At 37.3% G+C, this 57,671-nt stretch carries 51 protein-coding genes; 22 read left to right on the forward strand and 29 right to left on the reverse strand.

Annotated features, from left to right (window positions below; translation table 11 throughout):
• Window positions 1-535: 535 nt before the first annotated feature.
• The 5 genes from ACTJJF_RS21185 to ACTJJF_RS21205 all read left to right on the forward strand — a co-directional run bounded on the left by ACTJJF_RS21185 (window position 536) and on the right by ACTJJF_RS21205 (window position 6,894).
• Window positions 536-1,702, forward strand: coding sequence for a T9SS type A sorting domain-containing protein (locus ACTJJF_RS21185; RefSeq protein ID WP_440700941.1), 1,167 nt, complete (start codon window positions 536-538; stop codon window positions 1,700-1,702).
• A gap of 151 nt (window positions 1,703-1,853) precedes the next feature.
• Window positions 1,854-4,505, forward strand: a complete 2,652-nt coding sequence (locus ACTJJF_RS21190) for a 4-alpha-glucanotransferase (protein ID WP_440700942.1) — start codon at window positions 1,854-1,856, stop codon at window positions 4,503-4,505.
• Window positions 4,506-4,644: 139 nt separating this feature from the next.
• The gene (locus ACTJJF_RS21195; protein WP_440700943.1) at window positions 4,645-5,622 is read left to right on the forward strand and encodes a hypothetical protein; all 978 of its coding nucleotides are present in this window, start codon (window positions 4,645-4,647) and stop codon (window positions 5,620-5,622) included.
• A 188-nt stretch (window positions 5,623-5,810) separates the two neighbouring features.
• On the forward strand, window positions 5,811-6,257 hold the full coding sequence (locus tag ACTJJF_RS21200; protein WP_440700944.1) for a hypothetical protein: 447 nt from the start codon (window positions 5,811-5,813) through the stop codon (window positions 6,255-6,257).
• A gap of 127 nt (window positions 6,258-6,384) precedes the next feature.
• Window positions 6,385-6,894 (forward strand): ferritin, encoded by a 510-nt coding sequence (locus ACTJJF_RS21205; protein WP_065401136.1) that lies wholly within the window; start codon window positions 6,385-6,387, stop codon window positions 6,892-6,894.
• Window positions 6,895-6,993: 99 nt separating this feature from the next.
• On the opposite strand, the gene ACTJJF_RS21210 is transcribed toward ACTJJF_RS21205, so the two are convergent.
• Together ACTJJF_RS21210 and ACTJJF_RS21215 are read right to left on the reverse strand one after the other, a co-directional pair.
• Window positions 6,994-7,218 carry a hypothetical protein gene (locus tag ACTJJF_RS21210; protein ID WP_312304838.1) on the reverse strand — a complete coding sequence of 75 codons (225 nt, stop codon included), beginning with the start codon at window positions 7,216-7,218 and terminating at the stop codon, window positions 6,994-6,996.
• Window positions 7,219-7,340: 122 nt separating this feature from the next.
• Complete coding sequence (locus ACTJJF_RS21215) at window positions 7,341-10,481, reverse strand: UvrD-helicase domain-containing protein (RefSeq protein WP_440700945.1); 3,141 nt, start codon at window positions 10,479-10,481, stop codon at window positions 7,341-7,343.
• A gap of 182 nt (window positions 10,482-10,663) precedes the next feature.
• On the opposite strand from ACTJJF_RS21215, the gene ACTJJF_RS21220 reads away from it, so the two are divergent.
• The 4 genes from ACTJJF_RS21220 to ACTJJF_RS21235 all read left to right on the forward strand — a co-directional run bounded on the left by ACTJJF_RS21220 (window position 10,664) and on the right by ACTJJF_RS21235 (window position 13,917).
• Complete coding sequence (locus ACTJJF_RS21220; protein ID WP_440700946.1) at window positions 10,664-11,410, forward strand: hypothetical protein; 747 nt, start codon at window positions 10,664-10,666, stop codon at window positions 11,408-11,410.
• A gap of 6 nt (window positions 11,411-11,416) precedes the next feature.
• A complete protein-coding gene (locus ACTJJF_RS21225) occupies window positions 11,417-12,226 on the forward strand; it encodes a hypothetical protein (protein WP_440700947.1) in 810 nt (269 codons plus the stop codon).
• 133 nt (window positions 12,227-12,359) lie between these two features.
• On the forward strand, window positions 12,360-13,091 hold the full coding sequence (locus ACTJJF_RS21230; RefSeq protein WP_440700948.1) for a carboxypeptidase regulatory-like domain-containing protein: 732 nt from the start codon (window positions 12,360-12,362) through the stop codon (window positions 13,089-13,091).
• A 91-nt stretch (window positions 13,092-13,182) separates the two neighbouring features.
• The gene (locus tag ACTJJF_RS21235) at window positions 13,183-13,917 is read left to right on the forward strand and encodes an SIMPL domain-containing protein (protein ID WP_312304824.1); all 735 of its coding nucleotides are present in this window, start codon (window positions 13,183-13,185) and stop codon (window positions 13,915-13,917) included.
• A gap of 203 nt (window positions 13,918-14,120) precedes the next feature.
• Here ACTJJF_RS21235 and ACTJJF_RS21240 read toward each other — a convergent pair whose 3' ends face one another.
• Genes ACTJJF_RS21240 through ACTJJF_RS21260 form a run of 5 tightly spaced genes read right to left on the reverse strand, consistent with a single transcriptional unit; the run spans window position 14,121 to window position 19,022 of the window.
• Complete coding sequence (locus ACTJJF_RS21240) at window positions 14,121-14,633, reverse strand: GNAT family N-acetyltransferase (protein ID WP_440700949.1); 513 nt, start codon at window positions 14,631-14,633, stop codon at window positions 14,121-14,123.
• Between the two features lie 3 nt (window positions 14,634-14,636).
• Window positions 14,637-14,858, reverse strand: coding sequence for a PspC family transcriptional regulator (locus tag ACTJJF_RS21245; RefSeq protein WP_034695702.1), 222 nt, complete (start codon window positions 14,856-14,858; stop codon window positions 14,637-14,639).
• A 1-nt stretch (window position 14,859) separates the two neighbouring features.
• Window positions 14,860-16,122, reverse strand: coding sequence for a DUF2851 family protein (locus ACTJJF_RS21250; RefSeq protein WP_440700950.1), 1,263 nt, complete (start codon window positions 16,120-16,122; stop codon window positions 14,860-14,862).
• 28 nt (window positions 16,123-16,150) lie between these two features.
• A complete protein-coding gene (gene bshA, locus ACTJJF_RS21255) occupies window positions 16,151-17,299 on the reverse strand; it encodes an N-acetyl-alpha-D-glucosaminyl L-malate synthase BshA (protein ID WP_312304816.1) in 1,149 nt (382 codons plus the stop codon).
• Window positions 17,300-17,303: 4 nt separating this feature from the next.
• A complete protein-coding gene (locus ACTJJF_RS21260; protein WP_440700951.1) occupies window positions 17,304-19,022 on the reverse strand; it encodes a glycoside hydrolase family 3 protein in 1,719 nt (572 codons plus the stop codon).
• A gap of 114 nt (window positions 19,023-19,136) precedes the next feature.
• Between ACTJJF_RS21260 and ACTJJF_RS21265 the strand changes: the two genes are divergently transcribed.
• Window positions 19,137-19,670 carry a hypothetical protein gene (locus ACTJJF_RS21265; protein ID WP_312304811.1) on the forward strand — a complete coding sequence of 178 codons (534 nt, stop codon included), beginning with the start codon at window positions 19,137-19,139 and terminating at the stop codon, window positions 19,668-19,670.
• 332 nt (window positions 19,671-20,002) lie between these two features.
• Here ACTJJF_RS21265 and ribA read toward each other — a convergent pair whose 3' ends face one another.
• The 8 genes from ribA to ACTJJF_RS21305 all read right to left on the reverse strand — a co-directional run bounded on the left by ribA (window position 20,003) and on the right by ACTJJF_RS21305 (window position 27,083).
• On the reverse strand, window positions 20,003-20,599 hold the full coding sequence (gene ribA / locus ACTJJF_RS21270; RefSeq protein WP_123841101.1) for a GTP cyclohydrolase II: 597 nt from the start codon (window positions 20,597-20,599) through the stop codon (window positions 20,003-20,005).
• Between the two features lie 20 nt (window positions 20,600-20,619).
• Window positions 20,620-21,078 carry a hypothetical protein gene (locus tag ACTJJF_RS21275; protein ID WP_312304806.1) on the reverse strand — a complete coding sequence of 153 codons (459 nt, stop codon included), beginning with the start codon at window positions 21,076-21,078 and terminating at the stop codon, window positions 20,620-20,622.
• Window positions 21,075-21,689: a DUF4254 domain-containing protein gene (locus tag ACTJJF_RS21280; protein WP_065401121.1), complete on the reverse strand. Its 615-nt coding sequence runs from the start codon at window positions 21,687-21,689 to the stop codon at window positions 21,075-21,077. The genes ACTJJF_RS21275 and ACTJJF_RS21280 overlap by 4 nt, the downstream gene beginning before the upstream one ends.
• A 15-nt stretch (window positions 21,690-21,704) precedes the next feature.
• Window positions 21,705-21,914, reverse strand: coding sequence for a twin-arginine translocase TatA/TatE family subunit (locus ACTJJF_RS21285; protein WP_065401120.1), 210 nt, complete (start codon window positions 21,912-21,914; stop codon window positions 21,705-21,707).
• 31 nt (window positions 21,915-21,945) lie between these two features.
• A complete protein-coding gene (locus ACTJJF_RS21290; protein WP_440700952.1) occupies window positions 21,946-23,508 on the reverse strand; it encodes a murein hydrolase activator EnvC family protein in 1,563 nt (520 codons plus the stop codon).
• Complete coding sequence (locus ACTJJF_RS21295; protein WP_312304795.1) at window positions 23,505-24,350, reverse strand: DUF4292 domain-containing protein; 846 nt, start codon at window positions 24,348-24,350, stop codon at window positions 23,505-23,507. The genes ACTJJF_RS21290 and ACTJJF_RS21295 overlap by 4 nt, the downstream gene beginning before the upstream one ends.
• Before the next feature lie 111 nt (window positions 24,351-24,461).
• Window positions 24,462-25,478, reverse strand: coding sequence for a sugar phosphate nucleotidyltransferase (locus tag ACTJJF_RS21300; RefSeq protein ID WP_312304793.1), 1,017 nt, complete (start codon window positions 25,476-25,478; stop codon window positions 24,462-24,464).
• A 150-nt stretch (window positions 25,479-25,628) separates the two neighbouring features.
• Window positions 25,629-27,083, reverse strand: a complete 1,455-nt coding sequence (locus ACTJJF_RS21305) for a lipopolysaccharide biosynthesis protein (protein ID WP_440700953.1) — start codon at window positions 27,081-27,083, stop codon at window positions 25,629-25,631.
• Window positions 27,084-27,279: 196 nt separating this feature from the next.
• Here ACTJJF_RS21305 and ACTJJF_RS21310 point away from each other — a divergent pair, with 196 nt between their 5' ends.
• Complete coding sequence (locus ACTJJF_RS21310; protein ID WP_440700954.1) at window positions 27,280-28,614, forward strand: dihydroorotase; 1,335 nt, start codon at window positions 27,280-27,282, stop codon at window positions 28,612-28,614.
• Window positions 28,615-28,845: 231 nt separating this feature from the next.
• Here ACTJJF_RS21310 and ACTJJF_RS21315 read toward each other — a convergent pair whose 3' ends face one another.
• The 3 genes from ACTJJF_RS21315 to ACTJJF_RS21325 form a co-directional block, all read right to left on the reverse strand.
• Window positions 28,846-31,143: a GH92 family glycosyl hydrolase gene (locus ACTJJF_RS21315; protein WP_440700955.1), complete on the reverse strand. Its 2,298-nt coding sequence runs from the start codon at window positions 31,141-31,143 to the stop codon at window positions 28,846-28,848.
• Between the two features lie 85 nt (window positions 31,144-31,228).
• On the reverse strand, window positions 31,229-31,909 hold the full coding sequence (locus ACTJJF_RS21320) for a response regulator transcription factor (protein WP_440700956.1): 681 nt from the start codon (window positions 31,907-31,909) through the stop codon (window positions 31,229-31,231).
• Between the two features lie 12 nt (window positions 31,910-31,921).
• The gene (locus ACTJJF_RS21325; protein ID WP_440700957.1) at window positions 31,922-33,172 is read right to left on the reverse strand and encodes a sensor histidine kinase; all 1,251 of its coding nucleotides are present in this window, start codon (window positions 33,170-33,172) and stop codon (window positions 31,922-31,924) included.
• Between the two features lie 169 nt (window positions 33,173-33,341).
• On the opposite strand from ACTJJF_RS21325, the gene ACTJJF_RS21330 reads away from it, so the two are divergent.
• The 9 genes from ACTJJF_RS21330 to ACTJJF_RS21370 all read left to right on the forward strand — a co-directional run bounded on the left by ACTJJF_RS21330 (window position 33,342) and on the right by ACTJJF_RS21370 (window position 41,536).
• The gene (locus ACTJJF_RS21330; protein WP_440700958.1) at window positions 33,342-33,752 is read left to right on the forward strand and encodes a DUF1573 domain-containing protein; all 411 of its coding nucleotides are present in this window, start codon (window positions 33,342-33,344) and stop codon (window positions 33,750-33,752) included.
• A 168-nt stretch (window positions 33,753-33,920) separates the two neighbouring features.
• Window positions 33,921-34,802: an SDR family oxidoreductase gene (locus ACTJJF_RS21335; protein WP_312304774.1), complete on the forward strand. Its 882-nt coding sequence runs from the start codon at window positions 33,921-33,923 to the stop codon at window positions 34,800-34,802.
• 83 nt (window positions 34,803-34,885) lie between these two features.
• Window positions 34,886-36,823, forward strand: a complete 1,938-nt coding sequence (locus ACTJJF_RS21340; RefSeq protein ID WP_440700959.1) for a M1 family metallopeptidase — start codon at window positions 34,886-34,888, stop codon at window positions 36,821-36,823.
• Between the two features lie 164 nt (window positions 36,824-36,987).
• The gene (locus ACTJJF_RS21345) at window positions 36,988-37,875 is read left to right on the forward strand and encodes a DUF2589 domain-containing protein (RefSeq protein WP_430808927.1); all 888 of its coding nucleotides are present in this window, start codon (window positions 36,988-36,990) and stop codon (window positions 37,873-37,875) included.
• A gap of 14 nt (window positions 37,876-37,889) precedes the next feature.
• On the forward strand, window positions 37,890-38,588 hold the full coding sequence (locus ACTJJF_RS21350) for a hypothetical protein (protein WP_312304767.1): 699 nt from the start codon (window positions 37,890-37,892) through the stop codon (window positions 38,586-38,588).
• Window positions 38,588-39,166, forward strand: a complete 579-nt coding sequence (locus ACTJJF_RS21355; protein ID WP_440700960.1) for a hypothetical protein — start codon at window positions 38,588-38,590, stop codon at window positions 39,164-39,166. The genes ACTJJF_RS21350 and ACTJJF_RS21355 overlap by 1 nt, the downstream gene beginning before the upstream one ends.
• A gap of 12 nt (window positions 39,167-39,178) precedes the next feature.
• Window positions 39,179-40,435, forward strand: coding sequence for a S8 family peptidase (locus ACTJJF_RS21360; RefSeq protein WP_440700961.1), 1,257 nt, complete (start codon window positions 39,179-39,181; stop codon window positions 40,433-40,435).
• A 2-nt stretch (window positions 40,436-40,437) separates the two neighbouring features.
• A complete protein-coding gene (locus ACTJJF_RS21365) occupies window positions 40,438-40,641 on the forward strand; it encodes a hypothetical protein (protein ID WP_440700962.1) in 204 nt (67 codons plus the stop codon).
• Window positions 40,642-40,708: 67 nt separating this feature from the next.
• Window positions 40,709-41,536 (forward strand): endonuclease/exonuclease/phosphatase family protein, encoded by an 828-nt coding sequence (locus ACTJJF_RS21370; protein ID WP_440700963.1) that lies wholly within the window; start codon window positions 40,709-40,711, stop codon window positions 41,534-41,536.
• A 3-nt stretch (window positions 41,537-41,539) separates the two neighbouring features.
• Here ACTJJF_RS21370 and ACTJJF_RS21375 read toward each other — a convergent pair whose 3' ends face one another.
• Together ACTJJF_RS21375 and ACTJJF_RS21380 are read right to left on the reverse strand one after the other, a co-directional pair.
• Window positions 41,540-42,226 (reverse strand): response regulator transcription factor, encoded by a 687-nt coding sequence (locus tag ACTJJF_RS21375; RefSeq protein ID WP_440700964.1) that lies wholly within the window; start codon window positions 42,224-42,226, stop codon window positions 41,540-41,542.
• Window positions 42,216-43,535 carry a sensor histidine kinase gene (locus ACTJJF_RS21380; protein WP_312304752.1) on the reverse strand — a complete coding sequence of 440 codons (1,320 nt, stop codon included), beginning with the start codon at window positions 43,533-43,535 and terminating at the stop codon, window positions 42,216-42,218. The genes ACTJJF_RS21375 and ACTJJF_RS21380 overlap by 11 nt, the downstream gene beginning before the upstream one ends.
• Before the next feature lie 282 nt (window positions 43,536-43,817).
• Between ACTJJF_RS21380 and ACTJJF_RS21385 the strand changes: the two genes are divergently transcribed.
• Window positions 43,818-46,187: an outer membrane beta-barrel protein gene (locus ACTJJF_RS21385; protein WP_440700965.1), complete on the forward strand. Its 2,370-nt coding sequence runs from the start codon at window positions 43,818-43,820 to the stop codon at window positions 46,185-46,187.
• A 107-nt stretch (window positions 46,188-46,294) separates the two neighbouring features.
• Window positions 46,295-48,160: a M1 family metallopeptidase gene (locus ACTJJF_RS21390; protein ID WP_440700966.1), complete on the forward strand. Its 1,866-nt coding sequence runs from the start codon at window positions 46,295-46,297 to the stop codon at window positions 48,158-48,160.
• 39 nt (window positions 48,161-48,199) lie between these two features.
• Here the strand turns inward: ACTJJF_RS21390 and ACTJJF_RS21395 are convergent, their stop codons facing one another.
• From ACTJJF_RS21395 to ACTJJF_RS21435, 9 genes are all read right to left on the reverse strand, one after another.
• A complete protein-coding gene (locus tag ACTJJF_RS21395; protein ID WP_440700967.1) occupies window positions 48,200-49,585 on the reverse strand; it encodes a phosphatase PAP2 family protein in 1,386 nt (461 codons plus the stop codon).
• A 90-nt stretch (window positions 49,586-49,675) separates the two neighbouring features.
• Window positions 49,676-50,680 carry a zinc metalloprotease gene (locus ACTJJF_RS21400; RefSeq protein ID WP_312304742.1) on the reverse strand — a complete coding sequence of 335 codons (1,005 nt, stop codon included), beginning with the start codon at window positions 50,678-50,680 and terminating at the stop codon, window positions 49,676-49,678.
• Between the two features lie 385 nt (window positions 50,681-51,065).
• Complete coding sequence (locus ACTJJF_RS21405) at window positions 51,066-52,082, reverse strand: zinc metalloprotease (RefSeq protein ID WP_312304741.1); 1,017 nt, start codon at window positions 52,080-52,082, stop codon at window positions 51,066-51,068.
• 445 nt (window positions 52,083-52,527) lie between these two features.
• Entirely contained in the window at window positions 52,528-53,538 is a 1,011-nt protein-coding gene (locus ACTJJF_RS21410; RefSeq protein WP_440700968.1) for a zinc metalloprotease, read from the reverse strand.
• 252 nt (window positions 53,539-53,790) lie between these two features.
• Window positions 53,791-54,429: a response regulator gene (locus ACTJJF_RS21415; protein ID WP_440700969.1), complete on the reverse strand. Its 639-nt coding sequence runs from the start codon at window positions 54,427-54,429 to the stop codon at window positions 53,791-53,793.
• A complete protein-coding gene (locus ACTJJF_RS21420) occupies window positions 54,426-55,211 on the reverse strand; it encodes a sensor histidine kinase (RefSeq protein ID WP_440700970.1) in 786 nt (261 codons plus the stop codon). The genes ACTJJF_RS21415 and ACTJJF_RS21420 overlap by 4 nt, the downstream gene beginning before the upstream one ends.
• Window positions 55,190-55,834, reverse strand: coding sequence for a hypothetical protein (locus tag ACTJJF_RS21425; RefSeq protein ID WP_312304733.1), 645 nt, complete (start codon window positions 55,832-55,834; stop codon window positions 55,190-55,192). The genes ACTJJF_RS21420 and ACTJJF_RS21425 overlap by 22 nt, the downstream gene beginning before the upstream one ends.
• A gap of 26 nt (window positions 55,835-55,860) precedes the next feature.
• A complete protein-coding gene (locus ACTJJF_RS21430; protein ID WP_440700971.1) occupies window positions 55,861-56,400 on the reverse strand; it encodes a hypothetical protein in 540 nt (179 codons plus the stop codon).
• A gap of 247 nt (window positions 56,401-56,647) precedes the next feature.
• Window positions 56,648-57,652, reverse strand: a complete 1,005-nt coding sequence (locus ACTJJF_RS21435) for a zinc metalloprotease (protein WP_312304727.1) — start codon at window positions 57,650-57,652, stop codon at window positions 56,648-56,650.
• Between the last annotated feature and the right edge of the window lie 19 nt (window positions 57,653-57,671).

A 57,671-nucleotide genomic window follows, 5' to 3' on the forward strand; every position in this document is an offset into this window, starting at 1 on the left:
GAATTTATTCTTTTGGATGAGAACGGGCTAAAGCCCGTCCCTATTGAATGAGGTGTGGTTTACTCATTTTCCAGAGTGGTATGCTGGTTTTATAATCTACCACAGATACCACAGGATTTTAACAGATGATAATGCCTTCAATATTTATGCCCTATCATTGGGGATATAATTCCGGACTGCTCATTACTCATTACTCATTGCTCATTTCTAATCACCCATCCCTAGCCCCGATAGTAACGGTTACCCCGCAGCATGGGTTGGAGAAGCAGCTGGTTTTAAGGATGGGAGCACAAAGGCGTGAGGAGTATGAGTGGATAGCGGGATCAAGCTCCTGAAAATAATAGAGTGATGAGGAAGATGAGAAGGTTGTCATGATAAGTAAATCATAGAGGTTATCTTATAATTGCGATTATCGCATCATTCATATTAATTTATTATAAATAGTATTCAAATACTGGTGTTTTTTTATGTTTATATTTTTATTTTACTTAACTTAGTCATACTAAAATGATTACGAATCTAAAATATACATATTATGAAAAAACATTTATTCCCTCTATTTTTTCTGATGTTAGGTGTGAGCGTACAGGCTCAACAGGATATTTTTGCCATTACAGGAAAGGACACCCAAAGCATTAGTTTTAATGACTTCCGTGCTATTGATGCAACGAGCGGAAATTCAGGTGAAAAATTTTTCAGTGCTGATTCTTCTGCAAAGGTATTTTCTCAAGGGAAAAGAGGTGTTATAGCTGAAGACAGAAATTCCTATAACAACTCTCAGGCAGTTACTATGGCAGCATTGGCTTATGATCCGTCCAATAATAACCTGGTATATATGCCTATGTTTTCGTCTAATATCTATGTATTACATCCTCAGACGAAAGAGATCACACTGATTGAAAATAATGTGGCAAGAGTGTCTTCATGTGATATCAATTCTCATATGACGAGAATGGCAACAGGATATAACGGAAATATTTTTGCTGTAAATAATGCGGGAACCCAATTTCTCGAGATCAGTAAAAAAGATGGTAACTATACTGTAAATGCCCTCGGTATCATAAAAGATGATACTTCCAATGGCAAGAATTCGTTTACTGCTATGGAAACAGGTTTCGGAGGGGATATGATTGCTGATGCTGACAATAATTTTTATGTTTTTTCAGCTTCAGGAAATGTTTTCAAAGTGATAACAAAAGAATTAAAAGCTAAATATATAGGCAAAATTGCAGGAATTCCGGATAATTATTCTGTAAATGGTTCTGCTGTAAATGCCAAAGGGAAAGTAATAATCGCCAGTGCTAAAGGAGCCGCATTATACGAAGTAGACCTTGAAACTTTACAGGCCAGGGAACTTCCGGGGGAGAAAGGTCTGCATATCTATGATCTTGCAAGCAAATATTTTGTAAATAATAAAGCAACTGCGGTAAATACACTGACCAACCTCGATATTTATCCTACAAGGGTGGATGAACATCATATTAATGTTCACATCAATAATAAAAATGTAAAAGGAAACATCAAACTGAATGTATTTGATATGTCAGGTAAAAATGTGATGAATAAGAGTTTATCTGTAAGAGACGGCTCCCTGGATGAAAAAGTTGATCTTAAGGACTTGGTAAACGGAGCATATATTGTAAGCATTACGGATGAATCAGGAAAAATAATCCTGAACAAAAAGGTTTTAGTTACTAAATAATTAAATGTAAAATACAACGAATATAAAGTTTCAAAAAATTTGACTTATTTTAAAACCTTTCCAGTATTTGTGAAAGGTTTTTTAATGATTATTTGATATTCAATAAGTTTTATTTTTCGATATTAAAATGTACTTTTATAAAAAAATATAGATGAAGTTATACTTTAATGTAGGATATATTGTAAAGGCCGGAGAGAATCTGGAACTGGTGATTGACGGGGAAGGTACTGCAGCTCATATCCATACTATGTTTTATGCTGAGAATGGATTATGGAAGTGTGAAGTGGATTATTTTTCAAGATCCATATCCTATCAGTATCGTGTGGTGGATGAAAGAAGAAATGTATTAAGGGAAGAGTTTGTTCCTCACCATCTTCATTTTCCTCACAACTATAAGGAGTTTGTTATTTTCGATGAATGGAACAATAAAAACTTTCCTGAAAATTATCTGAATAATAAGATCCTTTATAATAAACTGCATACGTTCGTTCCGGAGAAAGCAGCCATTTTAAAAAAACATACTCATCTATTCAGAATAGAAGCTCCTGTATATAATCCTGACTGGAGAGTGGTTTTATTTGGAAGCACACCCTCATTAGGAAGTTGGGATTATGAAAAAGCTATTCCTCTATCCCAAACGGATTTCGGACTCTGGGAGGTCTCTGTGGAAATTCCTGAAAACGAAATGATTCAGTTCAAATACTGTCTTTATGATACAAAAGAGAAAAGGGTAATTGACGTTGAGACCGGAGAAAACCGGTTTACAGCTACCAACCCGATGCCCGACGTTCTGCAGATTGTCTCCAATCATTATTTCAGATTTAAAGGATATCAGATGTATCACGATGCAGGAGTGGCAGTCCCTGTATTCTCTTTGAGAAGTGAAGAAGGATTTGGTGTGGGAGAATTTGCAGATATAAAAAAGCTGGCAGACTGGACGAAAGAAACTCATCTTGGAATTATCCAGATTCTTCCGATCAATGATACAACAGCTAATTATTCGTGGACAGATTCTTATCCTTACGCAGCAGTATCAGTGTATGCCCTGCATCCGCAATATATTTCAATAGAAAAGCTTGATTATTCTTTACCGAAAGATGTCGTTGAAGAATACCATGCTGAAAAAGAAGCCTTAAATGCTCTTGATCTGATTGATTATGAAAAAATGATTGCCGGCAAATGGAAATATTTACAGGCCGTTTTTACAGCAGAAAAAGACAAAATTTATAAGGACAGAAATTTCAAAAAATTTATAAAAGACAATGAAAACTGGCTGGTTCCTTATGCTGCATTCTGTGTTTTAAGAGATAAGTATAAGACGCCTAATTTCAACAACTGGAAAACCCATAAGAAATATATTGCAGGGAAAATCTCACAGTTTTTTACTGCAAAAAGTAAAGATTATGATCTTTCGATGCTGCATGCATGGGTACAGTATCAGCTTCATCTTCAGCTGAAAGATGCTGTAGATTATACCCACAATCTTGGCATTTCTTTAAAAGGAGATCTTCCGATCGGTATTTACAGATATTCGGTAGAAGCATGGACTGAGCCGGAACTCTTCGGAATGGATTTCCAGGCGGGAGCACCACCGGATCAGTTTACTGAACTTGGCCAAAACTGGGAATTCCCTACCTACAATTGGGAGGCCATGAAAGATGATGACTACAGATGGTGGAAAAACAGATTCAAGGCGTTGGAACAATATTTTGATGCCATGAGAATTGACCATATTTTAGGTTTCTTCAGGATCTGGAGAATGCCTGTTTCTGCCGTTCAGGGGATTTTAGGTTATTTTTATCCTGCCGTTCCTGTTGTAGCAGATGAATTTAAAGCATGGCAGATTCCATTTAATTTTGACAGGTATTGTAAGCCTTTTATTAATAATGAGATCTTATGGAAATATTTTGGAAAAGAGAGCGAAAAAGCCCTTGAGTTCATAGATCGTAATCAGGATGGTACTTACTCATTTAAAGAGGAATTTGAAACGCAGAGAAAACTGGTAGATTTCTTTAAAAAGAATCCAAGAGGGCCGCTCGAGGAAAAATTGGTTTCGCTTTGTGCAAACGTTCTGTTTTTAACTGAAGAAAGAAAAGGGGAGACGGTTTACCATCCGAGATTTAATGTATACAATACAGAATCCTATAAATACCTGCCGGAATGGGAACAAAAGAGTATCTACGACCTGTATCATGATTATTTCTTCAGAAGACAGGATCATTTGTGGTATGAAAAGGCGATGGAAAAACTTCCTGTGATTCTTAATGCGACAAAGATGCTGATCTGTGGTGAAGACCTTGGAATGGTTCCTGCTTGTGTCCCTGTGGTAATGGACGAACTGGCAATTATTGCCCTGAAAGTGCAACGTATGCCTGCTGAAAATATTCCATTCTATGATCCCAGAAATGCAAGTTATATGAATGTGGTGACTGCCTCTTCGCATGACAGCTCAACTTTGAGACAATGGTGGAAAGAAGATCCTGCCCTGACGCAAAAATACTTTAATCAACAGCTGATTCAATATGGAAAAGCCCCTGAGGATTTAACGCCCCATCTGGCAGAAATCATTATGAAACAGCACTTGTATAACGAGTCTATGTTAGCTATTTTCCCGATCCAGGAGTTTCTGGCAACGGATGCAGACCTTTCTAACCGCAACATAGATAATGAAAGAATTAACAACCCTGCTGTTTTTCCTCATTACTGGCGCTACAGAATGCATATTCACCTTGAAGACCTGAAAGAAAAACATTTGTTCAATGAAAAAATTGCTTCCTGGATAAAAGATAGTGGAAGGATGTAAATTTAACAATTGATTATCAGTAAGTTAATAAAATTTTAAAAGAAGTTTGATCTGCGGATTTAACTTCTTTTTTTTATTTGTATCAAAAAGATAGAATTAAGATATTCTGCTATATATTAACCAATTAACGACTATAGAGATGAAAAAAATATTTTTAGGATTAGCTTTGGGACTAGGCGTTTTGACGTCCGCTCAGGGATATCCGAATAATGGTTGGGATGATGACGGTTATTATCAGAATGGAAACGGCTATTACAGCGATGAAGATGACAGAAATTATTTCCCTGATGATTATTATTACAATTATCCTCAGGACTACTATCCAGGCGACTATTATCAAAGTTATTATAACGATTACAGAAACAGTATCATTAATATCGATTGGAACGGTTTCTTCATTCAGAACAGATTAAACCGCTGGCAAGTAGATCAGATTATGAGATTGAATAATCTGTATGCAAGTTTTTCTGCATGGGATAATTTCTACCGATATAATCCGGACAGATGGTATTATGACAGATTCTATGCATTGGAAAGGATCTTAGGGCCAAGAGTGTTTGTTGTTTTCCAGAATAATTACTACAGAGGAATGAGCCCTGTTGTATATTTTCAGAATTACAGAAGAACCTATTATGTACCGAGATATACTGTGATGCCTAGATACAGAAATGTGAATATCAATATTTATAGGGTAGACCGCTCAAGGTTCCGCAGATCAGGTAATCCTACTTTTGAAATTGTCAGAACCAATAAAAGGCCGAATAACGGATTTAGAAATTCAGACAATAACAATGGAAATTCAGGTGGATTCCGTGGGAATGGCAGAAATGACAATTCCGGTTTCAGAAATGAAAACAATGAGGTAAGAAATAACAACGGGGGCTTCAGAGGAAATTCAGATAACGGAGGTTTCCGTGGAAATTCAAATAATAACGGCTTCAGAAATAATGGAGAGGGTTTCAGAGGAAACAGTGAAGTAAGAAGAGAAAGTGCTCCGTCAAGAGATAACAGTGGATTCAGAGGGAATGGTGGTGGATTCAGAAAATCTGAAGGTTCCGCTCCGGCCCGGAATAATCGCAGCAATGGCGGATTCAGAGGCAGTCTGGTAAAGAATTAATTTTCATATATTATATTTAAGTGGTGTGAAGGACAGGTTTTTATAATCTGTCCTTTTTTTTATTTATGGTTGATTTATTTTTGTTAAAATTTAACATTATTTATGAACTTGTTAATTTAACTTGTGTTTTAATTCATAATCAAAAAGGTATAATAACAAAAATAACAATTAATTAAAATTTTAAAAAGATGAAAAAATTAGTTTTAGCAATAGCATTTATCGGGATTGGAAGTTTTGCAATGGCACAACAGACAACTCCACAGGACAAACAGGCAAGAACTGCTGAAATGAAGCAAAAAATGGAGCAGAGACAACAGGAACATCTGGAAAAAATGCAGAAAGACCTTAATCTGAACCAATCCCAGGTAGCGCAGGTAAAAGCACTTCAGGATAAAAGAAAAGCAGAAATGAAAGCGCAGTTTGAAAAAAGTAAGGTAGACAGACAAGCTAAGATGGAAGAAATGAAAGCGAAAAGAGTACAAATGGATGCTGATATGAAGAAAATTCTTACCCCTGAGCAATATGATAAATGGCAGGCTGACAGAAAAGAAAAGATGGAGCACAGAAGAATGGCAATGAAGGATAGAAAAATGATGAAAAAACCGATGAATACAGCAGCTCCTGAAGCGAAATAACAATTCGTAATTTTGATTTTTTAATGTGAAAAGGATGGATATTTTTCCATCCTTTCTGTATTAATTTTCTGTAAAACTTTTGATTTCGGGCATTTATTCCCTATTTTTGACTATAAATTTAATACTTATGGTTAGCGAAAAAATTGCAAAATTAATTAACGAACAGATTGCTCACGAACAATATGCCGCTCAATATTATCTTTCAATGTCTGCCTGGTTTTCAGGAAAAGATCTTGACGGAATTGCCAACTACTTCAGAGTACAAAGCAAAGAAGAATTGATGCATGCTGATAAAATGTTTGATTATTTAAATGATGTAGGCGGAGAAATCATTATCGGAGAAATTGCAAAACCTCCGCATGAGTTCGAAAATGCAACAGATATTTTCGAAAAAGCATTGGCACATGAGAAGATTGTAACTAAAAGTATTTTCAATATCGTAAAGAATGCAAACGAAGAAGGAGACTTTGCTACTACATCTTTCCTGCAGTGGTTTATCAACGAACAGGTAGAAGAAGAGGCCAGCGCTTCTCAATATGTTACCAAAATTAAAATGGTTTGTGATAACCCTTCTGCATTATATCTTTTTGATCAGGAATTGTCACAGAGAGTATTTACTCCTGATGCAACTGCTTAAACCGGAAGGTTTCTACAATATAAGACCGCTGTTCTATGAAATGGCGGTTTTTTTATGGGAGAAAGTATGAGTAATAAGCTTTAGCAACAATCTGTTAAATTACTTTCTCTGCCTTTGGCGTTGTATTCTCAAAGCCAGTATAAAGACAACAGCTCCTATGAGAATACCGGAGAAAAAAGATTTTACAAGATTTTCCGTTGGCATATATCTGAACCCTTCCTCAGTAACGGGCGGATCTATATAATCAATAATATTGAATATAATGGTCCCGGAAAGTACTGTTATAGTCAGACTTATTAAGAATGAGATTAAATATATTTTCATGGTTAATAATTTCAATCAGATAAATAATTGACTCTGTTTTATTTATACTGATTAAAAATAATAAAACCTTTTAAATTCCGGGAAAAAAATAGCAACTTTTTACAGCTGCTTTATTTTTAAGATCAGAGATAGATAACCTGGGTTTTAAGAACCTTTTTACCAAGCCTTTCAAGACTGTTTTTATAACCTTGCACCTGGGCTTCATCTTTGCTTTTTTGTTCCCCGGTTTTAAAATCTACAATGATATACCCTTCATCGCTCCTCAGAATACGGTCAGGACGTGAAATATGACTTTCTCCGTTTTCAGAGATCATAATATCTTTTTCATTGATCACTTCCCATTTTTCATCAAAAAATTCAGCATAGGTTCTGACGATCTCCCGTAAGGTAGTTTCTATTTCATTTTTTTCTTCAATGGTGATCTGACCTTCCAGGGCATAGCCTTCCAACACTTTAGAAATATCCTTTTCAGTATTGATTTTTGATAAAAGTTCATGCACGAAAAGACCGATCCTCACTTTCTCATTCCTTACCTGATAATTTTTAGAAGGCGTAGCAATCTTGATCGAGGTGCTTTTTTCATTGATATTCTTCAGATCCTCAATATTCTGTGTTTTAAAAGATGAACTTTTCGTTTTCGAATATTTCTTCAGCATTTCAGGATGTACTTCGTACAGATCAAACTCATCTGCATTCTCTGTATTTTTGGTCTGAAGAAATTCCAGAAGCTCAAGATTATTAGAAGTTTTGTTGGCTTTTTGAAGATAAAAAAACAATTGTTCTACAGGTCTCGTTGTCGCTACATATTGCAGACACAGCCTGTCAATCAAATTTTTATAAGAATTCTTCTTGTTAAACTCCTGTATTTGCTCATCATAAACCTCAAGATTCTTGTTGAACTGATTGATGTTGACTGATTTTAGGGCATCACTTTCATTGGTCTCAAACCAGTTGGTAAATTCATTATCCCTGTTTTTATTGATCATGGGAATGAAAACGATCGGGAATTCCAGCCCTTTGGATTTATGGATGGTCATGATCTGAATGGCATCAATATTTTCAGACGCCTGAATGGTGTACGATGAAGCTTCTTCATCCCAGTATTTAAGAAACTCTTTCGTGCTGGCGCCAGCATTCTGGGTAAAATTGAAAAGCATTTCCAGGAAATTAAGCAGGAAATCTGTCTCTTTATTTTCCACAGAAAACTCATTGATGTAATATTCAATAAAGTTGTAGAGGTTAAACCTTGGAAAATTATCCTGTTTAAGCTGTAGCGAATATTTTTGCTGAAGGAACAGAAGAATTTCTTCGTGACTTTCAATATCCAGAATTTCTTTCATCTCCAATGTGAAATCCGCCATATGAATTTTCCCCAATGTATTCAGATGATACATCATCATGATCAGACAAGGCTTATTCTTCGGATTAATATCCCATCTCAGGAACTCAATAACGGCTTTCAATGTATTGGAAAGCTCAAGAGTAAGCCCTTTATCCGAAATAGTCTTGATATTGGTTTCCTCACCGTGATATTTTACCTTCAGATTTCCCAGCTTCTGTGAATAACTGAAAATATCGAAGTTCCCACGGCAGAGGATGGTAATATCTGAAAATTTAAACCCATTATCCAGACATTCCTGAATATCTTTCCGCATCCTTTCTGAGGTGTCTTCATAGAATTCTTCATTGGTAAGATTTTCAATCAGGTTGACCTTTACCCGCCCGTCGAATTTTGATTTCGGACTTTGCTCGGCATCTGTTCCGAAAATATTTTTATGCTCCTCTTCCAGGCCTTCAGAATGATACCGGTAAAGCTCATTGTTGAACTGTACGATATTTCGGGCACTTCTCCAGTTATCTTTTAAGACAAGAAGATCGGCTTCTTTCGGAGAAAATTCCTTTTTGTTGATAATATCCAGCATCAGCTTACTTTCTCCGCCCCGGAACCTGTAGATACTCTGTTTAGGATCACCAACCAGTGTAAATGAAGTGTACTCCGTTGCAACACTGTGGTCTCTCAACGGTACAAAATTCTGCCATTGAAGTTCCGATGTATCCTGGAATTCATCGAAGAAATAATGCTGAAACTGGGAACCTACTTTTTCATAAATAAAAGCGGAAGGTTCATTCCGAAGGTTCTCATTGATCAGGATATTGAACTTTGAAAGAAGAACAAGATCGTTTTCTTCCTCAATTTTCCTCAGTTCATCCTGAATATCTTTATTTACTTTTAACGGAAGCAGGGCAGAAAGAACTTTCTCCTTTTTCTGGGTCTCAATAAATAAACGGATAAGCTGCATCCTGTTCTCAATCAGCTGGTCAAGAATTTCCAGAATATCGGCCTCTTTATGTTTTGACTTTGAAGAGGCCCCCTTCCTGTAATTATTAATTACAGATTCTTCCAAAGTGGTAGGGAAAGGAAACCCGGTTCTCTTCTGTTGGTAAAAATCAATGACTTTGGTAAAGAAACCTCCGATTCCGTTTTTTCCCTGGGCAAAATCTTCGATCTCAATATTCCTGGCTTTAAAAAGTTCAATGGATTGAGCCGCCAATTCAGCAGACTTCTTTTTATTGAGAACGATTTCTTTTCTGAGGGTATTTTTTATGTTTTCATAATGGGCATCATCAAAACTCTTATTGCTTTTCAGATGCTCGTAATGAATGTCCTTTACAAATTCTTTTGCTGAATCATAAAGGTTTTTATTAAGATTGATCCTTTCGTTGTTTTCAAGGCTGTAGTCTACATAATCCATGAAAGAATTGGAGATCGTCTCATTGTCACCAATCTGATCCAGCATTTTATCTACAGCTTCAATTAGAAACGGTTCAGCTTCAATTTCAAGATTGAAATTCTTCGCAAGTCCCAGCTCATAAGAAAAACTCCTTACGAGTCTCGAGTTAAAGCGGTCAATAGTCCCGATATTCAGAGTAGAATAGTTGTGAAGGATATAATCAAGGAGTTTCTTAGAACGGTGATGAAGCTCATCGATGGTAATCTTTAATCCCTGTTCTTCAAATGCTTTCTGAATGTTTTTCAGGTCTGTATTTTCTGCATAGTCACTGGCAGAGAAATTTCCCAGCCAGGACAGGATTCTTTCCTTCATCTCGTTGGCCGCCTTATTGGTAAAAGTCAGAGCGAGAATATTCCTGATCGATTGCTGCTGATTAGGATAGCGGAGACAGATCATCAGAAGCCTCTGAACCAGGGCATATGTTTTTCCTGATCCTGCTGAAGCATTGATGACTGTATAAGAATTTTGCATTGTTAAAAGAGAATTGAGACTGCAAGTTAGCTAAAATTTAAAAGAAACTTTAACAATTAGGGATGGCTATTTAACAGTTTAAAGGACAAAAATCAAAAAGAAATATTAAAAGGCGTTAACTGTGGTTAAACTTATGGTTACATTTAAAAATAATTTTAGCTTTGTTCTATAAAAAATAGCCCGTGAAACTTAAACTATTCTTTCTTTTATCCTTTATATTTTTCGTTCATAGTCATGCCCAGACTTATATCTTTGGAAAGATTACTTCAGAAGACGGTGCTGAAATACAGGATGTAAATGTGATCAATATCCGGACTGATGAAATGATCATTTCAAATAGAGACGGACACTTTATGATTGCCGGAAAAACAGGAGACGAACTGCGTTTTGTAAAACCAGGTTATGAACGAATTACAAGGAGGGTTTCCCAGGAAAATATACAGTCTCCTATGAATATCACTCTTACAAGAATCACAATTCAGATTCCTGAGGTTGAGGTAAAACAGGGACTTACCGGAAATCTGAAAATAGATTCAAAAACTTATAATAAGCCTAGAAAGGTTCAACAGCTAGAAGCCGAGTTAGGCCGTTATATCAAACAAAAATCTGATCCGAGAATCCTGGCTGCAAGACCCGGAGAATTTGTACAGCCAAAAGGAGAAGGTTTTGCTATCGGAAAAGTTAAAGATCAATGGGATGATATCGACCTGATGAGCTATATCAAAAAAAGTCTCGGTGAGACCTACTTTACAGATCTTAAAATAGATAAGGCACAGATTGATCATTTTATTTATTATGTTTTTGCCGGAGGTTTTGAAAGGAAAAAAATCCTGAAATATGGTTTTTGCAGTGATGCAGATCTCAACAGGTTTCAACGTCTTGTTCTGACCAGAATTGCAACATACCGCACTCCACAATCCCAACGGTAAACAGCGATGGTAAAATATCTACAATCAGGAATCTGTTTTGTACTTGTGTCTGCGGGCCCGCTCATATTTGCACAACAGAAAGTATCCGGAAAAATTACCGGTAGCGGCAGTTTTAATATCAATCCTGTTTTAATTATCAATATTTCTAATAGTCAGCATACGCAAAGTGATGATCAGGGAAATTTTGAAATTGATGTTGCAGAAAATGACGAAATCAGATTCGTTAAAGATGGCTATTACCGGTTTGATAAGAAGATCACCAAAGAAGATCTGAGCAATTCACTTCAGGTTTCACTTCAAAGAATGGAGATACAGATTCCCGAAGTGAAGATTACATACAAACTCACAGGGAACCTTGCCAAAGACAACCAGCACCTTAATGAATCGGGAAAGATAAGGGCTTTAAAATCTGAAATGTCAGAGTATATGTACAGTCCGCTCAATGAGCCTTTACCGGATAATACAATTTCGAAAACATTTAAAGGGCATGATTTCAAAACAGGGAATGTAGATATAATGGGTGTTTTCAAAGCTGTAACCGGTCTGATCAAAAAAGCTTCGAAACCAAAGATTACCAAGGCCAATTATAATGAAACACAGGATTTCCTGAACAGGGTGAAAAATGAAATTAATCTGAATTTTCTGAAAAAATACGGGATGAGTGAAGAACAGATAGATACATTTCTTCTTTATGCTAATAAAACCCGCTTACTGGCTAAGAAACACAGAAAAGATTTCAAAAATGATATTGTTAAGATGGAACTGATGATCGCTTTTGCTGAATATCGTAAAATGAATAAATTGTCTGATAAATAAATGGATAATAATCCTTTTTTACAGCACTGATTTTTTAAGAATAAAGAATACATTGAATTACAGCGTTAGAAATATCACAAAGAAATACCGGGAAAAAAGTTTTCTACTTTTTGCTTTTTTGTATAGTGCCTTTTTGTTTTCTCAACAAACGGTAACGGGGAAAATTGTAGATGATGAAGGAGGAAACCTGAGCGGAGTTATTGTCATTAACATCGCTACGGATAAAAAAGTATACTCTGATGCTGAAGGAATGTTTTCTATTGATGCTAATCCCAACGATGAGCTGAGATTTGTAAAAGAAGATTTCAAAAGAACATCCAGAAGAGTTCTTACCAATGGAATCAATTCTCAGCTGTTTATTACGCTGTATCAGATTCCCAGGGATGTGGGAGAAGTAAAGATCGTAAAAAAGCTCACCGGAGATCTGGAAGTGGATTCCAGGATTGTGGCCAAAGTAGATAAAGGAGAACAGGTGAGAGATGCCGTAGGACTTCCGCAGCCTGTAGGGAAGATGAGAGAAAAACCGGCAGAGGTAAAAAGTGTTCTTTTACCTATCCTTTTAGGAAACCTGAATGTACAGGGTGTTTATGATCTTATAAGCGGTAAAGCAAGAAGGCAGAAAAGACTGTACAAGTATGATGACCTCCAGGAACATATTCTCTGGATCCGGAAAAGAATAGAGGATGAGTATTTTACCAAAGCAGGGATTCCTGCAGACCGGATTTCAGAATTCATTGAATTTTCATTTGCAGTAAAACCTCATGTACGTACCTATGTAAAGGCCAGAAATCTTTCAGGAGTGATGCTGAGGCTGGAAGAAACAATACCTCTCTTCATTGAAAAAATGAAACAGAATCAAAAGTAAGATACCTGACAGAAATGTTAAAAATATCTTAAAATAGTGGAATGAAAATTGATGCAATAATGATAACAACCAATTAAAAGCCGCAAATTTTATGAATAAAAACATTATTGCCATTGCAGTAGGAGCCCTAGGTTTTGTAATCGGATTAGGCCTCCTCGGAAATGCCATCAAAAACAGAAACAAATCTGAAAATACAATTTCCGTTACAGGATTGGGAACAAAACAGTTTACCTCAGACCTTATCACCTGGTCCGGAAGCTTCTCCAAAAATAATTCAGATCTTAAATCAGCTTATGATGAACTTGCACTGGACAGAAAAGTGATCAATGATTATCTGCTTTCAAAAGGAATAAAACAAAATGAGATTGTATTTTCATCCGTAGATATCCAGAAGCAGTTCAGAAGTTATAATGACTCCAACGGAAATTATGTACAGGGTGAATTCTCAGGATATAATCTGACACAGAAAGTTTCTATTGAAAGTAAAGAAGTAGCCAAAATTGAAAATCTCTCCAGAAATATTACGGAAATTATCAACCGGGGAATTGAATTCACCTCTTCTTCACCCGCTTATTTCTATACCAAATTAGCCACTGTGAAACAGGAAATGATTGCATCTGCTACAAAAGATGCTAAAGAACGTGCCGAGAAAATTGCAGAAAATTCAGGAAGCGGTCTCGGTAATCTTAAAAAGGCAACAATGGGAGTGATCCAGATTACTGCACCCAATTCAAATGAAGACTATTCCTATGGCGGAACCTTTAATACCTCTTCCAAGGAAAAAGAAGCGAGTATTACCATAAAGCTGGAATACGAAGTGAACTAATTCCGTATGAGTATTAAAAGTTGTTGGCTATAAAATACATTCATTATATTCAATAGAATCGGGCTTTAGCCCGATTAAATAAAAATAAAACTATCCATTGGCTTTAGCCAAAACTTAGATATTGTAGGTCATTGCAGATGTCTGTGACATTTAGCAGAATATCAACAAAAAATAAACGCCGGAATTTCTGGCGTTGTCTGTTTTTAAGGGTAAACAGTTTTACAAATAATGCTTTTAAGCTCCTCAACATTCTCAGGTGAATAATTGGCTAATAACCATAAATTCAAAGATTGCTTACCTTCTCCGTAACTTGGTTGTACATACGTGGTATCAATCAGTTCAAAACTGTTTCTCTGATAGAAAGAATAACGTCTTTGAGCATCTTCACTTAATTCTGCAGGCTCAATTTCCAGGATGATTTTCGGATAGTTTTCTAATAAGTGGGTCATAATATAAGATCCCAGTTTTTTACTTCTGAAAGCTTCAAATACTTCAAAATGTTCTACAAAAACAAATGATCCGAGTTCCCATAAGATGAGGTAACCCACCGCTTCGGATTCATGTACTACAGACATAAATCCTACTTTCGGATTTGAAAATAAATCTAAAAACTGTTGCTGATCCCTTTGTTCGTCTACAGGAAAAGTACTGGTATAAGAAGCATAGATTTCCTGAATTCTATGATCTTCGGCTGAAGTAATCGGTAAAAATTCCATAATTTATAGGTCAAAGACACTTGGTCTTCTTGTGATAAAAATATCTTTAATCCACAAAGTAAATGCCAGACCCAGATAGATCAGAAAGAAAAAACCGGCCGTGGCAAAAGTAGAGTAGATGAAGAAAATCCTTAATTTGGATACAGGAATTCCTAGCTTAGCACCCGTTCTCGTCAGAACACCAAACCATTCTCTTTCCATTTTGTGACGAATATTACTCAGCATTTTAAGATTCTTTTAAAAGTTTAAATCCAATACTGCAAGTTAAGCAATTTTTTTCTTCACATAAATTTTTATGATGATAAATCAGGCTTTGAGTCTCCAGAGCATTCGTTATATTCACCCCAAGGTTTTTCCAATTCTGTATCACCGAATTTTTTTCTGCAGTAATATTTTTATACAGCTCTATAATTTCTTCTGCAGCCTCTTCACTGTGATATTTGTGGTAAGTATATTTTAAAGGAAGCACGGTATTCAGGATAATGAGATCCATAAAATCCTTGCTTAGTGTTTTAGGCTGGACCTTTGAAACTGTTCCGAAATTGAAGTGAGTATCCCAATATTCAGAAGCCTTAATGGGTGTGAATACCTCATAAATTTGTGCTGCATTTCGGACTCCGATGATTTTGGAAAATAAATTCTGATGCCGGAAGTAAAGATCAGCCAGCTGAGACAACCGTATAGTGGGGAAATTAGGAGGTCTTAATCTTAAAAATTTGGGATGAAGTTTTAGATCAGGAATTTTAAATTTTACCCTGATAAATTCAAACTCCCGTTTCCAGATTTTCATCTGTTCATCCTTCGGGTGATCAAGCCATCCTGAAATTCCGAACAATAAAGCCTCAAGCTGAAAAGGGTTCTGCCGGATTTTATTGATGATGGAGTAGTCAATACTCTCCGCAATCTGTCTGAAGATAAAGGCATTTACTTTTAAACCGAAAGAATAGGCAAAGCTATGAAACAAAACCGCTTCAAAATTATTTTTATGCAGGGTGAGACTCTGCTCCAGTTCCAATGATTTTTCTTCCAGCTTTTTCAGGATATTTTCTTCGTGAAAAAAAATAGGGATTTTATCTTTGTTGAAAATACTCTCACAGGCGATAAACTTATTTTCATCAACAAGCTTTTCATATTTCCCAAGGATATTTTCATCAATATAATCTTTAAGCTCCAACGTTGGAACATTTTTTCCGGTAAGCTCACTGATTTCTATATCATGTTGAAATACGACATGAAAAATAATATTACTGTAATTAGGATCTTGAGAATGATTATGAAAAATCCAGTCGGAGGAGCGTACATGCAGTTCTATATTTCCTGCGATTACCAGACCGTTGATTTTGATTTTTGCATCCAGAAAATCCGGACCTGCATTTTTATTCCATTTTCCGAATTGGATGATCTCGACGGGATTACCTTCAATATCCTTGAAGTCAAAATGTTTGAAAACCTTATAGTTCCAAAGATATTGAAGTAATTTTTCCGTCATAAGTGTGACGGTAAATATAATAGAAAAATTATACTTTCGTCAGCTCCTTATTAAAATTTTCTATCGTTGTTCTATACATTTTCTCATATATAGGAAGAATGTTTTTCAAATCGAATTTAATGGCCTGATCTTTCGCATTTTTCTTCATTTGAGTTAAAAGTTCCTCATTGCTCAAGAGCTTAATAGTATAGTTACTCATGGCTTCCACATTTCCGATCTCCGCCAGATAACCTGTTTCTCCCTGAATATTTACCTCAGGAATTCCCCCGGCATTTGAGCTGATCACCGGTGTATAAGCGGCCATGGCTTCCAATGCTGCAAGACCGAAGCTTTCCTGCTCAGAAGGAAGAAGAAATACATCAGAAAGCTGTAAGATTTTATAAAGATCATTTACCTTTCCTAAAAGACGAATCTTTGAGATAAGCTCAGGATTTTCTTCCAGAAACTGGTTCACTTTTTCCATATCAGGACCTTCACCAATGATGATCAGTTTGGATTTTACCTTTTTCTCCACATTCTTGAAAATCTGCAGAACTTCATCTACACGCTTTACAGGGCGAAGATTGGAGACATGAATCAGAATTTTCTCATCAGGATTGGCAAACTGCGTTCTCTGGCATTCAGAGCAGTCGTCAAACTCAGAATTATCAATAAAATTGGTAATTACCTGGATTTCTTTTTTGATATTGAAAAACTGAAGCGTATCTTTTTTCAGACTTTCAGAAACAGAAGTAATCGCATCAGACTGGTTGATGGAAAACTCTACTGCATGTTTATAACTAGGGTGCTGACCTACAAGAGTAATATCAGTACCATGGAGAGTCGTCACCAAAGGAATATCATTATTGTCTTCCTTAAGCATTTGCTTTGCCGTAAATGCCGCATAAGCATAAGGAATGGCATAATGAGCGTGCAGCAGGTCAAGTTTATAAAGATTGACCACCCTGTAGATCATCGAACTCAACGCAATATCATAAGGCTGATACTGGAAAAGGGGATAGGTCTGAACATTGACCCTGTGGAAGAAAATATTAGGATTGGTAATGTCCAGTCTTGCCGGAAGTGCAGAACTGATGAAGTGTACCTCATATCCTTTGTTGGCAAGAGACATTCCAAGTTCTGTTGCTACAATTCCGCTTCCTCCATAGGTTGGATAGCAAAGTATGCCTATTTTCATTGGATTATTGTTGTTTTGATGTTGTGTTATTGGGTAATGCAGAGGTATTAAGATCTATTCCCATACCTGCTTTCAGCTGGTCGTTTACCAGTACGGGAAGCCTGCCCCATATTTTTGTTTTTCCGTTCAGGGCATCAGCCGTTGCATTCATTGAATCATCGTTATTTTCATAAGAAACAAGAACGGTTGACACTTTTGAAATATCAATATCCTTTAATGCATAAGCACTTCCGAATACATTGAGAATTACATTTTGATTTTTAGTCAGATCAGCAAGAACTTTTTTGGATTCTGCAGAAATTTTATAAGGCTTATACGCCGTTGAATTATCCTTATGGAAACCTACAACTACGGTAGATCCCGTTGGAATAGTATTGATCTCACCTGCTTTTTTAATGATTACATTGTTCCCAAGTCTATTGGCAAAAGTCTGATAAGGAGCCTCTTCCAGCGGAATATAATAAATTTGCTTTCCGGTAAGCGGAAGCAGTTTCTTTTCATTCTTTAATAAAGTCAGTGCATTGGCATAAAGATTCTGAACCAATGTTTTATGAGAATCATTATTTAAATCAGCATTGATGTTTTCGGGATTTTTCGGAGTGTACTGTGTAAGTCCCAGGAAATATTTTGTTAACAGGATTTTCTTTACACTTTCTTCCACTCTGTTCTGAGGAATCTCCCCTTTATCAATGGCTTTCTGTATCAGTTTTTTTCCTTCAGAAACTCCCTGAGAGAAAAGCATGATATCATTTCCTGCTTTAAAAGCCAGAGCATCCAGTTCACCAGGTTTGTATTTATTGGCTACAGCACCCATATTTAAAGCATCTGTGATAATTAAGCCTTTGTAACCCAGCTTATCTTTCAGTAATCCTGTGATAATGTTTTTAGAAACTGATGCAGGAATTCCTTTCCCTGATTCTAAACTCGGAACATATAAATGAGCCACCATCACCCCTCCGATTCCTTTATCCATCAAAGCTTTGAACGGTGCCAGCTCTACAGTATTAAGTCTGTCTGTATTGTGAGAAACTACCGGAAGATCCAGGTGAGAATCTGTGCTGGTATCACCATGACCTGGAAAGTGCTTGATGGCTGCCAGTATATTATTATCCTGCAAACCATTGGAGTAGGATAGGGCAGAACTGATCACATTATTCACTTCAGATCCAAAACTTCTGTTTCCGATAATAGGATTATTCGGATTGGTATTGACATCCACTACAGGAGCAAAATCCCAGTTGATCCCCATTCTGTGACAGTCTTCTGCAATTTTGGCAGACATCTGGTACACAAGATTTTTATCCTGGATTGCCCCTAATGTCATTGCCCACGGAAATTTATGAGCTGTTGCAATTCTCTGGAACAGTCCCCATTCCGCATCCATTCCAATCATCAAAGGCACCTTGGACTTTTGCTGAAACTCATTCACCAGATTGATTTCCCTTGCAGCATCATCCTGCATTAAAATTAATCCTCCGATCTTATCATTGGTAACAATATTTCTTATCTGGCTGATATAGTCTTCTCCCTTATTGGTATACAGTGCAACAATGAAAAGCTGACCTAATTTTTCATCCTGTGAAAGATTTCTGTACGTTTTATCAACCCACTGCTTTGCTTTTTTCAGATCATCTGCGGAAGCATTTTTAGGTTGATACTGGGCATTCACCTTAGGGCTTATCAATGCGGCAATAAAGAGTGAACTATATAATAATTTCTTCATGACTTTTTGAATAAGAACAAAAATACAATTAAAAAAATCAGGAAAACAATGTTTTTGAAATTTTTGGTATATGATTTGAATACGCAATATAAATAATAACTAAACTTTTATAAAATGAAAAAAATTCTTCCATTTATATTACTTGCCGGTATTGGTTTTTTAGCCTATAGCTGTGATAACAATGATGATGTTGTTGTACAAAATCCTGTAGACAGTGATACTCTTCCTGTAATGAAGGACGTAAATGTTTCTTTAAACAGTTCAAATAATTATGCACATGTAGAGTTGCTTAATCTTCAGAGTACTGATGTTGTATTAGTATACAGAAAGGATCCTACAGCGAGTAATGCTTGGCAACTTATTCCTAAAACCTATTATTTAGCAAACAGTAGAGAGCTGGAATATAATTTCCTGTTTAACAGTCAGAAGGTGGAGATTTTCACAGAAGGTGTTGCTCCGGCTACATTGACCTCTGCGGAAGCTGGTACATATTTAAATAATCAGACTTTTAGAATTGTATTGGTTTATGCTAATGCTGGTAAAGCAGCTGCTGGTAAAAAAGCCAATGTAGATTACAGTGATTACAATGCTGTTGTTAAGTACTACAATCTTGATGAAAGTAAAGTACAGACAGTCAATGTAAATTAATTAAGAAATATCTTTTCAGTTTTTTATAATTAAAGAAAGCCCTGGGAGAAATCTCGGGGCTTTTGATTTTTATAAATGGTAAAGCGGAATCACCATATAGAATTAAATAAATATCTGACCAGAAGAGTCCATTATTATTGAATCAAAATTAGTATTGAATTGAGTCAGATTGCTGTCATCAATAGAAACGGGCTTTAGCCCGTTCATTCAAATATATAACATTCATTTGGCTTTAGCCAAAACCTAAGTATTTTGCAGATCAAACTCTGCCGCATTGGTCTTCAAATGATTCCAAATAAAAAGCTTCAGAAAAACTGAAGCTTTTGTTTTATCTAGTTATCATTGTCATCCAGCAGATGTCCAAAGAAATCTTTTTTGGTTTGCAGATAGCCTTTGCTTATTTCGTTAGCAGGAATCTGTAAGGGTACTCTTGAATTAAGATGAATGTTGCTGTCTACCACATATTTTACCTTTTCAGGATTGTTGGTAAGAAGGTTGATGTCTTTTACATCCAGTAGGTTAAGGATCTCAATAGCTACACCGAAGTTTCTGTCATCAGCAGGAAGTCCCAGTTGGAGATTGGCCTGTACGGTATCAAGTCCTTTTTCCTGTAGAGAGTAAGCTTTCAGTTTATTGATGATACCTATATTTCGGCCTTCTTGACGTAGGTAGATAATAATTCCTCCATTTTCGTGGATGTATTTCATTGCAGCATCAAGCTGCTGTCCGCATTCACATTTTTTTGAATGGAAAACTTCTCCGGTAATACATTCAGAATGAAAACGGACATTTACAGGTTTTGTAAAATCCGTATTCTCAGCGACGATAGCCATATGCGGCATCCAGTCGTTTTCATTTTCGGAGAAAGCAATCATTCGGAAAGTACCGTGCTCTGTAGGAACATTGGCTTCCGCCTGAATTTTAATCATTGATTGTTCAATTAGTTTTTTTAACTTCCTGGTAAAGCATCTTCTATAACAGAAATATTGGTTTTTAAACGAACCAGATATCTGTTGAGAACTTCGTCATCATCTTTGCCCAGACTTTGTCTTTGCTTTTGTATTTTTTTGTATGATTTTTCGAAGCTTTTCAGTGCTCTTTTCTTTCCTGTCGAATTATTGGCATCAATAGCATATAAATAGTTCTGAAGACTGTATTTCAAACTTGTAACCTCTTCATTCAGCCCATTGTTTTTAAACTTGGGAAAAGTGGAGATGATGTTTGAGATTTCAGAAGCATTTACATTTTCTTTGATATTGATGTTAAAATTCTTCTTTGAGTTTCGGTCAGAGTCAGAACCTTTAGCATCGCTATAAAAGCTGTTTGACAGCGGAGAAAGGTTAAGCTTTTCCGTTGCGCAGGAAGTTGTTAGTATAATAAGTACTCCAAAAAAAACTAGTCTTTTCATTTCTGTTGCCCTTTTTGATAAAGGATTGGGTTAAGACTTTCATCATTATACATTTTCATTTGTTTGTATACTTTCATCTTAACGTTACCGTTTTCAATATCAGCAAGCAACTGATCTATAGAAGTTGATAGGTCTTCTTTCTGAATAAGCAGAACATCCAGTTTGGCCTGGCAGTTTTTTCTGTGTTCTTCAGAAGCGGATTCTCTATTGGCTTCTAATGACATGTGATAAACCTTTAGCGCCAGAATTGATAATCTGTCTACTGCCCATGCGGGAGTTTCCGTATTTATCTTTGCTTCAGGTTTCGGAGTTATATTTTCAAACTTAGTAAGGAACCAGCTGTCAATGTATTCCACCAGATCAGTTCTTTTCTGATTGGAGGCATCTATTGTTCTCTTCAGTTGAAGGGCTTCAGCCGGATCAATATTTTCATCTCTAATAATATCTTCCAGATGCCATTGAACGGTATCAATCCAGTTCTTTGCATACAAAATCCGTTCCAAACTATCTTTTTCGAACGGGTTATTAATTAGAGTGTTAACGTCATCAGACACGTGATAGTCTTCAATAGATTGATTGAAGATTTTCCATGCAGTCTCGGTAAATTTCATTAATTCTAAGGAATTTTAGTTGCTTGAAGAATTATTGTTGGAAGACGACTTGTTTTCAGAACCTGGTTTGTCTTCTTCTTTTACCGCATCTTTAAATTCTTTGATTCCTGAGCCTACTCCTCTCATTAATTCCGGAATTTTCTTTCCTCCAAAAAGTAATACCAAAAGTATTGCTACGATAAGGATGTGTTGCCAAGATAAGGCAAGTATTGTTAGTGTATTCATCTCTTAAAATTTTTGCAAAGTTACACTTTTTTTAATATGAAATCCAACCTAATGGATCAACTGGTGTACTTCCGTTCCATACTTGGAAATCAAGGGTATATGCACCGTCAAAATCCTGGGCTACCGTCCCTACTGCAGTTCCTGAAGAAACCTGTTGCCCTTTGGATACACTTACATTTCCTAAGTTGGAATAGATGGTAAAATAGCTTCCATGTTTAATAATAACAGTTTTCGTGCCGTCATTATTGGCCAGTACCGAAGATACTGATCCCGGGAATACTGATTTTGCTCGGGTACCTGAAGGAACAGAAATTTTGATTCCGTTATTTTCTTCAGTGATATTTTTGAATACCGGGTGCGGCTGTCTTCCGAAACGGTGAGTGATCTGTCCGGCTCTGTCTGCAGGATAACCAAGTCTTCCCCTGTTGTCTGCAAAACTGTTTCCGGATGCTGTAGAAACACCATAGCTGGTCATTGCTTTGGTTTCTGCAGCCTTTTTCTCTGCTTCTTTTTTCTTGACAAGGGCAGCTTCTGCGGCTCTAGCAGCTGCTAATTTATCTGCTGCTTCCTTAGCTTTGGCATTAGCTTCATCAGATGCTTTTTTAGCAGCAAGCTTTCTTGCTTCATCTCTGGCATTAGATTCTGCTCTTGCAGCTTCTTCATTACGCTTTCTTTCTTCTTCAGCTCTTCTTGCAGCCAGTTCTGCCGCTTTTTTAGCTTCAGCTTCAGCTATTCTTCTTTCTCTTTCAAGGGCTTCAGCTCTTGCTTTAGCTTCAGCTTCAATTCTTGCTTTTTCTCTTTCTGCAGCAAGCTTAGCTAATCGGATTTTTTCAGCCTCAGCTTTTCTTCTTGCTTCTTCTTCCGCTTTGGCTATTCTGATCTCTTCAGCAATGATTGCCCTGATCTGACCTTCAATAACTTTATTTTGTGCCTGCTTTTGCTTCAGCTCAACGGTAAGTTTAGATTCGTTCTTCTTAAATTCTGCAACCAACTGCTCTTTCTGTGCTCTTTCTGCATTGATCGTTGCGAGGTCTTTCTGCTGATTCACCAAGAGACTTTCTTTCTCTTTTACAGAGTTTTGTCTCTGAGCAATTGTTTTCTTAATCTGATTGGCTGCATTGGAAATTTCAGCGGCTTTTTTATCCTGATAGTCAGAATACTGCTTCAGATACTGTACTCTTCGTATTGCTTCACCAAGATTCTTTGATGAAAGAATGAAGGTTACTTTATTCTGTACCCCTTTATTTTTATAAGCATTAACAAGAACTTCTGCATAATTCTTTCTGAGAACAGCCAATTCTTTGTTCTGACGGTTGATCTCAAGCTGGCGCAGATAAATATCGTCCTCAATAAACCTCTTTTCTTTCTGAGTATTATTGTAGACCTTTTCTCTTAGAACGAGCTTTTGATTAACATTGGTAAGATAAGCTATGGAAAGTTTAGATTCGCTTCTTGTTTTAGCTAAATCCGTATTTATTTGTGCAATTTGTTTTTTAAGTTCGGCATTCTGTTTTTGCAATTGTTCTTTTTTCTGCTGTCCCTGGTGCAGTCCGAACATCAAAATACCTATTAAAAAGCTAAATTTTTTAATCATTTAATCTCAATTTTCTTATAACTGGATGGTACAGAATAAGGTGTTTCCATCCTCGAAAAGTCAAATTTCGTGTTTTCCAGTAAAATTTGACTAGATTTTGAGCCTTTTATAATTATTTTAACATTTTTCGGAAGGCGGATTCCGTTGTATTCATTCCAGTCACTGTAAGAAATTTCCAGCTCATCAGAAGACAGAATATCTTTTAAATTGACACTTAGCAGATCGTAATTGGTGTCATATTGCAATGCTATTTTATATTCCCTTTGTTTTTCATCCGTTACAATCTTCTGATTGACGTTGGAAACCATTTTATAGCCCTGTGCATTTTGAGTCAGGGTAAACTGAGAATCATTAATCTTCACAAATGTTCGTCCCAATAATATTTTTTCCAGCGATTTATAGTCAATGAAATTAACATTAAGCAGATTGTTGAGGTAATCAAAATCAGAATCAATATATGTTTTATTGATCTTATCCTGTCCTTTTATTCCTTCAGGGGTTGCAATTCCTCTTGCTGCATTAATGAAAAGGGCCCTTAAATTCATCCAGACCTTTTTATCATTTTCAATATAAATGGTTGCATCCAGAGTAGGTACATAACTTCCCGATTCCACACGTACTTTACTGTCTATCTTGATTTGTTCAAATTTTGGCGGGACTACTACATGTTCATAGAAAGTGAGTTTATCTCTCACCGGTTCATTTACATCTTTTGGATTTCTGTTGTCTTCGGCTGTCACAATACTGTCCCGTTTGTTATCTGCATTGTTTTTTGCATTGTTACGGGTTTTACAGGATGATAAGGCAAGAAGCAATATAAAGAATGGTATCCAATTTTTCATGTAGCTATTTTTAGGTTTAAAAAAATGGTGCAATATTAACGCCAAACCACACAAAATGTTTTGTGTGGTTTGATTATATCTTATTTTAAGTTGAAGATTTTCTACTCTTACTTATTTGGAAAGGAAATCTAAAACAGAATAGTCTCCCAGGGAAATTTCTCTGGCAACACCGAAATACTGTGCAGAATTACCAATCATAGAATTGGAAAGGTTTCCATGGTTGATTCTTGTATTTTCCTGAATCAGGGAATTCTCAATATTGGAATTGACCACTGTAGTATTATTACCCAATGAAACACCAGGTCCTACTTTAGAGTTGGATATCCTTACGTTTTCTCCAATGAAGCAAGGCTGGATAATCAGAGAGTTTTCAATCACTGCAGAGGCTGGGTAGTGGGTCATTTCCTCTTTTTCATATTCAAGGATCTTGCTGTTGGTTTCTACCGTAGCATTCTTGTTTCCACAGTCCATCCAGTCATTTACCTTACCTAACGTAAACTTGGCCCCTTTTGCTCTCAGGTTTTCCAATGCGGTAGTCAGCTGGTATTCGCCTCCGTTTTTAATATTATTATCCATGATGTAGTTGATCTCATCCATCAGTTTTTCAGCACTGTTGAAATAATAGATACCGATGATGGCAAGGTCAGAAACAAAAGTCTGAGGCTTTTCAACAAAGTCTGTAATAAAGCCGTAGTTATCTAATTTTACCACACCAAATGCAGATGGATCTTCCACACTTTTCACCCAGATCACACCGTCCGAGTTTTTATCCAGCTGGAAATCTGCACGGAACAGGGTATCAGCAAAAGCAATAACCACATCTCCCTGCATAGATTGCTCAGCACATTTGATCGCATGAGCTGTTCCAAGCGGGTCATTCTGATAATATATGCTTCCTTTTGCTCCCAGCTTTTCAGCAATCTGAATAAGGGATCTTTCGATCTCAGGGCCAAAATCTCCGATGATAAAGGCTACTTCTTCAATTTTTTCTCCTGCAACTTTAGCAATATCTTCCACTAATCTCTGTACGATAGGTTTTCCGGCGATAGGGATAAGCGGTTTTGGAACTGTCAGTGTATGTGGACGTAGTCTGGATCCGCGTCCAGCCATAGGAACAATAATTTTCATAGATGATATAAAGATGTTTTTTGTTTAAATGTAGTTTATTTTTTGTTAAATATAATAATTAAAATGCCTTTAAGACATAATACTTATCATGCTTAGTGTATTCGTTTTTTAATTTTAAAGAGTACTAATAATCAAAAGAGATACCAAGTTCTAAGATCTTTTAAGAATCTTGGATACGATTGCTTTTTCTTTAAAAACCACCAGTCCCAGGAACAGGATCAGAAATAAATTTCCAATCAGATAATTGGTCCTGAACTCGTAAAAAGAGATCAATGAACAGGCAATTGTAAAGAACAGATACAGAGCGATCTTTCCCGTATTATAATGAATGGGATATTGTTTTTGTCCCCATACATAAGAGATGATCATCATAGACGTGAATGTGATCAATGCAGCCATTGCACTTGCCCAATATCCGTAAGTAGGAATAAACAGGAAGTTGATCAGAATGGTGATACATGCTCCAATGACTGAAATATACAATCCTACCCGTGTCTGATCCGAAAGCTTGTACCATATGGAAAGGTTAAGATAAATTCCCAGAAATAATGCTCCCAGCATAACAAAAGGAATGATCTCAATCCCTTCATAATAAAGTGGGTTTCTTAAATATTTTTCAGAGATCCACTGAAGGTTAACCATGAGTCCCATATAGATGATGCAGCTGCAAATAACGAAAACATCCATCAATACTGCATAGGTTTTATGAGAATCTTTGTTTTTAAAGCTTGAAAAGAAATAAGGCTCAATCCCCAATTGATATGCCTGTCTGAAAACGGTGATAAAGGTTGCAATTTTATAAACCGCCCCATATACTCCGATCTGATGGCGGGCTTCTTCTTCAGGAAGTAAGTATTTAAGGAACTGTCTGTCTAAAGTCTGGTTCACAATGCCTGCAAGTCCTGCAATCATTACCGGCCAGGAATAGTTCATAATCCTTTTCCATAATCCGAAATCAAATTTGGAAAGGCTGAAACTGAAGAATTCTTTACCTACAATTAAAAGAGTAATGATACTCTGAATCAGGTTAGCTACAAAAACATAACCTACCCCGAAATCCGGATTGTATTTTAAACCGAAAATCCCTTCAGGATGATTAGGAAGCCATCTTATAAAGAATAGGACCAGTAAAAAGTAAACTGATGACCCTGCTACTTTAGACAGCATATATTTAAAAGGTTTTCCCTGAAGTCTCAATATAGCAGAAGGAATGGTAGAAAAAGCATCCAACGAAAGGATAAAGAGAAAAATAATAAGATAGTTGACCTGATCCGGTGTTTCAAATGCCTCTGCCAGCTGAAACCTGAAAACATATCCTAAAATGAGATAGATGAGCCCCATGCTGATGATACTCACCGAGCAGGTAGAAATTAATGTTTTTCTGTCAATATTTTCCTCCTGGGCAAAACGAAAGAAAGAAGTTTCCATACCATGGGTAAGCAATACCGTGATGACCCCTGCAATGGAATACCAGTCTACAAACGGCGATGAAGCTGCCGGCCCGAAAGCCTTCGTTACGATTGGTGCAATAATGAATGGGAAGATGCGGACCAATACGGAGCTAAGCCCATATACCGCTGTCTGCCCAAATAATTTCTTATACAATTCGAAAAATTTTATGCAAATGTAAATATTTAGAAATTGATTTGTATCCGGTGATATTAAAATTCATTCATAAACCTTAATTTTGCTTTTTATAGAAGCTGAGTATTGGGATTCAAAAATGAACTAACTGTATTTTCATTACCGGAATCACCAATTTTTCAGAATTTTATGATCTAATATCTAATTTCTACGTATAATGAAAATCCTAATCAAAAATGTAAACATCGTCAACGAAGGCCGGATCTTTGAAGGTGATGTCTTAATAGAAAATGATTTAATCTCTAAAATAAGTTCCGGTATTACAGAAGATGCAGACCAGATTATTGACGGTTCAGGAAAGTACCTTCTTCCGGGAGTGATTGATGACCAGGTGCATTTCCGTGAGCCGGGCCTGACTCATAAAGGAGATATTGAAAGTGAATCAAGGGCTGCCATTGCAGGTGGAGTAACCAGTTTTATCGATCAGCCCAATACGGTACCCAATGCCGTAACCCAGGAATTGCTGGCGGATAAATATGAGATAGCTTCCCAAAAGGCCTATGCCAATTATGGTTTTATGATGGGAGGAACTAATGATAACCTTGAAGAAGTTTTAAAGACTGATCCCAGAAACGTTCCCGGAATTAAATTGTTCCTGGGTTCTTCCACAGGAAACATGCTGGTAGATAATCCTGAAACTCTGGAAAATATTTTCAGCAATACGAAAATGCTTATTGCCGTTCATTGTGAAGATGAAGCAACCATCAGAGCCAATACGCAGAAATATATAGATGAATATGGTGAAGATATTCCGGTGAAATTTCATCACCTGATCAGAAGTGAAGAAGCATGCTATAAATCTTCATCCAAAGCCATTGAACTTGCTCAGAAAACCGGTGCAAGACTTCATGTTTTCCATCTTTCAACAGCAAAGGAAATGGAACTTTTCAGAAATGACATTCCTTTAAAAGATAAAAAGATTACTGCTGAGGTTTGTGTTCATCACCTTACCTTTACCAATGACGATTACGAAACAAAAGGCGGATTGATCAAATGGAATCCAGCTGTGAAAACACAAAAGGATAAAGATGCCCTATGGGAGGCTCTTTTAGATGACAGAATTGACGTTATTGCTACAGATCATGCTCCACATACTGCGGAAGAGAAGAATAATGTCTATACAAAATGTCCTTCAGGAGCACCATTGGTACAGCATTCATTAGTTGTAATGCTTGAAAATTATAAAAACGGTAAAATTTCCCTTGAAAAAATAGTGGAGAAAATGTCTCATAATCCTGCTATCCTTTTCAGAGTGGAGAAAAGAGGTTTCGTAAAAGAAGGCTATAAAGCAGATCTTGTATTGGTAGATTTAAATGCTGACTGGACTGTTGCTAAAGACAATTTGCTGTACAAATGCGGTTGGAGCCCATTGGAGGGAACCAACTTCCATTCCAAGGTTACCCATACTTTTGTAAACGGTCATCTGGTATATGATAACGGAAAGGTTGGAGAAGAGAAGTTTGGTGAGCGTTTGCTTTTTGAAGTGGAGTAATAAAAGATAGTCCGGATCGTAACCGGATATTATAATAATTCAATAGAAGCGGGCTTTAGCCCGCTTTTAAAATTATAAATATTCCGTTGGCTTTAGCCAAAACTTATTTTAAATCAATAAGGAAATTAAAAGATATTTTTATCTCTCGCAGATTGCACAGATCACGCAGATTTTATAGCTCAGTCATCTGCCAAATCTGTGCAATCTGCGAGAATTTTATTTATACTGGTTTTATTTTTTCGCTTTATTTCCCATATAAAATGTAAGCTTACCGCCTTTTACAAGGTCAGAATGCTTTAATGTGAAATCTTTAATTTCTTTTCCATTCAATATAACTTTCTGAACATATACATTTTTCGGACTCTGATTGATGGCTTCAATTTCAAAAGATTTTCCGTTTTCCAGATTTAAAACCGCATGGTCAATAGCCGGGCTTCCGATTGAATAGTCCTCTGAGCCGGGAGCAACAGGATAGAAACCTAATGTACTCAAAATATACCATGCACTCATTTGTCCCGCATCATCATTTCCTCCCAATCCGTCCGGAGTTGCTTTGTACTGCATTTCCAAAATACGGCGGATCTGTGCCTGGGTTTTCCAGGGCTGTCCTGCCCGGTTATAAAGATAAGCAACATGGTGTGCAGGTTCGTTTCCGTGGACGTATCCACCGATGATTCCTTCTCTTGTAATATCTTCAGTATCTGCAAAAAACTCATCCGGAAGATGCATCGTAAATAATTCATCCAGCTTTGCCGCAAACTTCTTTTTCCCACCCATCATTTTGATCAGTTCGTCCGGATTCTGCGGAACAAAAAAACTATAGTTCCATGAATTACCTTCTATAAAACCCTGTCCATGGGTGCTGAGAACATCAAAATCTTTTTTAAAACTTCCATCAGAAAGACGGGGACGCATAAATCCAATGGTGGGATCGAAATTATTCTTCCAGTTTTCAGAGCGTTTGATAAACCGATTATAAACCTCTGTTTCCCCAAGGTGCTTTGCCAACTGAGCAATAGCCCAGTCATCATAAGCATACTCCAACGTATTGGAAACTGAAGTTCCGTTTTTTTCAGCAGGAATATAACCCAGGTCAATGTATTGGCCTATGCCCTCGTAGTCTCTTTTGCTGGCTGTTTCTATGCAGGCTTTTAAAGCTTCTTTGGGATCGCCGTCATAATTTCCTTTAATAATGGCGTCAGCAACTACACTTACACTGTGATAGCCGCTCATACACCAGTTGTCGTTGGCATAATGAGACCAGATGGGTAACATTTTCATAGAAAACTGATTGTAATGAGCCATCATAGATTTCACCATATCACCATTTCTTTTGGGCTGGATGATATTGAATAGCGGATGAAGTGCCCGGTAAGTATCCCACAGGGAAAATGTAGTATAATGGGTGAAGTCCGTTGCTTTATGAATATTCTGATCCAGACCTTTATACTCTCCGTTTACGTCCATATAGGTAGTGGGATTGATGAAAGTATGGTACATTGCCGTATAAAAATTGATTTTTTCTGTGTCTGAACCTTTGATGGTAATTTTATTAAGTTCTTTATTCCAGATCTCCTGTGTCTGGGCTTTTATCTGGTCAAAAGATAAATTTCCCGTTTCTTTTTCAAGATTTTCCAGTGCATTAGACTGGCTTACGGGAGAAATAGCGAGCCTGACTTCAATGGCTTCATTTTCCTGAGTATCAAAATCAAAATACATTTTCAGGTTTTTTCCTGCGATTTCCGGAAAGTTCTTTGTCTGATCGAATTTTCTCCAGAATCCTTTATATACCTGCTTTTCATCATAGCTTTTCTGTCCATAAGATTTAAAAGGCTTTGAAAACTTCATGGCAAAATAAACGGTTCTTGTTCTTGCCCAGCCATTCGTCTGCCGATAACCGGTGATTGTGTTTCCATTTTCCACACGGGCGTAGGTCCATATATTTTTTCCGTCATAATTGTAAATTCCGGCCATCAGATCCAGAATAATATGGGCCTGGTCAGATTTTGGGAAAGTATAACGGTGAACTCCCACTCTGGTGGTTGCCGTAAGCTCTGCAAGGATATTATGGTCATCAAGCTTTACTTTATAATAGCCTGCTTCTGCTGTTTCATTCTGATGTGAAAACCTGCTTCTGTAGCCGTTTTCGGGATGAGAAGCAGTACCCGGATTAAGCTGTAGTTTTCCTATGGTAGGTATGATGAGAAAATCTCCAAGGTCAGAATGGCCCGTACCACTGAAGTGGGTAGAACTAAAGCCTGTGATTGTTTTATCTTTATAACGGTAGCCTGCACAATATTTATAAACTTCACCATTGTATTTACCGTTCAGCTCATAAGAAATGGTATCCGTTTCAGGACTCAGCTGTACAGCTCCAAAAGGAACGGTAGCACCGGGATAAGTATGTCCCATTTTCTCAGTTCCGATGAGTGGATTTACATATTGATACAGCTTTTCAAATTTTTGTGCCCTGAAGGCTGAAGCAAAAAATAATAATGAAAGAAAAATAGTAGACCCGGTTTTTTTCATAAAATCAGATTATTAAAAGATAAAAATAATTAAAAATTTAAAGAATAATCTTCCCGTATTGTAATTTATATAAAAATGCTCCGGTTTATTTTTCAGAGAACCGGAAACCTATTCCGTGAAGATTTTCGATGGAAATATTTTCTTCATTCACAAATACTTTTCTGAGCCTCGAAATAAATACATCCAGGCTTCTTCCCATAAAATAATCATCGTCTCCCCAGATTGCTTTCAGAATTTCCTGCCTTTTTACAACCGTATTTTTGTGACGGATAAAGTAGAGTAACAGCTCAGATTCCCTTTGGGTAAGAGTAATGGTATTGAGTGAATCCTGTAAAGTGTAATTTTTAGGATCAAAATTATATTTCCCGACTTTATACTGTAATGGATGAGCGTTCGTCTTCCGGGTACGTTTCAGAAAAACTTCAATTTTCAGGATCAGCTCTTCAATACTGAAGGGCTTTACAAGATAATCATCTGCACCTATTTTCAATCCTTTGATCCGGTCTTCCTTCAATGCTTTGGCAGAAATGAAAATAATGGGAATCTCCGTATTTTTATCACGGATATATTGAGCCAGCTCAAATCCGCTGATGCCGGGCATCATGATATCTAAAAGGCAAATGTCAAAATTCTGAGTATTAAAAGCTTCCAGGGCAGATTTTCCGTCGGGATAGCAGGAAATATCGTAGTATGTTTCCAGGCTGTCCTGAATCAGGAAAGCGATCGTCTCATCATCTTCGGCATATAGAATTTTAGATTTTTCCATGAGGGGTAAAGATTAATTTAAAAACGGTAAAAATAGGGTAATTGTAATTCCCTTATCCGTATTATTTTCAACCGATATTTTCCAGTTATGTTGCTGAATGACTTTTTTTACATAGAAAAGTCCCAGCCCAAAACCGTTCACTTCATCACTTTTTTGAGTACTTACCCTATAAAATTTATCAAAAATATGGGGTATGTTTTTAGAAGGAATTCCAATTCCGTTATCTTTAAATTTTAAATGAAGCCCTTTTGAATCTTTAAAGGAAGATATCAAAATATCAGGAGCCGTATCACAATATTTTATAGAGTTGTCCAGAATATTGTAGATGATATTGGTAAAGTGAAATTCATCTGCAATGATGACATCGGTATCATCAAGGTCTATACGGATGTTGAGATTTTCATTTTTCTGTTGTATAGAGTCTGCAATTTCCGTAATGAAGGGCAGTAAAACGATTCTCTGAAGTTTCAGAGTTAATCCGGATGCATCGGTTTTTGCAATATTTAATATTTTTTCAATATGATTATTAAGCTTGTAACTCTGATCCGTAATAATGGAAGTATAGGTCTTCAGTTTAGGATTTTCCTTGACTGTTTCCTGCTTGGTAAGAGCTTCCGATGCCAGAAGTATGGAAGATAAAGGAGTCTTGAACTCATGTGTCATATTATTGATAAAATCCCGTTGGAGCTCTGAGAATTTTTTCTGCTGAATAATGGTATAAATAGAATATACATACACTAGAAGGATGATAATCAGGGCGAATGTCAGAATATACCAGAACCGTAGTGAGCTGACCAGATAAGTAGCCTTATCCGGAAATCGTATAGAAAAGTAGTAGACGAGATTCTTATGCTTTGGAAAGTTGACCGTTTTATGAGTGCTTTTCTGATGGGTAGAAACATATTTTCCATAGATCATCCTGTCACTATGGCAATTGTAGAGTGCATAAACATAGTTGGTATTGATCTGGAACCTGTTAAATTCTGTTTTCAGATAATATTCAAGTACTGTGGGATGAAATTCATTATTGATATTGACTACGTAATAATCATTGGAAATGTTTTGTATAGGACTTTCTGTAAAGGACGTCTTTCCTTCTGACAGCTTTTCTACCACTTCCAGCAATGCAATATTCACGGTTTGGTTAAACTTTTTATCTTCAAGATTGTAGGCCTGCCGGGTCCAGAGAAGCTGAGCTATCAAGATTCCGATGATAGCAACAAACCCAAGGCTGATGATGATATTAAGTTTTTTGATTCCCATTTACAGAGGCAATATTATCCAAAAATATCTATTTATTTTTTGTCATTAACAACTTATTAACAAATGTTTGAAAGCGCTTAACAAGCCGTATCGGTAATCACTGTTACATTTGCTATATCAAAAAGATAAATATCAGTTTCTTTTTAATTATTAACAAAAATTTGTACTCATGAAAAAACTAAAAATTACCGCTCTTTTAGCTGTCCTGGCATTTTCTCCGTTCTATGCGAATATACTTTCTGCAGATGCGCCTTCTATTGTAAAAATGGTTGCAGATGCCATTAAATGGAAATCAGAATCTATAGATGTAGGCAATATTCCTCAGGGAAAAGCAAAGCTGATCAGATTTGAATTTACCAATACAAGTTCAAAACCGATCATTATACAAAATGTAGCACCTTCATGCGGATGTACAACCGCTGACTATACAAAAACTCCTATCCAGCCGGGGAAAAAAGGATTTGTAGAAGCGAGTTATAATGCTGCTGCCGCCGGTCCGTTTATGAAAACAGTAAACGTTACCACTAGTGAAAGTAAAACACCTAAAATGCTTTCATTCAAAGGAATAGTTGTTTCCTAGTTATTATATTTAAAAAAGTAAAGAAGAACAATCTGACCGTTGACGGTTGGGTTGTTTTTTATTGAATAAGGCTGTGGTTCGCCTGTTTTTATTATTTGCTGCATTATTTATCAATCTATTTTAAAGGATTGCGTTTCAATATTTATTATTTTTAAGAAAAAATATTTTATGAGTCTATATACACAACCGATGCTTCGTGAAGGAGCACTGAAAGATAAAGTAGCGATTGTAACAGGAGGCGGAAGCGGCCTTGGAAAAGCAATGACCAAATATTTTCTCGAATTGGGTGCCCATGTGGTCATTACTTCCAGAAATCTTGAAAAATTACAGACAACTGCTAAAGAACTGGAAGATGAAACAGGAGGAAAGGTACTTTGTGTAGCCTGTGACGTGAGAAACTGGGATGAGGTGGAAGCCATGAAAGAAGCAGCTTTGAAAGAATTCGGGAAGATTGATATCCTGTTGAACAATGCTGCCGGAAACTTTATCTCTCCAACGGAAAAATTGACTCATTCTGCATTTGATTCTATTCTGGACATTGTTTTAAAAGGAACGAAAAATTGTACCCTTTCAGTAGGAAAACACTGGATAGACTCTAAAACTCCGGGAACCGTTCTGAATATCGTAACAACTTATGCCTGGACAGGTTCAGCGTATGTAGTGCCGTCAGCCTGTGCAAAAGCAGGAGTTTTGGCAATGACCAGATCCTTAGCGGTAGAATGGGCTAAATACGGCATCCGTTTCAATGCCATTGCTCCGGGGCCATTCCCTACAAAAGGAGCCTGGGACAGACTTCTTCCCGGTGACCTTCAGGAAAAATTCGATATGAAAAAGAAAGTTCCGTTGAGAAGAGTAGGAGAACATCAGGAGCTTGCTAATCTTGCTGCATACCTGGTTTCGGATTATTCAGCTTATATGAACGGGGAAGTGGTAACCATTGATGGTGGTGAATGGCTTCAGGGAGCAGGAGAATTCAATATGCTTGAAGCAATTCCGAAAGAAATGTGGGATGCTTTGGAAGCAATGATTAAAGCAAAAAAGTCAAATTAACGTAATTTATACATAAAAAACTCCCGGATATATAACAATTCCGGGAGTTTTTTTATAACTATGTACTAAATAATAATTTAAAAATGAATTTCAAACTTCCAACCCTTGTTTTGGCAGTTGCAGTTTTGATGTTTTCAGGAACTGTATATGCACAGGAAACTCCGAAATATGATTATGTAGAAGCATTCAAACCGTTCTTTTATCCTCAGATGGGCTCAGAAACCCGTTCTGCAAGCGGGCAGCCCGGTCATGCATATTGGCAGAACTCGGCAGACTATCATCTGAATGTCAGCCTGAATGAAAATAAAAAAGAAATTACAGGTACCGCTGAAATCACTTACACGAACAATAGTCCCGATCAATTAAGCTTTCTTTGGTTACAGCTGGATCAGAACCTGTTTTCCAAAGATTCCCGTGGAAACGGAGTAGTGCCGCTTTCAGGAAGCAGAAACGGAGCGCATGGTGAGGAATTTGACGGAGGGTATAACATTAAATCGGTAAAGCTTGATGGCAAAGCGGTAAAATATACCATTACGGATACCAGAATGCAGATAGACCTGCCAAAAGAACTGAAAGCAAAAGGAGGTGTGGCCAGAATCGCCATCGAATATTCTTTTATTTCTCCGCAATACGGTTCAGACAGAATGGGGGTGCAGGAAACAAAGAACGGGAAGATCTTTACCATGGCGCAATGGTATCCGAGAATGTGCGTGTATGATGACGTGATGGGCTGGAATACTCTGCCTTATCTGGGAGCTTCGGAATTTTATCTGGAATATGGAAATATAACAGCCAATATTACGGTGCCTGCCAATCATTATGTAGTAGCCTCCGGAGAGCTTATGAATGAAAAAGAGGTTTACAGCAAAGAGGAAGTCAGCAGATGGAATCAGGCCAGAAACAGCGACAAGACAGTGATGATACGTCCGGAATCCGAAATCGGGAAAAATAGTTCTTCCGGAACAAAGACCTGGAAATTTAAAATTACGCAGACCAGAGATTTTGCCTGGGCTTCCTCAGCAGGGTTTATCCTGGATGCAGCAAAAATTAATCTTCCGAGTGGAAAAAAATCACTGGCCATCTCAGCTTACCCTGTTGAAAGCGCCGGAGATAAAGCCTGGGGAAGATCTACAGAATATACAAAAGCAGCGATAGAGCATTACTCACAGAAATGGTATGAATATACGTATCCGGCAGCTACCAATGTTGCAGGAAACGAAGGCGGAATGGAGTATCCGGGAATTGTTTTCTGTCATATGGATTCAAAAGGAGAGGACCTTTGGGGAGTAACGGACCATGAATTCGGGCACAACTGGTTTCCTATGATTGTAGGCTCTAATGAAAGATTATTTGCATGGATGGATGAAGGTTTCAATACCTTTATCAACGGGCTTTCCACAGAAGCTTTTAATAAGGGTGAATATCACAGAAAGAGAGATCTGGCAAGAACAGGAGGTTTTCTGATGGGTGACAATCTGGAGCCCGTTATGGTAGGTCCGGATAATATGAAAGAAAGAAACATCGGAGCTCTGGCTTATTACAAACCGGGAGCAGGGCTGGCTGTTTTGAGGGAAGCAGTTCTCGGGCCTGAAAAATTTGATAAGGCATTCAGAACCTATATCAACCGTTGGGCTTTCAAACATCCTACACCATGGGATTTCTTCCATACGATGGAAAATGTTTCGGGAGAAGAACTGAACTGGTACTGGAGAGGATGGTTTTTGAATAAATGGAAAATTGATCAGGCTGTTAAAAATGTAAAATACATCAATGGAGACTTTAAAAACGGAGTCCAGATTACCGTTGAAAACCTTGGACAGCTTCCAATGCCTACAACTGTTCAGGTAAAATTCAAAGACGGAACTTCAAAAACAGTGAAAATTCCTGTTGAAGTCTGGAAGAGAAATACAGAATGGACTTTCAAAGTAGATTCCAATAAAGAGATCGATGAGGTAAAACTGGATCCTGCTTCTGTAGTTCCGGATATCAATCCTAAGAACAACAGCATGACACCGGCGTAATACTTTGCCTGTCAGTATCAACAGAATACAAGCCTGAACTTCTATAGTTCGGGCTTTTGTTTTTTTAGGGTGTTTTTCCGGGTAAAGTGAAGGGGTTCTCCTGTAAACTTTTGAAGGACAATGAAATAATTTTGCTGAACAATATTAATTTAAAAACAAAAAACATGGAAACATTAAAATCAGTGCTTGAAACAAGTCACGCCAAAAAAACAAAAAATGAGTTAATCGATCTTTTATCAGGAGTAGAAAAAGTTCTTACCCCTGCAGTTTACGAAAAGGTATCCGGAATTGAGGTGTCGGAACTTGGAACGCTTACCAATAAGGAGCTTTTGAATATCGTAGATGATTTTAAAAAGAATTATGATGAAAAGTGGGAAAAATCTTTTTCCGGTGCCTCTTCAGAAATCATGAAACTGATAGCAGGTAAGATGGCTGCGGATGAAGAGATCTTCAAAACTTCAGATGCTGCCAGCGCAGATTTTGCAGCAGAACTGGGAAGTATAGATTTTGCAACCATTATTGGCGGGCCTTTGGATGCTTGTGTAAAAGCGCAGTCTAATGCTTCTATTGCCACGGTGAATTTCATCAATGAAGTTGGTTTTGAGCTTACGGACCCTGCCAACGCCAATAGCCCGAAAAAATTAAGAATGGCAGAGTTTAAATACACCAAGACGATTCCCAATCCTGATTTCGACCCTGATAAACCTGTAAGTAATGATAACCCTAAAACAAAATCTGATCCGGTAGAGATTATCGTTCCTTTTGTAGCCTTACTGAATGTTCCGAGTTTCAGGATTGAAACCTGTGAAGTAGACTTTAACGTTAAGTTGAATTCAACATATACTAAAGATGTAAGTGATGAGTTCGGGATTAATGCGGGAGCGTCCGGTGGTTTTGGACCTGTAAAATTCAAAGTGGATGTATCTTACAAAAGATCATCCAGCACAGGAATCAAGGTTGAAAAAGAATATTCCCTTGGCGTAAAAGTAAGGGCTACCAACGATGAAATGCCCGCAGGTCTTGAAAAGGTTCTTGGACTCCTGTCGCAATAAAAAATTTACGAAGTATGATCAAATTATCAGATTACCTGGATTATCTCAATAACGAGATAATTCAGGCTCGTAAAAAGGCTGACGAAAATGCCGTTCTTATTGCCAAAGAATATGCCCGTCATGAATACCTTAAGTATTTTAAAGTTCCACGGTATGCGCTGCCCTGTGTAAAAATGGATATTCCCATTAAAATTACAGATATAGACTCAGATCCTAAATATAATTTTAAACTGAATCAGGATCAGTTCGTTACAGAAATGAATGAGAGAATTCGTCTCGCAAACAAAGAAAAAAAACTGAATATTCCTGAAATCACTAAAAGACAGATCCAGACTGAAGAATTCAAATCGCTGTTTAGCAAACTGGAAAAAAATGATCAGAAGTTTGGGAAAGTTCCTGCCAATGAAGTGCTAAAGCTTGATCTCAGAAATAAAATCAAAATTCTTAATTCCGGGATTTTCCGGCCTCAGGAAGGAACAGGTGAAGATGAAATAGAAGAACTGAAAGAGATTTTTTCAAAAGTCTTACTGAATAAATATACGTTGGTCAATGCAAAGCTGAACAATATTTACATCGATCCCAACACAAGTGCGGCAGAAGACAGAGATAAATTATTCATCAACCTTCATGTAGAAATGGAGGAAGAAGGAATAAGGATTGTGTCATACAAAGATAAAGACGGTAATGAAATAGAACAGATAACTTTTGAGTAATGCAGGAACTTATCCACCATACAGTGCAGAAACTGAAGGAACTTCTAGAAGACTTCAATGACGTTCAGGCTTTATACCTGTCAAAATCCTTTGATTTTGATTCCCGTTTTGATGCTTTCTTAAATGAAACCCTTGAGTATTTTAAAACAAAAGGGAATACCAGCCATGAATCTGAAGTGCTGAAGATCATGAATATGGTTACAACGGTTAAAAGAGGCTTCAATCCTATAAAAATGGAGAAAATAACCACCGGAAGACGTGAGCTTCTCTGGGGATTTTCATTCAATGGGATAGAAAGTATTTATGATATTCTCATGGAAATATATGCAAAGGAAAATAAAAAGCTGGACGATGCTGAAGAGCTTGTTTCAGGGATCATTGTTTCCCTATACCAGAACGGTATTTTGGATGATGAAAAACTGAAGGAACTAAATTCTGTTGTAAAGATTGAGAGTTTCTGGACTTCTCTGATAGCGCAGAATACAGCCATCTCGGGAGTGAATAAAAAACTCAGGCTGACCGTCATACCGGAAGATATTTTCCTTATTCTGGAAAAGGTATTTCTGAAATTAATTTAAAAAAAGATCGTTATGGAAACCGGAAGATATATTGTTCTGCTGGAAGATCAGCAGAAAACCGCAATCAAAAAAGTAGAGAAAGAGCTTGAAGTGAGTATTACTTCCTCCGAATTTCTCTCCAGTGAAAACCGTTCTTATGAAATTATTAATAAGAATAATGGTGTTCTTTATAAAAATATTGGCGTTCTGGTGGTAGAAAATATGGATGAAGAGCAATTGAAAAATGCGGTGGATAACGAATCAAATCCTATCATTTATTATGAAAAGGAGCGGGAGTTTTTTCCTGCAGATGAACTGCAGCTCATCAGCGAACTTAAAAAACAGTCAGCCGGACTTGTGGAAAAAATTTCAGAGCTTGAAAAATACATGGCCGGCAAACCTCTGCCTCAGAAAACACAGGTTGAAATGGAATGGGGATTAACAGCAATTGGCCTTGAAAATACTTTGTATACAGGAAAAGGTGTAGATATCTGCATTCTGGATACAGGACTTGAAACTTCCCATCCGGATTTTTCATCCAGAGAAATTGAAGGTAAATCTTTCATAGATGGAGAAGACTGGAACAGAGATCCCAATGGCCACGGAACACATTGTGCAGGCGTTGCCACAGGAAATACCAGAAATGATGCTAAAATACGATATGGAATTGCAGGGAGCTCTAACCTGAAGATTGCCAAAGTACTCTCTGATAGCGGAAGAGGTACCACCGGTAGTGTGATTGATGCCATAGACTGGGCCATTACAAAAAAGTTCAGAATATTATCTCTTTCACTTGCATCCCCGGTGAAACTTAATGATCAGCCATCCATCCTTTTTGAAACCATAGGAGAAAGAGCCCTTGAAAATAATTGTCTTATTATAGCGGCGGCAGGTAATGACAGCAGTAGACCCCAGATTCCACAGCCGGTTTCAATGCCGGCGAATTCAAAATCGATTATGGCTGTTGCAGCGATTGATATGCAGATGAAGGTCGCTAAATTTTCAAATGCAGGACTTAATCCTTCCACAGGAGGAAATATCAATGTCTGTGCACCAGGCGTAGACATCGTGAGTGCTTACCCAAAAAATGCAAAGAATAAAAATTATTTTTACTATGCTATGAGCGGAACCAGCATGGCCACACCGCATGTTTCCGGGCTTGCTGCTTTATATATGGAACAGTTTCCCGGTAAATCAGCAAAAGAGATCTGGGAACTTATTGAAAATAAAGCCAGACCCATTGAAGGAATTAAATACAGAGATATAGGAAACGGATTAATACAAATATGAATATGATCACTTATCTGGCAGTTTTAAAAAAAGATATCAATCTGGAAAAGCTGAAAACCCTTCTCAAAAGCAGACATATCAGACTTGCTGCTCATTATACAGCCATCGGAGTGATGAAACTCGAGTGTGAACAGCCAATTTCAGCTGACGGATTTCAGGATTACTTCCTAACGGTAGAAGAAGATCAGAATAATTTAACAATATAATCATATCAGTAAGGCTCCTCTGTCGCAGATAAGTTTTATTTTTGTCTCTTATTGATAAAATAAGCGTATGAATTTCAGATTTTCAATGATGCTCCTGATGCTTTCAGTATTGGGATTTTCGCAGGACCTTACCGTAATGAGCTTCAACATCAGACTGAATGTTGAATCGGATAAAGAAAATGCCTGGCCACAAAGAAAGCAGGACGTTGCTGACCTGCTGACCTATTATCATCCTGATTATTTCGGAGTGCAGGAAGCATTGCCGGAGCAGATGAAAGACCTTAAGAGCGGTCTGAAAAATTATAATTATATCGGTGTAGGAAGAGATGACGGCAAAGAGCAAGGTGAATTTTCCGCTATTTTTTATGACACCGGCAGGCTTGATGTACTAAAATCCGGAACATTCTGGTTGTCTGAAACTCCTGAGAAACCTTCAAAAGGATGGGATGCAGCACTGAACAGAATCTGTACTTATGCAGTTTTTAAAGATAAAAAATCGAAAAAAGAGTTCCTTGCAATGAATCTTCATTTCGATCACGTGGGAAATGTGGCAAGGGTAAAATCTTCAGAACTTATCCTTAAAAAAATCAAAGAACTTAATCCGAAAAACTTACCTGTAACGTTGAGCGGAGACTTTAACCTGACCGATGATTCCGAACCGATTAAAATACTTTCCACGAATATGAAAGATACTTTCTATCACTCAGAAACCAAACATTACGGTCCGGTAGGAACTTTCACGGCTTTCAATGTGAATGAAATTCCAAAAGACAGAATTGATTATATTTTCACAAAGGGATTTACTATAAGATCTCACAGGCATATCAACGACAGAAGAGAAAATCTTCTTTATCCGTCAGACCATTTCCCGGTCATTGTGAATATTTCCCTATAAAAATCATCCGGTTGGAAAATCAACCTCAAATCCAATTCCTCTCAGGGATTGGATTTTTACTTCCGGATCATGGCTGAAATATTTCCGGATTCTGCTGATAAATACATCAAGACTTCTTCCGGTGAAGTAATCGTTGGTTTCCCAGAGATGATCCAGGATATTATCTCTTGTGATCATAGAATGATTATGCTTCAGAAGATACAGAAGCAGTTCCTGTTCACGAACTGTCAGCCGTACATTCCCATCAGGATGCGAAAGCTGGAGTTTCTGGGTATCCAATTGATATTGCCCGATTCTGATGTGAGTTTCTGTAACAGCCGGTAAGGTTCTTTTCAGTATATTTTTAATTCTTAAAACCAGTTCTTCCGGATCACACGGTTTAGGAATATAGTCATCTGCTCCTATTTTCAGTCCGGTCAGTCGGTCTATTTTCTGATTTTTTGCAGTTAAGAACAGCAGCGGAAAACTACTTCTTTCCTTTACAATGATTTTAGCCAGAGAAAAACCGTCCATATTGGGCATCATTACGTCTAAAATACCAATATGAAAAGGAAAATCAGAAGTTACAATCGGGACAATGTCTTCAGGATTCTGAAACCAGGTGACTTCAAAATCTTCCAGTTCCAGATATTGTTTCAGGATCATTCCGAAATCCGGATCGTCTTCTGCCAGAAGGATTTTAGTTTTCATAAGGAAGTGATATTTTAAATGTGCTTCCTATACCCGGCTGGCTGGAAACATCTATTTTACCATGATAGGAGGTGATTACTTTTTTTACAAAATAAAGCCCGAGCCCAAGTCCTTTGCTGTTGTGTACATTATTGGACTGTATTCTGTAGAACTTTTCAAAAATGTTGGTAAGTTCCCTGTTTTCCATGCCCTGGCCATTGTCTGAGATTTCAATGTCCAGATTTTGAGCTGAGCAGCCTGTGTTTATCCTGACAATGGAAGCCCCATACTTGATGCTGTTTTCACAGAGATTTTTAATGACAGTTTCCATGAGGTTTTTGTCAAAAGGAAGCTTTTCATTGACTTTATTTTCAAATTTAAATTCTGTATGAGGATAAGTGAATGCAAGATCCTGAATGAAAAAATCCCAGTCTTCAGGTTTTATGGCTATGATTTCTTCAGGTATTTCATCCTTATGGAGCTGGTACATCAGACCTTCAAGCCTGGAAATCTGCCGGTCAATAAGGGGGAGAGTATCAGGGTTCCAGCCTTTTTTTAAAGTTTTGGATGCTATCTTTAAAGTTGCGATAGGGGTTTTAAACTCATGGGAAATGTTATCCACAACGGTGTGGAGAACTTCTACCTGCTTTTGCTGTCTGATCAGGTTTCTGATCGTAAAAATATAGAGAAGCAATACACTGGCAAGCAGGATAATGCAGCAGAAAATCAATAGGGTAAGCTCTTTGAAAACCAGGGATTTTATATTCTGAATTTCAAAATCGGTCTGGCTGCTGACAAAGAATGTTTCTCTCTCCTGATTAATGTCTTTACCTGTATGTTCCTTGGTAGAAGAGGTTCTCCAGGTTCCTGTAGTGGTGATTTTAGGTTTTTTGACTTTAGCTTTTGTTTCGAAAATAATGATGGGCTGATTGATCAGTCTGATGCTGTCAGGAAGATGGATGATAGAAGTGTACCGAATTCTCGCAGATATTTTATAGCCGTCTTTTTTCAGGCGGTCCTCAATATAATTGTTTAACCTTTCTCTTGACGCTTTTCTGTCTTCTACAAAATGACGGATGAATTCCTTTTGGCCGATTTCTTTATTATAGTATTTGCTGATATTCCTCTGAAGCGTATCACTTTTCATCTCCTCAGCATCATGAATGTTTTCAAGCTTGTCCGCATAGTTGCTAAGCCCGTCACTTACGGATCTGTAAATATCTCTTTCCTTTACCTGATAGGTTTTGTACATAAAATACACCTGTATTCCCAGCAGAAGAAGGAATAAGGTGGCAAAGAGGAAGATCAGATTTTTGCTCTTGGTTATCATCAAAACAAAGATAAAGCTTTAGCCATTTTCCTGAAATAATATGGAGAGATTAACCTTTCATTAACCATACAATAAAACAGGTGCTCTCTACTAAAGAAATTGCAGATAAGGCTTAAAAGATAATACGCAAAGAAACAGTGAATTTAGCCGGTAAATTTTCGGGCAGAAAGGACATTAACCCATCATTAACCTTCTATTAACCGAAATTCTCCTTCCCAATTTAGAATTTTGTCCTGTAAAGCAACCGCAATATGTTTTGCATCCATAAAAGACAATGTAGTTATGAACAAAATTATTTTTTTTCTGTGTTTTTCGGTGTTGGTTTTTGCCCAGAAACAAAAGGTAGACGGAACAGTTGAAAATATTGAAAATGAAAAACTTACGGCGGTAAAGATTGAGCTTTTTAATTCTGATAATGAACTCATCAGAGAGTTGAAGACAGACAGCAGAGGGAGTTTTACCTTAGAAGGTATTGCAGAACAGAATATAAAACTGGTAGCTACGGTGAAAGGGTATTCTTTATATGAGCAGTTGCTGAACCTTGAAAACCCTGAAGATCTGAGGATTATTCTTAAAAAAGAAACTCAGGAAATAGAAGGAGTTGTCATGACGAAAAGAAAACCTCTGGTGAAAAGAAAGGTGGACCGCCTGGAATTCAATGTGGAAAACAGCAATATTTCTTCACTGAATGCCTGGGAGATTTTAAAGAATACTCCCAATGTGAGTGTCAGTAATAATGTACTTACAGTGAAAGGAAGTACAGGGATCCTGGTGACCATCAATGATAAAAAAGTAATGCTGACAGGGGACGAACTCAAGAACCTATTGGAAAACACACAGGGAGATGAGATCAGATCTGTAGAGGTGATCACAAATCCGCCCGCAAAATATGAAGCTTCAGGAAGTGCCGTGCTGAATATTGTAATGAAAAAAAATAAGATAGAAGGCTACCGGGGGATTGTCTCCTCAAAATATATACAGACACAATATGCGAAAGGTGTTTTTGGCCTTTCCCAATATTTTAAAAAAGATAAGCTTTCCGTCATGGCAAGCTATTACAGAGGCTTAGGAACGTACTACAGAGAAGGGACAGACTATGTCAATTACTCTGAGAGCCAGACCAGATGGGTCAGTACGATGAAGAGGAAGGATAAAAACTATAACCAGAATACCCTGAACTTCAACGTGGAGTATGAGCTGGACAGTCTCACCAACTTAAGCCTCAACTATTCAGGGTATTTTTCTCCGAAATCTTTTGGAACTTACAACGTTCCCACCCATATTTACAATGCACAGGATATTGTAGAGTCTGATTACGCTACGATCAACGATCATCACTCCCGGGCAATCAATAATTCCTTAAGCTTTCAGATCGACCGAAAACTGAATAAGAAAAGCAGTTTGTCATGGATCAGTTACTTTACAGGAAATAATACCAGAAAATATCAGAATGTGATAACCCATCTGAATTTTGCAGGCCAGCCGCCGGGAGAAGATAATTTCATGACTCAGAATAAAGCCGATGTACAACTGTATTCTACCCAGCTGGATTATCAATGGAAAAGTGATCAGTGGGAGCTCGAATCCGGTACGAAATACAGTTTTGTAAAGACCGGCAGCATATTGAATTTCTCAGACAATGAAAACGGAGTACTGGAATACAGGCCTGAAAAGAGCAGTATCTTTGACTATAAAGAACATAATTTTGCTTTGTATTCTTCACTTTCCTACAACATAGGAAAATGGAACTTCAAAGGAGGGCTTCGTGCTGAAATGACCAATCTTGAAGGAGTTGTATCTGAACCTTATGAACTTAATAAAAGTGATTACTGGAAGCTTTTCCCCACTTTTTATGCACAATATACTACAGAAAACAAACAAGAATTCGGGTTTTCCTATGGTAAAAGAATCAGCAGGCCTTCCTACTCATGGCTGAATCCTGCAAAGTCTTACTATAACCTGTTTTCATACTTTCAGGGAGATCCGCAGCTAAAGGCAACCATTACCCATAACCTCAATCTTACCTATTCCTGGAAGAACTGGAATGTGGATCTGTACTACCGTAAAGAATTGTTCCCGTCTATGGAGATTTCTTATCAGGTATCGGCCACCAATAATGTGGTGTATCATTTCACCAATATTGAGAAGGCACAGGCATTTGGCTTAAGCTTATACAAAAATTTCGAAGTAAAGCCCTGGTGGAATATTATTGTATCTGAAAACCTTGAGCATAATGAGAACTATTTCAATGATGTTGACGGGATCCTGCATCAGAATAAAGTATGGAATCTGAGTTCCAATATTTCCACAAGTTTCACTTTGGATAAAGCAAGTGACTGGAAAATGGAAATGGGACACCGTTATTATTCCCCGGGAATTCAGGGGCCTTTCAGGATTTCCAGTAACTGGTCTGCATATTTTGTGATGAACAGGAAGTTCTTTAGTAAAAAGCTTGAAGCATCCCTTATATTCACTGATATTTTCAGAACGACAGGCCAGAAGGTCAGTACAAAGTACGCTAATCAGGATAATTATTTCCTTGATTATATAGATGCTCAGGGGGTCACATTTTCATTAAAATTCAATTTTGGAAATCAGTCTGTGAAAAATGTTAAAACAATCAGGAAGGCTGCCGAGCAAGAAAGATTATAAAATATTATAAGTGAATAATTAATTATCATAAAACATTATTACAAAAGAAATTACCGCCAGCTGTCACTTTTTCGCTATTTTTGATACCTATCTTTAAAAAGATCGATATGAAGAAAATTTTTTCCGGAATGCTGGTGGTCGTTTCGCTGATGCAATGGTCTGCGCAGGAGTTATATATGCCCAGAAATATCAAAAAGGCCTATGAAAAAGGAACCCGTGATATTTCAGGAGCACCTGGTAAAAACTACTGGCAGAATAAAGGAATCTATAATGTAGAAGTAAAAGTGGATGCCGGAACAAAAGTGGTTTCCGGAAAAGAAACAATTGTTTATACCAACAACAGCCCGGATGCACTGAATGAGCTGGCCATAAGATTTGTGAACAACCTTCACAAGCCTCAGTCGCCAAGATCAGGATTTGTATCTAAAGATTTTCTCTCTTCCGGACTCAGGATCAAATCTTTCATTGTAAATAATGAGAAATATGAGATTAACAGTGATGATTGGGGAACTGTGGAAAAAGTAAAATTAAAGTCTGCCTTAAAATCAAAATCTAAAGCTGAGGTCAGAATAGAATGGGAATACCCTCTTTCTGTACAAAGTGGGAGAGAAGGGCAGATAGACCCTGAAACGTTCTATGTAGCTTATTCTTTCCCGAGAATTTCTGTATACGATGATTATAACGGATGGGATATGCTTCCGCATTCAGACAGACAGGAGTTTTACAATGACTTTAATGATTACAGCTTTGCCATCACAGCTCCGAAGAATTACGTTGTCTGGGCAACCGGTGATTTCCTTAATCCGGAAGATGTGCTTAGCACTGAATATCTGAAAAGATATAGAGCTTCATTGAAAAGTGATAAAGTAATGCATATTGCTACGGAACAGGAAATGAAATCCGGGAAAGTAACCCGCCAGAACAAATGGAATACCTGGAAATTCAAAGCTAATCATATTACGGATTTTTGTTTTGCCATGAGCAATCACTATGTGTGGGATGCAGCCAGTGTTCAGCTAAAAACGAAGAGAGCAAGCGTACAGGCCGGATACAAAAACGGGGCAAAAGATTTTGAACAGTATGTAGGATGGATGCAGTATAACCTGGATTGGTTTTCTAAAAAGTGGCCGGGAGTGGAATATCCTTATAATGTAATGACCGCAATTCAAGGGTATGCCGATATGGAATACCCAATGATGATCAATGATACCAGTATTCCGGATGATTTGAAAGATGCAAGGCTTACTGCTGATCATGAAATAGCTCATACCTATTTCCCTTTTTATATGGGAATCAACGAAACGAGATATGCTTTTATGGATGAAGGCTGGGCAACCACACTTGAATACCTTATCGGAATTGATGAGAACGGGGAAGAAGCAGCTAAAGAATTTTATAAAAATTTCCGTGTCAAAAAATGGATCAATGATCCTTCAGCAGAACAGGATCAGCCCCTGATCACCATGAGTACCCAGGTGAGCGGTGCCGGATACGGAAACAATTCTTATGTAAAAGCCTCCTTGTCTTATCTGGCCCTGAAAGATTATCTCGGGGATGAGCTATTCAAAAAAGCATTACATCATTATATGGATAACTGGAACGGTAAGCATCCTGTGCCATGGGATTATTTCAACTCAATGAATACGGGGTCCGGAAAAAATCTGAACTGGTTTTTCCACAACTGGTTTTATACCAATAATTATATAGATCTTAAGGTGGAAAGAGCTTCTCAGATGAATGATCTGCTTACAGTAAATGTAACGAATGTAGGAGGATTCGCAATTCCATTCGATGCAGTGCTGACTTATGAAGACGGAACAACTGAAAAACTGCATTTCTCACCTTCTATCTGGGAAAAAGATCAAAAACTGACAGATCTGGTCATTCCTATCAAGAAAAAAGTGAAATCTGTAAAACTTGATGGTGATCTTTTCATGGATTATACACCGGGAGATAATACAAAAGCATTATAAAAATGAAAGCCTTCAAAAATATCTGAAGGCTTTTATGTTTTAAAAATACGCAGTTAATCGTAAGCCTAACGTAATATAATTGATCTTTTCTTTGGCAATAAGATGGTTGAGCTCCTCATCCAGTTCTGCACTTTCCTTGATGTCATCGCTGAAATGATAACGTATAGTGGAGTTGATCTGATTATAATCTGTATAAAAAGTAAGGCCAAGTCCCGGATTGAATTTATAGGTCATGGAAGCTCCCGTATTCCATCGGAAAGCCGGTTTAGGCTTATATTTCGCTATCTCAAGTTCATGGTTGGGAGTGTCAATACCATCTCCTTTTACAAACACTTTACCACTGGCGGTTGCTGAATATCCTGCAGTTGCCTTTATCATAAGCTGCCATTTGTCTGAAAAATCATGAGAGAAATAAGGTCCTATACCTGCTGCCAGGAAGCCCAGGGATTGGGTTCTGATGCTATGTTCCCCAAAGTCCTGTCCATCATCAAAGGTAATTCTTTGCGGCTTGATAGGAAAGCTGCTGAAAGTGACATCTGCTCCTACGCCCCATTTTTTTGAAAAGAAGTAAGCACCTTCCAGTCCGCCTTCAAAACCGATCTGTTTTTTGTCATCCAGTTCTGATTCCCGGAGGAAGTTGGTGGTACCTAACGCTGTACCCATCTTTAAAGAAAGGAAAGAAGGGGAGTCGTTTCCTTGTATTCTGGATAAAATACTTAAATTATCACCTTTGTTTTTATAAATTTTATCGATGAAGAAATAACCCAGTTCCGTAGAGATAATCCCGATCCCTGCACCGGCAAGGATATCAGGGACCCAGTGCCTGTTATTCAAGTTCCGGCCCAGCCCTGTAATAGTTGCAGCACTATAACCGCCAATACTGTATGCCGGGTTTACAAGTCCGTATTCTTTATGTAAGAAGCTTGCATTGGTAAAAGCCATGGCAGCATGTCCGGAAGGAAAAGAATTATTTTTGGATCCGTCCGGCCGCTCTACTTTTGATGTGTATTTAATTGAATTCACCAAAATAGCCATAATAGCTAAGCTGGTACCATAAGAAAGGGTGGCCCTTCCAAGATTATTCCGTCCTTTTACACCGGAAAGTTTTAATCCGTAAACCGCAACAGCCGGAGCGTATTGAAGGTAATCATCATACTTGACTTTAAAATTGGGAAGATAGCGGTTTCTTACCTCACGGATATTTTCCTTTTCGCCCCATGTAGCAGCGGCAGCTGTAAAAAGAATAGCAGGGGCCACAGATTTCTTCACCCATTCCTTTTTAAAGAAAGGCTTTTTTTCCTGAAAAGGGAGATCAGACTGTATCATCGCAAGATCTGCCTGGAGATTTCTGGTGTGAATGGTGTCTTGTGCTTTATAACAGCAGAGATGCAGTAATATGCATGATGCCAGTACTATTTTTTTCATCGTTGAATCCCTGAGGTTTAAGTGGCGTAAAAGTATAAAAAAAATCTATCCCATAGATGAGATAGATTTTAAATATTTAAAAAATTGATTTTAATAAACTCTTAGTCCGGATCTTGCGCCGGTAGAAGCTACTACAGCCTGCATTCTTGTTTTCTGTCCGGCAGAGAACATAAACATAGCTCCGTCATCCACATAATCCATATAGTTCATGAACATTACAGATCTGTTTACCCCACCACAGGTATTGTAAAGAGGATAAGTAGGTTTTCCGTAATTAGCAGTTGTCTGTGTAGGGGTATCGCTTACCTGGTCATTTCCGCAATTAGCATCTCCCCAGATGTGTCTTAGATTCAGATAATGTCCTACTTCATGAGTAGCTGTTCTTCCTAAGTTGAAAGGAGAAGATGCGCCTGTTTTGCCAAAAAAAGGAGCGGCAATTACAACCCCGTCATTTGATAATCCGGCAGATTCAGGGAATGTTGCGTAGCCCAGAATTGTTCTTCCCTGGCTGGTCATTTTGCCTACCACCCAGATGTTCAGATAATTTGTAGGATTTGTAGCAGCAATACCTCCTTTGGAAGCCTTTTTCATATCATCATTTGTTGACCAGCTTGTTTTTGAGGTCGATTTTCTGATGGTGTTTACCAATCTGAATTTTACTTTCGTATCACCAGAACTTACAGATTGAAATTCTGAAGGGATTTTGCTGGCATCACTGTTCGTACCTGAGTAATCGGCATTTAAAACAGCAATCTGTTCTGCAATTCTTGAATCAGAAACATTTTCTGCTGTTGTTTTGTAGATGACATTGACAACCACGGGGATTTCTACAGTTCCGTCAGAAAGCACCTTTCCAAGTTTGATATCGTTACTGAATTTTTCTGTATTGTTTTCCAGAGCTGCAAACCTTTGTCTGAGTTCTGGGCTGTTTTTTAAAGCTTCCTGTCGTATTTCTTCAGAAGCACAGCCTCTTTGAGCTATACCAGCAGAAACAGCGGGTTCATCAACCGGAGTCTCACCTTGATTGTTAATGTTGTCACTGTTACAGGCAGACATTACACCGAGCATAAGTGCTCCAAAAAGTAGTTTTTTCATAATCGTTATTTTAATTTTTGAGAATACTAATTTATATAGTTTTTAATTGATTTGCAAATTATATTTATAATTGATAAGTAATTTATTGTTTATTTATGTATAATTCATTATATTGATGTTTGTTTTGGATTTTAATTATTTTTGAAAAAGTGTATCTGATTTCAAATTAAAGTGCGTTTTTGAATGTAAATAATTTTAATTTTTATAAGATTTGTAGAAATTTTTTAACAAAGAAGAGGTTCGGATAGTGGTAAGTTCTGTTGTCAGTATTTACTACTCTTATTATAATTTTCCTGTTACTGATTTTACATGAATCAAAAAAAATCTATCCCTGAACAGAGATAGATTTTGAAATTTTAAAAAAATAAAACTTAAAGTAACTGAATTATCTTAATCCGGATCTTGGTCCGGATGCTGAAACAACAGCCTGCATTCTTGTTTTCTGGTTGGCAGAGAACATAAACATTGCTTTATCATCCACATAATCCATATAATTCATAAACATCTGAGAACGGCTTACCCCTCCGCAAGATCTGTTTAGAGGATAGGTGGGAGTTCCGTAGTTAGGGCCGGGAGAAAGCGGGGTATCATTAGAGTAATCTGTCAGACATCCTGCATCGCTTGATCCCCAAAGGTGTGGAAGATTCAGATAATGTCCTACTTCATGTGTGACTGTTCTTCCAAGATTGAATGGGGCAGAAGCTCCTGTTTTTCCGATATAGTTATAGCCAATTACAAGACCGTCATACCATTGTCCTGCATGTTCCGGATAATAAGCATATCCTAAAGTCCCGGGCTGATTATTTTCGTCAAGTATTGAGTTCACTACCCAAATATTCATATTTTTTGTTACATCAGTAGCTGTAATACCTCCTGTGCTGGCTTTTTTCATTTCTTCAAGATCAGATCGCCAACCTGTTTTTGAGCTTTGTTTCCGGTTGGTTGCTACCAGCTTAAAACGGATTTTTACATCACCGGCTGCGGAAGGCTGAAATGCGGAAGGTATTTTAGTAACATCAGAATTGGTTCCGCCATAATCGGCATTCAGAACTGCAATCTGTTCTGCAATTCTTGCATCAGAGACATTCTGGGTTGCCGTATTGTAGATTACGTTAAAAACAACCGGAATCTCCACCGTTCCATCTGCCAGAACTTTGCCCATTGCAAGGTTATTGGCGTATCTCTCGGCTCCGGCTTCAATTTCGCTCATTTTTTGTCTCAGGGAAGGGTTTTTCTGCAGCATTTTCTCTCTTATTTCTTCCGAAAGACAACTTCTTTTCGAAGCACTTGCTGCAGGAGCCTCCTCCTGGTTCACTGGGGTTTCATTTTGATTGGTAAGGCTGTCTGTGTTACAGGCCGATAGTACGCCCAGAATCAGGGCTCCAAACATGAATTTTTTCATATCACTATATTTTGAATTTGAGGGTGTGAAATTATATTATTTAAAATTGAAATACAAATTATTTTACATTTTATTTAAATTATTCTTATTTAATCGGCTATTTAATTGGTTAAATATTAAATTAAATTCATTTATGTTGAATTTTAATCAATTTCAACAATTTTCTTTTATATTTCACAGGATAGTGTATTTTTAAGTGTAAATAATTTAGTGTTTTTTGTAATTTATAGAATGTTTTTTATTGTAAATCCAATCGTAGAACTAATTTTTTCAAGATAAAAAGTTATTTATGTGCTGATTTATTCTTCTTTTTTATTTATAATATATATTATCATTCTAATGTTGTTGTTTTATTAAATTTCTGCAGTTTGAAAAGTGTAAAAACATAAAAAAAATCTATCTCACATCTGAGATAGATTTAAATATTTAAAAAAGGTTTATAGTCTTAGAGTTCTCTTAATCCGGATCTTGCACCGGTAGAAGCTACTACAGACTGCATTCTTGTTTTTTGTCCGGCTGTGAACATAAACATAGCTGCATCGTTTACATAGTCCATATAGTTCATAAACATTACAGATCTGTTTTTCCCGTTACAACGATTGTAAAGCGGGTAGGTAGGTGTATTGTAATTTTCTGAGGTTTGTGTTGGAGTATCTGCTACCAGGTCGTCACCACATTTTGCATCTCCCCATATATGTCTTAGGTTCAGATAGTGTCCTACCTCATGGGTTGCTGTTCTTCCCAGATTGAAGTTGGCTGCAGCTCCTGTTTTTCCAAAATAAGGGGCAGGAATTACAACTCCGTCATTCCATAATCCGGCAGATTCAGGGAAGGTTGCGTACCCAAGAATGGTTCTTCCATCACTGCTTACCACTTTGCCTACCACCCATATATTAAGGTAATTGGCTGGGCTTGTTGCATCTATTCCGCCATTCTCTGATTTTTTCATGGTATCTCTTACCCAGCTTGTAGTGGTTGTGGATTTTCTTACAGTATTGGCCAGTCTGAATTTTACTTTTACATCCCCGGCTTTTACAGGCTGGAATTCTGAAGGAACTTTTGTAATGTCTGTATTGGTACCGCTATAATCAGCATTCAATACTTCAATTTGTTCTGCAATTCTCGCATCCGAAATATTTTCGGCATCATTGCTGTATAAAACATTTACCACTACAGGAATTTCGACAGTACCGTCTGTAAGAACTTTTCCAAGTTGTATTTCATTGGAAAATTTTTGTGTATTGGTCTCCAGTTCAGCGAACCTTTGTCTCAGTTCCGGGCTGTTCTGTAAGGCCTCCTGTCTTATCTCTTCCGAAAGACAGCTTCTGCTCAGGGAGGCAGCTCCGGCAGCCGGAACAGAAGTTTCCGTAGACTCTTCATTTTGATTGTTCACATTGTCACTGTTACAGGCTGTCATTAAACCGAGCATAAGAGCTCCAAATAAGATTTTTTTCATATCACAATTTTTTTATTTTTTTGAGGGTATGAAATTATATTATTTGAAATTAATGTGCAAATAATTTTACAATTTATTTAAATTATTCTTATTTAATTATTGTTTTTATTGAATATATTCTTTCTTTTTACGTTAAGTGTTGAATTTTATTTAATTTTTAAAAAGTTGTTTTTGTTTTTAGTTGTTATGATTTTTTTTAAGAAATAATTTCAATATTAATTGTTATTATAAGAATATTTTTAATGCTTCTTTTTAGCCGGCAAATCCATTTTTAATAGCAAAAACAGCTAATCCTACACGGGTTTTTAAGTCGAGTTTTTCGCAAAGCTGATCCCGGTAGCTTTCTACTGTTCTGGGACTGCAGCACATTCTGTCTGCAATTTCTTTGTAGCTAAGCTCTGTTACGGTATATTTCAGGAATTCTTTTTCACGTTCGGAAATCTTTATAGAAACTTCCGGTTCCTCTTTGCCGAGATTGGAGAAAATGATTTTTGAAGCCCAGTCCGGATAAAAGAATCCATCAGTGTTCAGTCTGGAAAGTGCTGTTTCCAGATCTTTCGGATGTGTATTTTTCAGAAGATAGCCTTTTGCTCCGTTTTTAATCATTTTGATCACACTATTGTCATCTCCCTGCATGCTAAGAGCCATGACCTTGATGTCCGGATGATTTTTTGTAAGCCATGCTGCCGTTTCAAAACCGTCCATGATCGGCATGCTGATGTCTAAAAGGATAATATCCGGAATGATGTTGCCTTCTTCGAATTTTTCAATAAGGTCTTTACCGTTTTCACAGACATAAATGACCTCAAATTCACTGAAATTACTGATAATGCCTTCCAGTGCTTTGGCAATAAGTATATGATCGTCAACGATTACAATAGATTTTTTCATGACTGCTTTTTAAAAATAATATTAAGTGTGGTCCCTTTGTTTTCCTGGCTTTCAAGACAGAATCGGGCACCTATGATCTCGGCTCTGTTCTTCATGTTGGTAAGACCGATTCCGTTGGAGGTTACCTTTGCGGTGTCAAATCCTTTACCATCATCATGTATGGTAAGCTCCCAGAGGGCTTCTTCAGAGGTGTTAAGGCTGATGAAAATATTCTGACAGCCGGAATGTTTTATACTGTTCTGGATGAATTCCTGGGTAATTCTCAGAAGTACATTTTTATGAACAAAACCCAGATCAAGCTGATTGAAATTGTGCTTAAAGCTTACTTTACATTTCCTGAAAGAATTGGTATTGTCTACTTCTTCCTGAATCAAAGTTACAATTTCCTTCTGGTTGATATTGTCATCCGTTAAGGTTTTTGAAAGACTTCTGAGATCCTGCAGAGACTGATTGATGATCTGCGAGACCTGATCAATCCTTTCATTGGCTTCCGGGGCCTTGTTTTCATAGAGCATCTGCTGTACGTAAAGGCTTACCAGAGTCAGTTTTTGGCCAATGTTGTCATGGAGCTCACGTCCGATCTGCTGCATGGTGGCCTGCTGAATTTCCAGCTGGGTAGACAGGAGTTCTCGCTGATGAAGTTCATTTTTCATCTCAATTTCATTCAGATATTCCTTTTTGCGCCGTCTGTAGTTGATGATATAGATCATCACTGCAACGATGAACATTACAAAAAGTATATTAAACAGAATGATGACAATTAAGAGCTCCGTTTTCCCCATATGAATGAACTTGCAAATAAAATATACAAAACGAATCCTGAGATCAGGAAATAACTGAAATAAATGTCCCAGATCTCTTTGTGTTTTACCAAAAGTGACATAAATGCCATGAAAGGTAATGTTCCTATATATGCCAGTGTAATTCCCAGGTTAATATAAAACATTTTGTTTTTATAAAAATTGAGAATTTCCTGTGAAGTAATTTGTTTATAATACTCCATGATTACCAGAATCATCAGCATAAAGCATCCGAATGTGTAATTGAAGGCAAATACTATTTTATTTTTTGTAAAATACAATTCGTTAGGAATAAATGAAAGTAAATATAAAATGGAAAATATCCAAAACAGTTTGGGTCTTCCTAAAGATTTTGCTGCATATAACCAGTATAAAAATATGAACTGGATAGGTATTAAAAGATAATTATAATACTGGGCTTTGGTAACATGAGAAAAGTATCCCCATTTACTATATGCTTCCCCCAGAAAAATGATAACCAGATACACCACAAGGAGCTTCCATTGTAGTTCTTTTAAACGCCTGTAATATAAAAGTGCAACGAATGCAGCAAGTCCTTCGGAGAAAAGCATGCTGTTTTGAACAAATACCTGGAAATCAGTCATGTTGTGTTTTGAAATATAAATGATAATTAATAAGATTCACCCATAGGTGCTGATGGCGGGATAAGTAGTCCGTGATTTTCACCGATGGTTCCATCATCATCTGAAGGTCCGTCATTGGAAGTTCCTCCTCTTTTGGCGGCGCTTAATCCTAAAGATCTGCCGCTGGTCTGAAGTGTGTTGAAGTCAGAGTGAAGAACATTTCCGTCCTCATTCGTGCTTTTCAATGTTGGAATCATCACTAATGTATGTTTTTCAGCATATTCTTTTGGTACCGGATGAGAGGCCATGATATCCCAGTTTTCAGCCTTAGGGTAGGAAGCGTAGTAAAATCTGATTCCAAGATCCTCATCGGTAGTGTCGGGATTGGTTTTAAGGGCTTCTGCTTCTACCATTGCAATAAACCTTTTCAGTTTCGGAAGATCAAACCATATAGAATGAGCATCTTCTATACCTAAGTTGTTTTTAATAGCAGTCAGGTGGTTCTGGCGGTAATTGTCTACTAAAACTTTAATAAGATTATTAGACATGACACCTGATTGTAGGGGGTTGTTTGATTCTGTACTCATAGCTTTAGTTGTTTATAATATACATTTCAGTTAATATGCAAATTTCGTGAAAATTTTTCTAGAAAACACATGGATAAAATGGGAATTATACTGTTAATTTTACCGGGTTTTTACGGATTGTATATTGTAAAGAATGAGTGGGAATTTAGAAAAAAACTCCAATGTATATCCTGTCCGAAAAAAAATGAAGATTCCAAAATAAAAAAGATCGCTTGAAAAAGCGATCTTTTTTATTGTTTTTAATTTTTTACAGAACTCTTAATCCTGCGCGAGGGCCGGATGCTGAAATGGTAGCCTGCATTCTGCTGTTTTGTTGTTGGGTGAACATAAACAATGTTGTTTCGTCAGAATAATCCATATAATTCATAAACATTACAGAGCGTGAAACTCCACCGCAGGTTTCGTATCTGGGATATGTTGGCACACCGGAGTGTTTCGTAATCTGTTGAGGTGTGTCATCTACGAAGTCGTTACCACAGTTGGCATCTCCCCAAATATGTCTGAGGTTTAAATAATGTCCAACCTCGTGTACTGTTACTCTTCCTTGATTATGAGTGGCGTCAGGACCACCTTCACCCACATAATCGTCCATCATAACAACGCCGTCATTCCAAAGCCCTGCGTCTTCCGGGAAAGTAGCATATCCTAAGACATATCCGGACTGATACGGCATATAATCAACTACCCAGATATTCAGATATTGGTTAGGATCTGTAGAGTCCATTCCTCCTGTAGATGCTTTTTTCATTTTATCATCCGGTGCCCATCTGGAAGTCTTTGTCGACTTTCTGTTAATGCCCGCCAATCTGAATTTAATTTTGGTATCTCCTGCATTTACAGGTTGAAATTCTGCAGGGATCTTAGAAATATCAGAATGAGTAGATGCAAAGGCTTTATTAAGTACATCTATTTGGGAATTTATTCTGGCTTCTGACACGTTATTTGATGCCTTTGTGTAAAGGACATTGAAAATAACCGGTATTTCTACGCTCCCGTCAGCTAAAACTTTACCCATTTTTTTCTGTTCAATATAGTTTGCAGTTTGGCTTTCTATCTGAAGCATTCGCTGCATCGCTGCAGGATCTTCAGCAAGGTGTTTTTTTCTGAGAATATCAGAGCCGCAGAAGGCTTCTTTGCCGGCTGTGATATTGGTTTCTTCCATGTTTGTGTTTTCTGGAGTACTATTTTCTGTTTCATTATTATTACATGAAACCAGGAGTGTGATTAAAACTCCTAAAATTGTTTTTTTCATAAATCTCGTTTTTCGTATA

It is taken from the genome of Chryseobacterium sp. 22458 (assembly GCF_052044975.1).
Taxonomy (GTDB): domain Bacteria; phylum Bacteroidota; class Bacteroidia; order Flavobacteriales; family Weeksellaceae; genus Chryseobacterium.

Coding starts and splice junctions, on each gene's coding strand:
- ACTJJF_RS21310 (WP_440700954.1), top strand. CDS start 27,280: ATGAAAATCCTAATCAAAAATGTAAACATCGTCAACGAAGGCCGGATC.
- ACTJJF_RS21355 (WP_440700960.1), top strand. CDS start 38,588: ATGCAGGAACTTATCCACCATACAGTGCAGAAACTGAAGGAACTTCTA.
- ACTJJF_RS21365 (WP_440700962.1), top strand. CDS start 40,438: ATGATCACTTATCTGGCAGTTTTAAAAAAAGATATCAATCTGGAAAAG.
- ACTJJF_RS21285 (WP_065401120.1), bottom strand. CDS start 21,914: ATGAATACACTAACAATACTTGCCTTATCTTGGCAACACATCCTTATC.
- ACTJJF_RS21260 (WP_440700951.1), bottom strand. CDS start 19,022: ATGAAGAAATTATTATATAGTTCACTCTTTATTGCCGCATTGATAAGC.
- ribA (WP_123841101.1), bottom strand. CDS start 20,599: ATGATTAAAATTCAGGCGGAAGCCAATGTTCCTACAGAGCACGGTACT.
- ACTJJF_RS21190 (WP_440700942.1), top strand. CDS start 1,854: ATGAAGTTATACTTTAATGTAGGATATATTGTAAAGGCCGGAGAGAAT.
- ACTJJF_RS21300 (WP_312304793.1), bottom strand. CDS start 25,478: ATGAAAATTATTGTTCCTATGGCTGGACGCGGATCCAGACTACGTCCA.
- ACTJJF_RS21405 (WP_312304741.1), bottom strand. CDS start 52,082: ATGAAAAAATTCATGTTTGGAGCCCTGATTCTGGGCGTACTATCGGCC.
- ACTJJF_RS21195 (WP_440700943.1), top strand. CDS start 4,645: ATGAAAAAAATATTTTTAGGATTAGCTTTGGGACTAGGCGTTTTGACG.
- ACTJJF_RS21265 (WP_312304811.1), top strand. CDS start 19,137: ATGAAAAAAATTCTTCCATTTATATTACTTGCCGGTATTGGTTTTTTA.
- ACTJJF_RS21385 (WP_440700965.1), top strand. CDS start 43,818: ATGAACAAAATTATTTTTTTTCTGTGTTTTTCGGTGTTGGTTTTTGCC.
- ACTJJF_RS21425 (WP_312304733.1), bottom strand. CDS start 55,834: ATGACTGATTTCCAGGTATTTGTTCAAAACAGCATGCTTTTCTCCGAA.
- ACTJJF_RS21345 (WP_430808927.1), top strand. CDS start 36,988: ATGGAAACATTAAAATCAGTGCTTGAAACAAGTCACGCCAAAAAAACA.
- ACTJJF_RS21390 (WP_440700966.1), top strand. CDS start 46,295: ATGAAGAAAATTTTTTCCGGAATGCTGGTGGTCGTTTCGCTGATGCAA.
- ACTJJF_RS21245 (WP_034695702.1), bottom strand. CDS start 14,858: ATGCTGAGTAATATTCGTCACAAAATGGAAAGAGAATGGTTTGGTGTT.
- ACTJJF_RS21400 (WP_312304742.1), bottom strand. CDS start 50,680: ATGAAAAAACTACTTTTTGGAGCACTTATGCTCGGTGTAATGTCTGCC.
- ACTJJF_RS21435 (WP_312304727.1), bottom strand. CDS start 57,652: ATGAAAAAAACAATTTTAGGAGTTTTAATCACACTCCTGGTTTCATGT.
- ACTJJF_RS21290 (WP_440700952.1), bottom strand. CDS start 23,508: ATGATTAAAAAATTTAGCTTTTTAATAGGTATTTTGATGTTCGGACTG.
- ACTJJF_RS21225 (WP_440700947.1), top strand. CDS start 11,417: ATGGTAAAATATCTACAATCAGGAATCTGTTTTGTACTTGTGTCTGCG.
- ACTJJF_RS21395 (WP_440700967.1), bottom strand. CDS start 49,585: ATGAAAAAAATAGTACTGGCATCATGCATATTACTGCATCTCTGCTGT.
- ACTJJF_RS21370 (WP_440700963.1), top strand. CDS start 40,709: ATGAATTTCAGATTTTCAATGATGCTCCTGATGCTTTCAGTATTGGGA.
- ACTJJF_RS21410 (WP_440700968.1), bottom strand. CDS start 53,538: ATGAAAAAAATCTTATTTGGAGCTCTTATGCTCGGTTTAATGACAGCC.
- ACTJJF_RS21240 (WP_440700949.1), bottom strand. CDS start 14,633: ATGGAATTTTTACCGATTACTTCAGCCGAAGATCATAGAATTCAGGAA.
- ACTJJF_RS21215 (WP_440700945.1), bottom strand. CDS start 10,481: ATGCAAAATTCTTATACAGTCATCAATGCTTCAGCAGGATCAGGAAAA.
- ACTJJF_RS21325 (WP_440700957.1), bottom strand. CDS start 33,172: ATGGGAATCAAAAAACTTAATATCATCATCAGCCTTGGGTTTGTTGCT.
- ACTJJF_RS21250 (WP_440700950.1), bottom strand. CDS start 16,122: ATGACGGAAAAATTACTTCAATATCTTTGGAACTATAAGGTTTTCAAA.
- ACTJJF_RS21350 (WP_312304767.1), top strand. CDS start 37,890: ATGATCAAATTATCAGATTACCTGGATTATCTCAATAACGAGATAATT.
- ACTJJF_RS21420 (WP_440700970.1), bottom strand. CDS start 55,211: ATGGGGAAAACGGAGCTCTTAATTGTCATCATTCTGTTTAATATACTT.
- ACTJJF_RS21415 (WP_440700969.1), bottom strand. CDS start 54,429: ATGAAAAAATCTATTGTAATCGTTGACGATCATATACTTATTGCCAAA.
- ACTJJF_RS21200 (WP_440700944.1), top strand. CDS start 5,811: ATGAAAAAATTAGTTTTAGCAATAGCATTTATCGGGATTGGAAGTTTT.
- ACTJJF_RS21375 (WP_440700964.1), bottom strand. CDS start 42,226: ATGAAAACTAAAATCCTTCTGGCAGAAGACGATCCGGATTTCGGAATG.
- ACTJJF_RS21335 (WP_312304774.1), top strand. CDS start 33,921: ATGAGTCTATATACACAACCGATGCTTCGTGAAGGAGCACTGAAAGAT.
- ACTJJF_RS21235 (WP_312304824.1), top strand. CDS start 13,183: ATGAATAAAAACATTATTGCCATTGCAGTAGGAGCCCTAGGTTTTGTA.
- ACTJJF_RS21330 (WP_440700958.1), top strand. CDS start 33,342: ATGAAAAAACTAAAAATTACCGCTCTTTTAGCTGTCCTGGCATTTTCT.
- ACTJJF_RS21340 (WP_440700959.1), top strand. CDS start 34,886: ATGAATTTCAAACTTCCAACCCTTGTTTTGGCAGTTGCAGTTTTGATG.
- ACTJJF_RS21315 (WP_440700955.1), bottom strand. CDS start 31,143: ATGAAAAAAACCGGGTCTACTATTTTTCTTTCATTATTATTTTTTGCT.
- ACTJJF_RS21430 (WP_440700971.1), bottom strand. CDS start 56,400: ATGAGTACAGAATCAAACAACCCCCTACAATCAGGTGTCATGTCTAAT.
- ACTJJF_RS21275 (WP_312304806.1), bottom strand. CDS start 21,078: ATGAAAAGACTAGTTTTTTTTGGAGTACTTATTATACTAACAACTTCC.
- ACTJJF_RS21205 (WP_065401136.1), top strand. CDS start 6,385: ATGGTTAGCGAAAAAATTGCAAAATTAATTAACGAACAGATTGCTCAC.
- ACTJJF_RS21295 (WP_312304795.1), bottom strand. CDS start 24,350: ATGAAAAATTGGATACCATTCTTTATATTGCTTCTTGCCTTATCATCC.
- ACTJJF_RS21280 (WP_065401121.1), bottom strand. CDS start 21,689: ATGAAATTTACCGAGACTGCATGGAAAATCTTCAATCAATCTATTGAA.
- ACTJJF_RS21380 (WP_312304752.1), bottom strand. CDS start 43,535: ATGATAACCAAGAGCAAAAATCTGATCTTCCTCTTTGCCACCTTATTC.
- bshA (WP_312304816.1), bottom strand. CDS start 17,299: ATGAAAATAGGCATACTTTGCTATCCAACCTATGGAGGAAGCGGAATT.
- ACTJJF_RS21185 (WP_440700941.1), top strand. CDS start 536: ATGAAAAAACATTTATTCCCTCTATTTTTTCTGATGTTAGGTGTGAGC.
- ACTJJF_RS21210 (WP_312304838.1), bottom strand. CDS start 7,218: ATGAAAATATATTTAATCTCATTCTTAATAAGTCTGACTATAACAGTA.
- ACTJJF_RS21360 (WP_440700961.1), top strand. CDS start 39,179: ATGGAAACCGGAAGATATATTGTTCTGCTGGAAGATCAGCAGAAAACC.
- ACTJJF_RS21320 (WP_440700956.1), bottom strand. CDS start 31,909: ATGGAAAAATCTAAAATTCTATATGCCGAAGATGATGAGACGATCGCT.